Here is a 57671-nt window from a genome sequence, read left to right on the forward strand (position 1 = left end):
GCTGGGAGAAGCGCACGCCTTGCAGTTCTATCGGGCCTGCAAGCATGCCGCGGAGAAAATCGCCGATATCGCGGAGAGGCTGCCCCGAGACGTCGGGTTCAAACGGCGCAGCAGTCTCTATTATGCGTCCAATGAGGACGATGCGAACGCCCTTCGCGCGGAATACGAGATGCTGTCGCGGAGCGGCTTCGATTCCGATTGGTGGGACGAGGAACGAATCGCGGCGCATTTTCCGTTCCGCAAAGCAGCGGCGATCGTCACTCGCGGCGACGCCGAGGTCAATCCTTACCTCTTCGTGCACGCGCTGGCCGAAGAAGCGGTCAAACAAGGCTTACGGCCGTACGAGCGTACGAAAATGCTCGATGTTCGGCCGGCGGAGCGCGGATATGTCGTGCGGACCGGCAACGGCTCGATCGAAGCGGAGCATGTCGTGTACGCGGTCGGATACGCACCGGAAACGGCCGGAGGACGCTGGATGAAAGCTCGGCTCAAACGCTCTTACGCGATCGTGACGAGCCCTCTTCCGTCACTGGCCGAATGGCATGAACGGATGTTGATCTGGGAGACGGCCCGGCCTTATTTGTATGCCAGAACGACGGGGGACAACCGGATCGTTATCGGAGGATTGGACGAAAACGTTCGCCAGCCCCTGCTCTCGGAGCATGAGCTGCGCGCGCACTCGATGCGATTGCTGTCCGAGCTTCGCCGGTTATTCCCCGGATATTCTCCGGACATTCGCTGGGAGTGGAACGCGACGTTCGGGGAATCGGCGGACGGACTGCCCTGGCTCGGCGAAGATCCCGAACGCCCCGGTCAGCATTATTGCCTGGGATACGGAGGGAACGGAACGATCTACAGCTGCATGGGAGCGGAAATCATACGCGACCGTATTCTCGGCTTGCCGAACCCGATCGGGCGTATCGTCCGTCCGGATCGCGCCGTCGCCTCCTCCGTATAGCCCGATCTTCTCGCAAAGCAGCCCCTTGGCGCTCCGCGTATCGCGGTAAATCGCCAAGGGGCTGCCAGGCCAGGCCGTCTATGTCTGTTCTCTGACTCCGTCAGTCCGGCGTTGTCGCGCCCGCCTGATTGAGGATGCGCCGCGCTCCGATCTCTCGGGAGCCGTCGACGACGAGCAAGTATCCGCCGCTGTCGATCGCTTCCGCGCATGATCCGCAATAACGCTCCGGAATTCCGATCGCGGCCAGCACGTCCTCGGTGCCGTCGTTGCCGCCGACGTCGCTCGCCGCTACCACGACTCCGGGCGCCGCGTTTCCTACCGTCAAGTTGCCCGCGGGATAGGCGGATAGCGGAGCGACGCCCGCCACCCACTCTTCGTCGTAATCGCGGCGCCGGGTCGCCTGGATTTCGTACAGTTCCTCCAGGTTCACGTCGGGACTGGACGCAAGGAGCGGAGCGTTCTCCCGGTTGCCGACGACGACGCGAACGTCCGCCGACTCGGCTCCGGCCTCCCGAAGCATCCGAATCCCTTCCAGCACCCGATCCTCCTGCCCGAATATTCCTACGTTAACCGTCATAAGTATCCCTCCGTTCAAGTCGGATTTTGACTTCATCATTGGTATACCCTGAGCGGCGCGCTTTGAACCGGCGAACGGCTCACAGTTGCTTGCGGTAGATCCGGTGCGTATCGTTCCACGTCTCGTAACGTTCCGCCATCGGCGTAAACGCGAGCGACTCCTTGCCCCCCAGCACGAGAAATCCTCCGGGGGCCAAGCTCTCGTAAAACAATCCATGCACCTGATTCGTCAGCTGCGGATTGAAGTAAATCATGACGTTGCGGCAGAAGACGACATGAAACTCGTTAAAGGAGCTGTCCGTCACCAGATTGTGGCGGGCGAACACAATTTTCTCCCGTAGAAAAGGCTTGAGCATTACGATGCCGTGATTGGAGGCGTAATAAGCGGAAAAATCCCGCTTCCCTCCGGCCGCTTGGTAATTTCTCGTATACTGCTTCATCCGGTCGATCGGAATCATGCCGTCCCGAGCTCTCTGCAAGGCGTCCTCATTAATGTCCGTCGCGTAGATTCGCGTCTTGTCGAGCAGCCCTTCCTCGTGCAGCAAGACGGCCAATGAGTATACTTCTTCTCCGGTCGAGCAGCCCGCGTGCCAGATACGCACGAACGGAAGCCGCCGCAGCACCGGGGCGACGTCTCTGCGAAAGGCCAGAAACATCTCCGGATCCCGGAACAGCTCCGTCACGGGAATGACAAGATCGCTCAGCAGCCGACGAAAGGCGTCCGGGTCACGCAGGACGCTGCCAAGCAGCGAGGAGATGTCGGGCAGCCCTTCCAGCTTGAGCCGATGCCGGATGCGACGGTAGATGGACGGATGCGCATAATTGCGAAAATCGTAGCCGTACCTCTGATAGATGCCTTCCAGCAGCAGGGCGGTCTCTATTCTCTCCAGCTCGTCGTCCTGGCCGTTCCTGGCGCTTCGATTGTCCCGGTCGTTCCGGTTATCCCGTTCCGTCATCGGTGCAGCCACACTCTCATCAAGGATAGCAGCTGGTCCGTGTTCACCGGCTTCGTAATGTAGTCGGACGCTCCCGCTTCGATGCATTTGTTGCGGTCGTCCTTCATCGCCTTGGCCGTGAGCGCGATGACGGGCAGATTGCTCCACTCGGGATTTTGCCGAATGCGCCTCATCGTCTCGTACCCGTCCATCTCGGGCATCATAATGTCCGTAAGCACCAGGTCGATGCCGGACTCCGTCTCCAGCTTGCCCAGCGCTTCGATTCCGTTCTCCGCGGTCAGCACCTTCATGCCGCGATGCTCCAGCACGCCGGACAGGGCGAACACGTTGCGCACGTCGTCGTCGACCAGCAAAATCGTCTTGCCCTCGAACGCGTCCTCGCCCCGGTTCAGCTTGCCGAGCAGCTTGCGCTTGTCCTCCGGCAGATCGGTTTCGACCCGATGCAGGAACAGCGCCGTCTCCTCCAGCAAACGCTCCGGAGATCTGACGTTCTTCAGCACGATCGAATCGGCGAAATATCTCATTTTCCTCAGTGTCCGTTCATCGTCTTCGCTGTCCGAATGCACGATCACCGGGATTTTCAGCAGCTCGGCGGATTGCTGCATCTTCCTCAGCAGCTCGGCGCCCGTCTCGTCCGGAAGACCGGAATCCATCACGATGCAATCAAACGTCTCCTCCTGCAGCCGCTCCCAAGCGTCATCCGCATCGCCTACGGCGGTGACGGCAACGTCGTCGTGAACGATGAGCTCGGTCAGGCTCCGTCGCGTCTCCTCGTCCCGCTCGATCAGCAGCAGGCGCTTGGGCATCCGGTCGAGCACCTCGCGGATGCTCACGAACACTTTCTCCAGCTGCTCCCTCGTAGCGGGCTTCCGGAGATGATCGATCGCGCCCATGCGCAATCCGTGCGTGGACTGCTCGGTCACGGAGATGACGTGCACCGGAATGTGGCGCGTCGCTGGATCGTTCTTCAGCGCGCTCAGGACGGACCAGCCGTCCGTCACCGGAAGCTGGATGTCGAGCAGAATCGCGTCGGGCTTGATCGCCTTCGCCGCTTCCAGCCCTTCGTCCCCCTGCAGCTCGACGATCGCCTTGAAGCCGCGCGAGCGAGCCATCTCAAGCAGCACCTTGGCGAAGTTGACGTCATCCTCGACGATGAGCAGCACTTTGTCTTCCGGCTCCAGGGAGGCCCGGTCGTCCTCGGGCCTGCCCGCCGGTTCGGGGCCGTCCGGCTGCTCCGCCGCGACGGCCGTTAATTCGGCCGCGGCGTCAGCCGGATGCGAAGCGGCGTATTCTTCGCCGCCGTTCGCCGATTGGGCCGCGCCCGTCGGACCCGAATAGGTTTCGGGAACGACGAGCGTGAACGAGCTGCCCTTGCCGGGTTCGCTCTCCAGATGAATCCAGCCTCCGAGCAGATAGGCGAGCTCCCGGCTGATCGTCAAACCCAATCCCGTGCCTCCGTATTTGCGGCTCGTCGTCCCGTCCGCTTGGCGGAACGCCTCGAAGATCAGCTCGCTCTTGTCCTCCGCTATTCCGATGCCCGTGTCCGCTACCGACAGCGCAACGTATGCCGCCCCCTCGTCCAGTCTGGACGGGTCCAGTTCGCGCGGATAAGGCCTGCGCAGCGTCAGCGACACCGATCCCGCTTCCGTGAATTTGATCGCATTGGACAGCAGGTTGCGCATGATCTGCTTCAGCCTGTAGCCGTCCGTCCGGATCGACTCCGGAACGTCGCCCTCGCGGGCAAAGCCGAACGACAGCCGCTTGGCGTCGGCGAGCGGCCGGTGCTGGTGCTCCAAGAACGCCCACAGATCGTCCAGAACCATCCACTCCGGCTGGACCTCCATCTTGCCCGCGTCCATTTTCGACAAGTCCAAAATCTCGTCGATCATCTTCAGCAGGTCGGTGCCCGACAGATGAATCGTCTTCATGTACTCCTGCTGCTTCTCCGTCAAGTTGCCTTCCCGGTTTTCCGTCAGGAACTCCGACAGAATGAGCAGGCTGTTCAGCGGAGTTCTCAGCTCGTGCGACATGTTCGCCAGAAACTCCGACCTGTATTTGGTCGTCAGCGCGAGCTGCAGAGCTTGGCGTTCCAGCTCGGCGTTCGCCTGCGCGATCTGCTTGTTCTGCAGCTCCATGCGCTCTACATGCTGCTCCAGCGCAACCGTCTTGAGCGTCAGCTCCCGGTTCGCGTGCTCCAGCTCTTCCTGCTGCTGCTGCAGCCGCTGCTCCGATTTCTTCAAGTCGCTCTGGCGCTTCTCCAGCTTGTCGTTCGTCTCCCGCAATTCCTCCTGCTGGCATACCAGTTCCTCGGATTGAACCTGCAGCTCTTCGGTCATCGCCTGGGATTCCCTCAGCAGTTCCTCCACGCGGCGACGGGAACGGATATTGTTCAGAATCGTGCCCAGCTTCTCGCACAGCGCTTCCAGAAGCTCGCGGCTCTCGGGAGTGAAGGACGTGAAGGATGCCAGCTCGACGACTCCGATGACCGCATCGTCGTACACGACGGGATGCACGATCAGGCTTCCGGGCTCGATCTCTCCGAGCCCGGAACCGATCTTGAAATAACCGCTCGGCACCTGCTCGACAGCGATCGGCCTGGCGTCCCGGAAACATTGCCCGGCCAGCCCTTCTCCGGAACGTATCGCCTTCGGAACGGCGGCGCCTTCCCCTCCGTCCCCCGTCGCCGTCGCGTAAGTTCCGGCCAGCTCCAGACGCGAGTCGTCCGAGGAAGACTCGGACAAGTAGATCAAGCCGTGGGAGGCGCCGAGCACGGGAGCGAATTCGGCGACGAAGGACTGGGCGACGCTCTTCGCATCGGAGCCTTCCTGCAGCAGCTCCGTCACTCGGGCCAGCTGGGCGTTGATTCTGGCCTGCCTCTTCTGAACTTCCGCCAACCGGGCCTCGCGGTCGTTCTTCTCCTGCAAATCCAAGGCGATTCGCTTGAACAGAAATGCCAGCTCGCCCAGCTCGTCCTTGCTCTGGACTTCGATGCGGGCGAAGCTGCGCAACCGCCCTCTGGAGAACCGATCCGCCATTCGTCCGAGCAGGTTCAGTCCCCGGTTAATGCTCGGAAACACCCACATTACGATTGCCAGCCCCAGCAGCAGGCCGATCGCCGTCAACGCGGCCACCATCCGTACCGACCAATCGTACGTCGTCTTGGAATCCGCCATCTCCTCCCGCAAGGAAATTTCCTGAACGGACACGAGCTCGTCCATCAGATCGATGACGTCGCGCTGTTCGCCGCGCAGCTTGTCGGCATACAGCAGCTTCGCTTCTTCGATCTTGCCCTCGTTGACATAGGCGATAAACTGCCTGACCGTAACCCCGTACCGTTCGGTTAGCTCCTCGATCTTGCCCATCAAGTCGAGTTCTCCCGCTCCGAGCTGCATATTTTCCAGGATACGGTATTGCCACTCGGCGTCCCCGAGCCTTCTCGCGATGTCCGCCACCCCTTGGGACGGGTCCTGATCGCCGATCATCATATCGTTCATAATGCGGCCGGAGGCGTTCACTTCCCCGCGCACTGCCAGCGCGATTTTGACTTTCTCGAAACGATTGTCGTAAAAAAGCTCCAGCGAGCGGTTCATCTGGGTAAGCTGCGAATAGCCGAATAGGGTGATTCCGGCAAACAACAGCAGCAGCAGCGCGTAGCCGATGCCCAACTTCGTTTTGATTTTCATGTATGGACTCTCCTCGGACTCAGTTCAATCTTGACCAGGCAGCGATCGTCGGACCTCTCGTCCAGCGAATCCCGCCGAACGAGCCGCTCAAGCTCCGCCTCGCCTTCGAAGCGGCGCAGGAAAGCGGCCAGTTGTCCGAGCCGGTCCTCGTCCTCGCCTTCGAAAGAACCGAGGATGCCGTCCGTGAACAAATACAAGGCGTCTCCGGGTGACAGCGCCAGCGTTCTGGGCGTCAGATCCAGCTTATCGAACATGCCCAGCGGAGGACAGCTGACGGGAAGCTTGTCCGGATGCCCGCCTCCGGAACGATACACGAACCCGGGCGGATGCCCCGCGTTGATGTAATTCAGCTTGCCGACTTCCAGATCGATCGTCGCATAGATGCCCGTGCAATAATAATGGACGAGTTCGTTCTCCCACTGCAGACCCATCAGCCGCCGGTTAAGCTCCTTGAATACGCGTTCCGGCGACCATAACGTCCTCATCGACTCCTTCAAAATCGAGGCGATGAACATGCTGACCAGCGAAGAGGAAATCCCGTGGCCCATCGCGTCGATGACCGCGACGCCCCAGCGGCTGTCGTCGATCCGATGCCAGGCGTACAGATCCCCGGCAAGCTCCTCGGACGCCTGGTAATAAGCCCGGATGCGGATACGGGAATCTTCGACCTCGTCCGGCAGCACCGACTCCTGCACTTGGCGGGCGAGCTGCAGCTCCTGGCGAAGCCGGGAATCGCGCTCCTTATGCCAGTCCAGCTCCCGCTTCAGCTTCAGCGCCGAGCGAATTCTGGCGAACAGCTCGATCTTATTGATCGGCTTCGTAACGAAATCGCTCGCTCCGGCGTCGAGCGCCTCCGCCAGCTTCACGGAGTCGCCGACCGCCGTCACCATGATAACTGGGATGTCCTTATACCGGGCATCTGCCTGCAAGCGGCGGCAAGCCTCGATCCCGTCCATCTCCGGCATCATCAGATCGAGCAGAATCAGGTCGACTTGCGGCATTCCCGGCAAGCTTCCGTCCTCTTCTCCCGCAAGCAAGCGGAACATCTCCGCCGCCGAGTAGGCGGTGCGAAGCCGCTTGTACCCTTCCCGTCTGAGCATTTCCTCGATGACGAGCACGTTCATGGCATTGTCGTCTACGATTAACACGGTCATTTTCCCCGTCATCTTCTCCGCTCCTTGGTAACCCATTCGATTTGGAACCTTCCCCAAACAACAAACGCGAATAAGGAATGAGCGGCGGAATTCCGCCCTCATTCCTTATTCCCGCTTGCTCCCGGGTTATTGGCGAGCCATTACCAGCACCTTGCCTTTATCCAATTCGGATTCGTACATGCTCGCTTCGAACGAGTTGAATCCCATCGATTCGATCTTGCTGCGAAGGGCATCGCCGCATCCGTGACGATGCAGATCGTTCACCACTTCGAACGCTTCCAGCCCGTTGTTTACAAGTTTAGCATAGGCTTTCATTTTGCTCTCCTCCTTTTTTCTGTCACCGTGGTCTACTCTTGATTAAACCTCTGCCTATCTATTGAAACAAACCGTTTGTTAACGATTGTCAGTTGCGGAGTGCCGGAAGCGCGGCCGAATTCGGCCCGCGGGGGCCACGGAGGAGAGCGCCGGCCCTCCGTTCATCAGAGCCCCTCCTTCGCTTGCGAATAAGGCCTCTTGACGCCGAACTCCTTGTCCTTCCTTAGACGGGTGACGATTCGGGAGCCGATGGCCGCCCATCGCAGCCAATTCGGAACCGGCCCCGCTTCAGCTTCGGACGCCGCGGCTTGTTTGCGGACGGCGTTCGACAGGCTACGAGTCGCCTCGCGAGCCGTCCCGGTCAACTCGCCCAGCATCGCCCCGACGTCCTGGACCGCGCGGAAGAGAGGATCGGTCGAACGCAGCTTGAGCTTAACGTCCGAAGCCACGTCGTTCACGCTGACCGCCAGCCTGCTCACCTCATCATGCAGCTCTTCCACCGTTTCCTTCACTTCCTTAAAAGCCGACCGGGCGGTAATGAGAGATTCCCGCGCCGTTCTGAGCAGCGAGATCAGAAAGCCGCACAAAACGATGAACGCCAGCGCCGCCAGCGCCGCGCTCCACGCCAAGATATCGTTGTTGTCCATATCCGATTCCTCCTTCATCTGCAGCAGGTGCTACCGTTCGTTAACCCGCTCGGCGGCTATCCGAAACAACAAGCCCCGGATTCATCTCCGTCCCGGCGGGGTAACCAAGCATTAACGCCAAGCGCGGAGCGGCGTCTCCAGTAAGCTGCAACCGCGCGAATAAAGGAGGAATTCCCTATGCTGTATTGGACTTTCGTTTTCTTGATGGTCGCGATCGTGGCCGCCGTTTTCGGTTTCGGAGGAATCGTCAGCGCGGCGGCGGGAATCGCCAAAATCCTGTTTTTTATTTTCCTGATCCTGTTCATCGTCTCCCTGTTCACCGGCCGGCGCGGGAGAATCTAGACGCATCCGGCGCCGCCTCGGTCGGACAAGCAATCTGGATAATAGTTGCAGGAAGTGCCTTTTTCAGGTAAAGTAGGCTGTAGCACTAGGTCAACTCCCTTCATTCCATCCGTCCGGCCGACGGGGCGAATCATTCTTTCTAATGCGGCAACTTTACTTTCTCTAATCACGATAATCGTCTTTCCAACGGATATAGACGCCTCCCTGCGCTTGATGCGAATCGGGGGCGTCTTTCTATTTTCTCAGGGAGGTGATTAAGGACGCGGCGATTGCGTTAATAGGTTGACAGTTGACCCTGCGGGGGGAACTCATCAATTCAACGGAGGTTGATCCTATCATGAAAGCTTTACTTCTCGCCGGAGGTTTGGGAACCCGACTTCGCCCCTTGACGGAACATCTTCCGAAGCCTATGGCACTTGTCGGAAACCGGCCATGGCTCGAGCATCTTCTCCTGCACTACAAAGAGCAGGGCGTAAATGAATTCGTAATCGCCGTTAAGCATTACCGGGAGCTCATCGAGAGGGATTTGGGAGACGGCTCCAAATACGGTGTCCGCATCGATTATTCGGTGGAAAAAGAGCTGTTGGGAACGGCCGGCGCGATTAAAAACGCGGAGCGTCTGCTGAGCGACCGTTTTGTCGTCGTTAACGCGGACATTATTCATCAGGTCAATCTGACGGCGGCTTTACGGTACCATGAGGAGCACGGAGGAGCGGTTACGATCTGTCTGACCGAGGTGGAGGATCCTTCCCACTACGGCGTCGTCGAACAGACGGACGGCGGGCGAATCGTCCGGTTTATCGAAAAACCGAAAAAAGAAGAAGCACCGTCAAATCGGATTAATGCCGGCATATACATTATGGAGCGGAGAGCGCTCGACTTCGTGCCCGCGGGCAAAGTCGTATCGATAGAGAAAGAAACGTTCCCCCTGTTGATCGACAACGGCAGCGGGGTATACGGCCATCCCATCGGAGGGTACTGGATGGACATGGGTACCAAGGAGCGTTATCGCCAGCTCCATTGGGACCTGCTCGACCGCCGCTTCCCGCTGCGCATCGACGGCAAAGAAATGGAGGATAAGAGCATCTGGCTCGGAGACAATGTCCGCGTCGGCCAAGGCGTCCTGTTCATCCCTCCCGTCATGATCGGGGACGACGTCACGATCGGCGACCGGGCGATTATCGGGCCATACGCGGTCGTAGGCAAGGGAAGCCGTATCGGCAAGCAAGTCCGGCTGGCCAATTCCATCCTGTGGGATCGCTGCAAAATCCGCGCCGGCGCCCAGCTCAACGAATGCATTTTCGGGACGGCCATGCAGGCCGGTCCGCACATTTTGCACGAAGCGGTATGCAATCGCAATTTGGAGGTGCAACGCCGATGAACCCACGTCCGCCCCAGATCGCCTACGTCAGTACTTATGTTCCCAAAAAATGCGGCCTGGCCACCTACACCCACCATCTGAGAGAAGCCATTTTCCATGCCAAAGGCTCCCGTTCCCCGGACCCTGTCCTTACGATGTGCAATCCGGACGAACAGGACGATTACCGCGAAACGTGGATGCTTCCGATCATCAAACAGGAGGTCGACGATTACCGCAGAGCCGCGGAGTTGATCAATCAAAGCTCCGTGGACATCGTCTCTTTGCAGCACGAGTTCGGCATTTTCGGAGGGGAGGCCGGCTCCCATCTGCTGGAGTTTCTTCGCCGGCTGAAGAAGCCCGTCGTCACGACTTTCCATACCGTATTCGAGCAGCCCGTCGAGCCTTATGCCCCCGTGCAGCGGGAGATCGCCCGCTGGAGCGATCACCTGCTCGTCATGAACCGCAAAGGACTCGGCTATCTGCAAGACAACTTCGGCATTCCTCTCGACAAAATGACGTTCATCCCGCACGGAACCCCGGTTCCGAACAATGCCGACCGCGCGAAGGTGCGCAGAGAAGCCGGCTGGGACAATCGCAAGGTGCTGTTTACGTTCGGTCTGCTCGGCCGCGGCAAAGGCATCGAATTGATTCTCCGCTCCATGGCGACGGCCGTGCAGGCCGTTCCCGAGCTGCTCTACGTAATCGCCGGGCAGACGCATCCGGAGGTGCGTAAACACGAGGGAGAGACTTACCGCGAAGAGCTGAAGACGCTGATCCGGCATCTGGGATTGGAGCATCACGTTCAATGGATCGACCGCTACTTGCCGGAAGACGAACTCGTGTCGCTGATCTCCGCTTGCGATCTGTACGTCACGCCCTACCCCGGCATGAGCCAGATTACGAGCGGCACGCTCGCTTACGCGGCCGGGCTGGGCCGGCCGATCCTGTCGACGCCTTACGTCTACGCCCGCGATCTGGTGCAGGGCCGGGAGGAGATGCTGCTTCCTTTCGGGGACGCGGACGCTTGGAGCGCCAAGCTGATCGAAGTGTTTACTTATCCGGGCATGCTGGCGAACTGGGAGCGCCAGATCTCGGAAATCGGGCGAAGCATGCATTGGCCGCACGTGGGAGCGCAGCATTTGCGGCTATTCCAGCGCATCATGACGGAGCAGAGGGACAAAATCGCCGATGTCGTCTAGTTCGACGAGCCAAAGGGCGTTCGCGTTCCGCCAGGCGCCGCTTCCTTCCTTCGCCCACCTGCGCCGCCTGACGGACGACACCGGACTGCTCGAACACGCCCTGGGCCGCGTTCCCCGGAGGCGGGAAGGCTACACGACCGACGACAACGCGAGAGCGCTGTGGACGGCGACGGAATGGCTGTCGTTCGGGGAAAAGACGATCGGGGAGGAAAATGCGCGGGAATTGGAACGGCTGGCCGACGTCTATTTGGCGTTCATGCTGTGGGCGCAGGAAGACAACGGCTGGTTCCTGAACAACTTCGCCTATGACCGGACGCTGGAGCCGGAGGAAACTTCCCACGATTGCCAGGGGCGCTCGATCTGGGCTTGCGCCGACGCCTGGATCCGGCTGTCCGGTCCCCGCCGGGAGACGGCCCGGACGATCTTCGAGCGTACGCTGCCCACGTTCGGCGGGATCGTCTCCCTGCGCGGGCAGGCGTTCGCGATGGCGTCGTGCGCCCATGTGCTCCAGGCGTCGCAGGAAGGCGCGATCGACCTGCCGCTCGACGTCAAGAGCGAGCTCCAGCACCATCTGACGCGGCTGGAGGCGGTGCTGTGCCGGGCGTACCGCGACTTCTCCGTCGCCTCCTGGCGCTGGTTCGAGCCGGCGATGACCTACAGCAACGGCGTGCTGCCGTGGGCGATGCTTCGCACGTACCGGTTCACGCGGCGGCCGGAGACGTACCGGGTCGGCACGGAAAGCCTCCTGTTTCTCGTCGAGGCGATGACCGCCGAGGAAGGCTGGCTGCGGCCGATCGGCAACGAGGGCTGGTGCACCAACGATTCGGACGCGGTCAGCCGCTGGGACCAGCAGCCGCTCGAGATGTTCAAGCTGGCGCTGGCGCTGCGAGAAGCAACGGTGGCCGATCGGCTGGCCGAGCATGAGAACAGTCGGCTCGTCGGCAGCGCGCGCGGCCACGGAGCCGGCGATTCGCCGGCGGACCGCGGCGGGATCCGGCCCGCGGCGCTGGGCCGTTCCGCGCTGGAGGGGGGCTTCGCTCTCGGAGGTCGACAACGCTGCAGCTACGCCGCGCTGCGCGACCTGTGCCGGGACTGGTTCTACGGCGCCAACGACCTGCGCGTTCCCGTCGCCGATCCCGAGGACGGAAGCTGCTGCGACGGCCTCACCCCGTACGGCCCGAACATCAATTGCGGCGCAGAAGCCGCTCTGTCGTATTTGATGACGGAGGCTCTCTGCCTCCGGAAGTAAAAAAACAAGCATCGCGATTCGCCGTTGCCGGCGGGTTGCGATGCTTGTTTTTAGTCTGCGATTGTCTAGTTGACGGACGGCAGTTCGCCAAGTTCTCTCGAAGCAACCTCTTTCGTCGCGGTCTCCTCCGAGCGCCAATATGCGGCCCTTCGAGCAATAGTGCGGCTCCTTCGAGCAATGTCCTCCGCTTGGGCGCCATTGGGGAGTCGTTACTCGATTTTTTCGAACATTGCCCTTCGATTAGGCGCCGTTCGGGAGTCGTTACTCGATTTTTTCGAACATTGCCCTCCGTTTGGGCTCCATTCGGGAGTCGTTACTCGATTTCTTCGAACATTGCCCTTCGATTGGGCGCGATTGGGGAGACGTTACTCGATTTCTTCGAACATTGCCCTTCGATTGGGCGCGATTGGGGAGACGTTACTCGATTTCTTCGAGCAACTGGCATCTGCAACAAATCCTCAAAGGACCTCTGTTCATCTCCGTAAATGGGGCATCAGCAGTTTTTTGCGGGAGGCTTACCGCTGCGCACGGCGAAGCCTGTCCAGCGCTTCCCGGAAATCGTCCGGAAGCGGCGCGGTCACGCTCGCCTTATCCCCCGTCCACGGGTGATGCCAGATGAGCCGCTCGCCGTGCAGCGCCTGCCGGGAGATAACCGTCCGCTTGCCGCCATACAGTCCATCTCCGGCCAGCGGATGGTTGATCGACGACAGGTGGACGCGAATCTGATGCGTGCGCCCCGTCTCCAGATGCAGGCGCACGAGCGTATGATCCGCGAATCGCTCGACGACCTCGTAGTGGGTCACCGCCGGATCGCCCGTCTCGCTGACGCGGCGGCGCGTGGAGTGGTGGCGGTCCTGGCCGATCGGCTTGTCGATCTTGCCTTTGTTCCCTTCCACGCCGCCTTCGGCTAACGCCACGTAGACGCGCCCGATCGTTTTCTCGCGCATTCCTTTATCGTACTGATACTGGGCGAACTCGTTTTTGGCGTACAGCACCGGCCCCGTCGTATCCTTGTCGATGCGGTGCACGTGGCGCACGCGCAAATCCTGCCCCGTCATCTCGTAATACGCGGCGACCGCATGGGCAAGCGTCTTGCGCTGTCCCTTCTCGCTCGGATGCACCTCAATGCCCGCCGGCTTGTTGACGACAAGCGTAAACTCGTCCTCGTACAAGATGTTGAGCTCCATCCAATCCGACGGATAATCCCGCTGCTCCCGCGGAAACAGATGCAGCCGCAGGTTCGTTCCCTGCAGCAGACAGCCCCGGTTCTGCATCAACTTGGAGAGCAGTTTGGGCGGCAGCGGCAAATGCTTCGCGACGACCGCGAGCGGCGCGCCCGCCAAAGCGTCCGGCAGCCGAATGTCCATCCACTCGCCTTTGATACGTCCCATACCGAGCAAAGCCTGCTTCTGCCCGCCGCCCCGCACGGCGGCTCCCGGTGCGGCGGCCGCTCCCGTGCGCCTTGCGCCGGAATTGCGCTCGGCCGGACGCACCGCCCGGTCGCCGACTCCGCTGCCCACCGCCGTCTCCGTCCTCAGGCTGCGGCCGGGCCTGTCTCGCCCCTGGGTTACTGCCTTCGACTCACGCTCATCCCGCCCAGAGCTTGCACCTTTGGCCGCGCGCTCCCCGCGTCCTTGGCCTGCGCCCCGCGTTGCTGGCTCACCGCGTCCGTAGCTCCCGCGTTCCCCTCTGCGTCCTTCACTATCCGCTCGCTTAGGCATTCCACCGCCTCGGTCTCCACCGTCCGTCCGCTTAAGCGTTCCTCCGCCGCTTCGGCCGACCGTCCCCGCTCGCGTCGCCCCGCCGCCCCGTCCGGCTCCCGAAGCTCCGCGCTCCCGCCGTCCGTGCCTGTCCTGGCCGCCGGCCGGCTTCTGCCCGCCGCGCGTCCGATTTCTTCCCGCTCCGCTCATCCTGTCTTTCCTCCGATTTCTCATGCGCGCCCGCTAAGCGTTGCCGGGCTTTGCCGACCAATATACGGGAACGGCCGGGCAATGTCAACCTGCCGTCTACGAATCAATCTTCATCATCATCTCTTCCAGCAGCCGGATTCTCGCCAGCGAAGCCCGAAGCAGCCCGATTCCGATCTCCGGGTACAGTCGGACGAGCCGCGTCACGTCCTCACGCTGGAGCGCCAGCACGCGAACGTCGCCGAAAAACGCCTGCCCCGTTACCGACGAAGGCGACTCGTCAAGAGCCGAAGTCGCGCCGCACACCTCTCCGGCCCCGAGCACGCCGAGCGTGCCTTCCCAGCCTGCGGCGGATACGCTCGTCAGCTCGACGTTGCCCTCGATGACGACGTACATCGCCGGGTTCTTTTCTCCCCTGTGCAGCAAGTAACTGCCGTCCGCGAACGTCATCTCCGTCGCCGCGCCCGCGATCAGGCCCAGTTCCTCCAGCGACAGGTCGGCGAAGAACGGCACCTTCTTCAGGAATACGACCTTGTTTAATCTGCCAAGCGCGCCCTGCTCTTCCTTCATCGCCATTCCTTCCTCCCCTCGCCGCCATTCTCCGGCCATCTCCCGCCACCAGTCGTCGGACGACTCCGCCGACAGCTCGACCGCCGCAGCTGCCGCTTCCGCGGTCAAACTGGCCGAACGTTCCGCGTCCGTCTGCCAGCTCGCCGCCAGTCTCTGCGACAATTTGCGCACGCCGCCGATTCCTTCGGCTAGCACCTCCAGGCCTCCGCTGCGAATCTCCTCATCCTCGTCCGCCAAAGCCTTCTTCACGGCGGCGACGACCTGCTCATCCGTTAGCCGCTCCAGAATCGCCCATACGCCTTCGTGAATCGTCCGCTCCAAATCTCGCTGCCTGAGCGCAGCCAGCTCCGCCAAATCCGCTCGGCCCAGCACGGTATATGCCTCGGACAACAGCGCCGACTGCGCATGGTCCGCCAGCTTGTCCGCACCCTGCTCGGCCAGCCAGCCCCTGACCTCCTCGTCCGGCAGCAGCTTCGCCAGCGCCGTGGCGCAGGCGCTCCAGCTTTTCGGCGCGGCGTCCGGCAGCGCCCCCTTCAATATCTCGACAACCCCGTCGCCCATCTCGATCAGCGCCTGCACCGTAACCCGGTGCAGCTCCTGATCCGCCGCCGGCAGCTTCGCCAGCAAGCCGGGAACGACCTCCGTCCGTTTCAGCGCGCCGAGACAGGCGGTCACCGCCGCCCTGACCGCGGGATGCGAATCCTCCAGCAGCTCCTTCACCTCGAGCGCGAAGCGGTCCAGACGCAGCTCGGCCACGACCCGGCAGACGTGGATCGAAGACTCTCCGCCTTCCTTCAGGATCCGCTCGATCACCTCGTAACAGGCTTCGTAGCTTTGCGCGCTCTCTAGCAAGTACATCGCCTTGACCGCTTCGGCCACGACCATCGGCGACCGGTCGAGCAGCTTCATCCGCAGGAAGAAAAATGCCTGAGAAGGCATATGCTTCATCAGCGCCAGCTTGCGCACGACTTCCAGACGGACGTCCGGCTCCGGGTCCTCCAGCAGCGAAGCAACCTTGGCCATCTCTTCCAAGCCCGCACCGGACAGGTCGAGCGCCTTCAACGCGGCGATTTTCACCCGCGGGCTCTCGTCGTCGATCCGGGCGAGAATTTCCGGCATGTACCGGGAATCCTTGCTCCGTCCGAGCAGGTTCAGCGCGACCTCTCTCGCTTCTTCGCCGCCGTTCCCGAGCATCGCCAGCACGGCGCCCATCGTGCGCGAGTTGCGGAAAAACTCCTTGTAGCTCTCCGCCAGCTCCTTGTCCTCCGAGAAGCTCGCCGTCTGCAAGCTGCGGACCAGTTCTTTCATATAGAGCTGTCGAACGACCCAGGCCAGGACGAACATCGCTCCGGCCCCGGCCAAGCCGAGCGCCGCCAGCTCCGCGAATCCCCAACCGAAGCCCGTATGCAGAAACTGCAGCCCCGCTCCGAGCAAAATGCCCGCGAACGTAGCGACGCCCTGCGCCACGTAGCGAAAGCCGTCCCGCTGCTGAAGCGGCAGCATTTTATAGAACAGTTGATAGGAAGGCTCGGCCGAATAATAGATCAGCAAATACGTCAGCATGTAGCCTCCGGACACCGCGAGCATCGCCGCGGGAGAGCCGATCAGACTCCAGGCGGCTGCGAACGCCAGCACGTAGACGGCCGAAATGCCCGCCAGCATGCCGCTCGCTCCGAGCCACGCCATCAACCGTCCCGACACGAGCTGCAGCAGAAACGCCAGCGCGAACAGCACCGTCGTGACGACGCCGAACATTTTGCCGAAGTCGGCCTCGTTCGGATAGGCGGCGTGAGCCGTATTCAGAAACACGAACTCCATCAGAAAATACAGCGCCGGCATAATCGTCATCATGCCGAGAACGCCGAGCAGAAACGGAGACTTCAACGTTCGCTTGAAGTAGTCCATCGACGACAGCGTCATCTGCTGGCTGTCAAGACCTCCCGCCGATCGGAGCGCCAGCGGCACGAGATAATCCGCGATCGCTTTGCGATAGTTGTACAGAGCGGCCAGCAGGAATAGCGGCCCCAGCACGTAGACGATGTCCGGACCGAGCAGCGGGCTCGCCACCTGCGTGATCACCCCGGCGACGACGCCGCCCAGCGTGGCCGCCGCCACGAAGAACGGCATCAGCCGCTTCGCCTGCTGGGTCGGACATAGATCAACGGCAAGACTCCACAGCAGGATCGTCTGCTGCCGGACGACGAAGTTGGACGTCAGAAACAGAAACGGGTAGTAAAACCGGAAATCGATGCCGGCCGCTCTCAGTCCCAGCAGCACGATCGCGTTAAACGCCACGATGCCGATCATCAGCGAGAACATCGTCCGCATCAATCCCGGCTTCGTCATTCTGCCGGCAAGCCATGTCATGAACCACGCTTCGAGCGGCAGAACGACCGCCTCTGCGACATAGATATAAGGAAGATAGACGCTGCCGAAGCGTTGGTTGAACAGCGTCATGAAGCCGTTGTAGTTCAGCATCTCGGCAATGCCGCACAGCAGGAAGACCGGCACCATCAGCGCGAGCTTGTGCCGGTCCTCCGTCATAATCCCCAATCGGCGAATCCATTGTTGTGCAATCATCCGATACTCAACTCTCTTATGTAATCCGAAGCCAGTAGATAAGCCGGTCTTCCCCGTCGAAGTAGTAGTCCGGACACTGGCCGATCAACGTAAACCCGTTCCTCTCGAACAGTCTGCGAATCGTCTTGTACTCCGGAAGGCTGCATGTATAGGTCATCAAATAACGGGCCGACGCCCGGCGCAAATATTCGAGCATTCGCTCCAGCAGCGCTCCCGCGATTCCCCATCCGCGGTATTCGCGGTGCACGACGACGTAATCCCAGCTGTAGCCGCCCGTCTTCTGATCGTTTTCGGCCGCGCAGCTGACGCCGATAATTTCGCCCCGTTCGTTAGTCGCGTACCAGACGACGGCCTGTCCGGCAAGCGCCCGGTAAGGCAAAGTTTTGAGCTGCTCCTCCTCGCCGGGCGTGTATCTCGTATCGTCGAACGAAAACTCGGAGAAAAAGAACTCCACGATGCTTCGGGCCCGCGCCGCCGAATCCAGCAGATGTATTTCGTATGTCCGGGTAATCATCCCCGCCGCCCCCTCTCCGCGCTAGACCGCCAGCGTTCCGTTCCAGCCGGAAGAAGTGCCCTTCTGGAAGTACTCGTCGCAGAGATAGAAATACAGCTTGGCCGCCTTGTCCATTCGGTTCTGCTTGATGACCTCGACGAACGTCTCACGGGCATCGTAGAATCGGCCTTCCTGGCACAGCATGAGCCCGCGCTCAAACAGCGCCTTCGTACGTTCCTTCGCCAATCTGACCGGCTCCGAATCTCCCTCGAACACGTCGATCAACTCGATCGCCTGGTCCTGCCCTTCAGGTGTAATGCGCCCAAGCGAGCGATGGCGGAACCGCTCCGGCTCGCGCAGCTGCTCGAACAAATCCCGGGTCACGAGCACGGAAGCGCCCAGTTCCTCGGACATTTTCTCCAGCGTGGCGGTCAAATGCACGTCGTCCGAGATGACGTTGCCTTCCCAGCGTCTCTCTTCGCCGATAATGCCCATCATGAGCGGCCCGCGATGAATCGCGATGCCGATGTCGATCGGCGCGTAGCCGGATTGGCGCCTGCTGGCGTTGTAATCGTCCAGCTCCTGGCGAATCGCGATCGCCGCTCTGAGCGACTCCTCCGCGTAGCCCGGGAACAGCGCCATGAAGCCCGCTCCGAGATATTTGCTGACCAGCCCGTCCTCCCGCCGCACGAGCGGCCCGAAGCGGCGCAGGAACGCGTTCATGAAGTTGAAGTTTTCCTTCGGCGTCAGCGTCTGCGACAGCTTGCGGAAGTCGCGAAGGTTGGCGACCATCACCGACATTTCCTGCTGCACCTGATCGCCCAGGCGAATATCGAGAATGCCTTTCTTGCCGAGCGATTTGAAAATCTGCTGCGGAACGAACCGGTAGGACACTTCGGAGAAGCTCGTAATGTCCGAAATATACTGCCGAATGTATCTGGCCATACGGTTGAACTGCTCGCCGAGATCGCCGACCTCGTCGCGGCTCTTGACGTTCACTTCAACGTCCCAGTTGCCGTCGGCCATCGCCATGACGCTTTTGCGCAGCTTGCGCACCGTCGACAGCATGAAGAACGTTCCCGCCAAAATGACGACCAGCAGCACGCCGGTAATCATCGCGATATTTTGCAAAATGTTTTGATAGATTTTCCGATTGGCTTGATAGAGAACGCTCAGATCGCGACCGGTCTCGTAGATGCCGACGACCTCTTGCTTGCTGTTGTACACGGGACCGATCGCGTACAGCCACTTGCCGTTGGCGTCTTCCCACTGTCCGGTGCGGATGATGCCTTCGCGACGCACGGCTTCGTTATCTTCGTTCATCTCGAACGGCTTGAACATGTTCACGCCGTCGTCGTCGTCCATGATGATGTACAACTGGCCCTCGTCGTACTTGTACAGCGTGCTGTACAGCCCTTGGCGCTCGATGTCCTGCTCGCCGGCGAAGAGGAAGTTCATTTTCTCCCGGATGAATTCGTATTCGCCGTTGCGATAATCCGCCGGGGAGCGCAGCTTCTCCAGACGGTCGCCGTCGATCAGCTGCTGCCCGTTGCGGGCGAGTAGCGACAGCTCGCGCTGCATCTCCTCTTCCATTCGGGAAGAGAAGCCGTTATAGATGGAATTCGACAGCAGTACCATGCCGACGACGATAATCGGAACGATAACGACCCCTTGCTTGAGAAAAAGGGATACCCGACGATTCATCAGATGGACGTAGACGAGCCGCAGCGAGAGAATCAGCAGCGCGATGCCGGCCGCTGCCGCTCCCCACCGCAGCCAGCCCGAAGCGAGCACCCCGCCGGAGTAGCCGGCTTTCGTCAACACTTCCGCCAGCCGATTCTGCTTGTCGTACAGCAAAATGCGATCGTTGAGCACGACGGCGTACCCCCCGTCGGTCTTCGGAACGACATCCATGATCTCGTGGCTTTCCGCGTCCGGAACCGACTGCACGATCGACGGTCCGTCGAGCAGCACCTTCAAATCGGCTCCGCCTGAAGGCATGACCGTCACGGCGTTCAGCAGGCGGTCGACGAACATCAGACTGCCGTCCGGCGCGATCGACAGCCTTTCGGGGAAGTTTTTGCGGGTGCGATCCATGCTCGCGAGCGGATACAGAATGTGGCTCGTCCCGTCCTCCGCGACGCGATAGATGCTGCCGCGCTTCGTCGTATAGTAAATTCGGCCTGGTTCCGTTCCTTCGATCTCGGACAAGAACCGGTCTTTGGGCAGAGTAAACGAAAACCGTTCCTGAGGCTGTCCTCCCCCTAGCGGGAGCTGCATCAGAGACACCTTCTCCGATGCGGACAGGAAGAAGTAGAGGCTGTCTCCCTTTACCTGCAAGCCTTGAATCTGGCCTATGCGCTTGCTCGTGCCGTTGCCCATCCATTCATAGAGCGTTTCCGGAGAGTTGCCCTTCGCGTCGTAGCGGACGATCCGCTCGCTCTGAACGATGAGCCCATAGGAGTCCAGCACCGTATCGAGCACGATCGGCCGGCCTTCCCCGTCGACCGCCGCCTCCGTAAAGTCCTGACGGGAATCTCTGCCGATGCCCTCGTGCTTCGCGGACGCCTCCAGCTTGCCTTCCGGGGACAAACGCACGATCTCCTGCTTCGACTGTCCGATGACGACGAGGGAATCCCCGGTCGCCTCCGCGGCCCTCGATAGATTTTCCAACGGATATTGCCGCGACCAAGGTCCCTTCTGCAGTCCGCCTTCCTGCTGAATCCGATAGACGGACAGTCCTGTCAACGTCAATGCGACGACAAGCGACAATAACGCAAGTTTTCTCATATCGTTATACCGTCTCTTTCCTTGGTTGGCATGCGCTCGATGCCTTGTCCCGTCACCTAGCCTATTATTTCCATCGTACTATAAACAACGACAATTTACATCCTTTTTCCTATATAAAATGACAATTTTCAAGTAATATTGTAGTATGGAAATGGATAGAAATGATTGGCGTTAACCGCCAATGGAGGATGGTTCAATGGGTCAGCTCGTATGCGGAGGGGCCGCTCTGCAATGTTCGTTCGGCCTGGCGCCGGGCATGCTGAACGTGCTTCCGGTCAACCGAACGACGACGGCAACGCCGATCGCCAACATTATGGACAATAAGCCTTTCGTCAACATAGCGCCTTTTGGAATGTGCAACTCGATGGCCAATCCCGCCGTCGCGTCCGCAACGGCCGCAGCTCTAGGTGTTCTGACCCCCATGCCGTGCACGCCCGCCGTCGCCGCTCCCTGGGCTCCCGGCTCCCCTACGGTGCTCGTCGCCAACATGCCCGCCTTGAACAATTCCTCCAAATGCATGTGCAACTTCGGCGGAGTCATTCAGATCGTCAATCCCGGACAAGTAACGATACAGGTGCCTTAATATGATAGAGATGATATTAAAGCCGTTCATCCAGCCGATCAAACGCAAGATCATCATGCCGCTCAAGCGCGCCGGCAAGCTTCCCAAGCTGATCGTCCGCTGGCTCGTCAAGTGGATGCGGAGCATTATGGGCGGCAAGCTTCGCTCGCTGGAGAACTATTGGAAAGTCGGAACGTTCTACATAGCCAAGAAGCTGTTCGTCATTATCGTCCTGCTCTCTTTGGTCATCGTCTACTTCGGCTTCATCAAACCGCCGAAGTTCGTGGACAAGTGGTTCGCCAGAACGCCGAAAATCGAAGCGTCGTCCGCAATGGCTCAAGGGTTCACCGGACTTGCCAAAATCGTCGACGAGAACGGCAATCTTGTATACCAGGGCCCTCTCGACAACGGCCAGTTCTCGGGCGCGGGCAAGCTGTTCGCCCCGGACGGAACGCTGCTCTACATCGGGGACTTCAGCCAAGGGCTGAAGTCGGGCAAGGGCGAGCTGTACGACGCAAGCGGCACTCTTCTCTACCGCGGCCAATTCGCGGCCGATCTGTACGAGGGCAAGGGAACGCTCTTCAAGACGGACGGATCGGTGCTCTACGACGGCAGCTTCGCGGCGGGCAAATACGAAGGCAAAGGAACGCTGTACTCCGCGCCGGACCAGCCGCTGTATGCGGGCGCGTTCGCGGGCGGCGAGTATCAGGGCGCGGGCAAGCTTTACGACGAGAGCGGCAAGCTCGTCTACGAAGGCGCGTTTAACGCCGGCAAGTACGAGGGCGCGGGCAAGCTGTATCGCCCCGACGGCTCCTTGCACTACGAGGGACAATTCCTCGCGGGCGTCCTGTCCGGCGCCGGCAAGGAGTATTATCCTTCCGGCGTCGCCAAGTACGAGGGCGCGTTCCTGCTCGGCAAGTACCACGGCGCAGGCAAGCTGATGAACGACCAAGGCATCGTCCTGTACGAAGGCGGTTTCGTCGGCGGCCTGCGCGACGGGGACGGCAAAGCGTTCGGACCGGACGGTATCGCGCAGTACGCCGGCAAGTTCAAGGGCGACAAGTACGAGGGCGTCGGCACGCTGCTCGACCCGGACGGCGCGGCCGTCTATACCGGCTATTTCAAAAACGGGGAAATCCACGTCCAAGGCTTCCTCGGCCTCTCGCTGCCGAAGCTTCAGGAGCTATTGGGTGCGCCCGACGCACCTCCGGCCGGCGAGATTGTGCCCGAGGAGCTCGAGCCGATCGGCGAAGAGGAGCCTCCCGTCGACGTCCCCGCGGAGGGGAGCGGCAGCACCGGCGATAACGGCGGCGGTGCTGGCTCCGGCGAAGCGGCAGCAGATGGCTCGGATGCGGGCAACGCTGGCTCTGGGGGCGCTGGAGAAGCGCCTGCCGCTAGCGGCGGAGCAGGTTCGGAGGCTTCGGGCGGTTCGACGACGGGCTCGGATGGCTCGAACTCCGCGGGCGGGGCGACGTTGGACTCTGATGGCTCAAGCTCCGCTGGCGGGGCGACGACCGGCTCGGATGGCGCAACCCCCTCAGAAGCGGGCAGCACCGGCAATAGCGGTGGCGATACGGGCAGCGGCGACGGCGCGGGTTCGAATGCCAGCGGCAGTGGAGACGCGAACGGTGTAAGCTCTGTAACCAAAGTCTCTTCGAATGCGGGCAGCGTAAACGGAAATAACGTGAATGCCTCCCGCTTGATCGCCGGCGGAACAAGCAAACGTTCGTCGTCCAGTATCGCTCTGGCAGCGGCAAAGACGAGAATCGTTGATGTACTGCCCCTGTCCCCGGCTGCGTCAAATGCGGAGGTTCTGCCGGTTCTTCCTCCGGAGCCGCTCGATTTCAGTTACGCCGCCCACCAGTTCTCGTTTAAGCTGAAGGCGGACGAAGACAATCCGGAAGCCTACGCCGTCACCGAAATCAACTCCTGGAACAAGACGGTGCTGGAGCGGCTCGCCAAAGCGATCCAGGATGAGAAGGTTAAAGGCATCAAGCAGTCGCTCGGCGGCAACAAGTTCGAAATGACCTACCTCTGGAACGACGCTCTCTACGTTTTCACATACAACAAAGACGTTCCGGTTCGGCTCAGCGTGCATCAGTTGCAGCAGTGATCCTAGACAATTTGCCTAAGTTAAGAAGGAGCAGCCCGATTAGGGACTGCTCCTTTCATTTAACGGTCCACTAGACCACTAATCCCCCACCATCTGCCTCCTCCAAACTTTTAACGATCCAGCAGACCGCTAACCACACGCCTACCGCCCCACACAAACCCTTAACGGTCCATCAGATCGCTAATTCCCCGCCATCCACCCGAACCAAACTATTAACGGTCTGATAGATGTAGGTCTCTTGATTTATATCGTTTTGATTTCTTCCATCGGCATACGAGGGTTAGCGTCGTTATTTTGCGAAGCCGGAGAAATTCGTCATGAAAGGCGCGATTTTAAACGCACCTATCCGCCACGTTTCCCATTCGACTTCCATAGGAACCTCTGACGTTATTCGGCGGATCGGCTCGACTGCTCCCGCTTTCGAGGAATCCGGTCATTAACCAACAAAATAACACCGTTGCCACTTTTTTACTTTCGATATAACTTGGATTGTAGGGGATTGTCCCCCACATTACGGAGTCCGGGAGGTAGTATCGATGGATGCAGAAGAAGTAGTAGCGGTAGAAGGATTGGAAGCGGAAGTTGAAGCGGTTGCAGAGGAAGTCGCCGAAGAGGCGGTTGCCGAAGAAGCCGTAGCCGAGGCGGTCGAGGAAGCGGAAGCAAGCGCCGAGCAGGAAGAAGCGGTTGCCGAAGCGTCTGAGGAAGCGGCCGAAGAAGCATCCGAGGAAGTTTCCGCGGAGGCGGAGGAAGAAGCGGTAGTCGCCGAAGCGGAGGAAGCGGTCGCGGAGGAAGCTTCCGATGACCAAGCCGTTGCGGAAGCCGAAGCGGACGAGCCCGCGCTGGCCCAAGTCGCCGCGCACGAGAGCGAAGCTTCCGATTCGGAAGCGGAAGCCGAGTAATCATCCATTCTTGATCGGACAACGATCTAAGGGGCTTATCTGCGCGGGAGTCGAACCGCTTGCGCCGGCAAGCCCCTTGTCATGTGCCTTGAGTCACGAACGGTTGCGCAACGAGGCGCGAAGAGCCCACTTGCGCTCGTGCCGCTTCATATACTTGGGCAGGGTGCGGTACAGTTGGCGGCACTCCTTGAACGCTTCGGCGGCTTCAGCCGACTTGCCCAGACCGTCGTAAATCGTTCCCAGCCGGTAATAAGCCTCGCACGAAGAAGCATTGACGTCCTTGAATTGCTGCAAATAAGCAATCGCCCTGTCCGGCTCCGTCTTGGCCAGCGCCTCAGCCAGCCTCAGATACGGCTGTCCGTACTTGACCTTCGGACTGATGGCCAGCGCCCGCTTCATCGCCTGCTCGCCTTCCTCCACTCGCCCCAGCGCAAGCTCGCAAGTTCCGAGATCGCTCCAATACTCGGCCGAATGCTCCATCTGTTCCCCGATGCCCTGCAAAATGTCCCTGGCCTGCGCGTGTTTCCCGCTCTCGATCAGCAATCTGGCCAACTCGGATTTGGCCGACACGTCGTGCGGACTCATCTCCAGCTGCCTTCTCCATTTGGAGATCGAGCCGCGCCTGCGCAGCGGCTTGACCAGGCTGGGAGACAAGCCTATAAACCGCCTCTCCAACACGTAGATGACGATCAACAGCACGATAATCGCAACGAACGGATTGCCGAACAGCCAGGTCAAACCCAAGAACAGCAAAATTTTGCTCACAATCAAGCCTCCTATCCCTCTCGCCCTTACGGCCTAATCGCGATGGCGGTAACTTGATGCGAATTCTTTAGACGTTGTCGATTCCCGCAGCCGCTTCGTCGACCGCCTTGCGCAGATCGGCCGCCGGATACCCCGAGCCTTCCGGCAGCTTCTTGAACGCCCACCAACGGATACGCAGCGATGTGCCCGTGGCGGCGCCGGCCAGCTTCATCCCGATACGGAAGCTGCCTTTGTCCGGGTAAATCAGCGTGCCGAAGCTGATGTTCGGAAGCTCCGCTTCGTACTCCGTATCTTTAAATACGTCCGTCGCGCCGAAATAGACCTTCGAACCTCCCGATCCGACCGGAGCCTGAGAATCCGGAATTTCCTCAAGCCCGACGACGACCGTCACTTGGCCTTCTCCCAGACCGTGCACGATTTCGTCGGTCACGAAATTCCGCTTGCCGCGCGAGAAAAATCTCGGTCCCTGCTTGGCTTGCGAATCGAGAGGCACCTCCACGAGCCCGGTAGCCATTTCGTCCTGGATCGTCTGAGGCTGAGGGATGCCCAGCTTGAAGTCGAACGCGTTCCGCTCGGGATGGTACACGACGTCCAGCTCCGGCTTGCTGCCGTATTCCAGATCATACGCGCGCGCCTCCGCGTAGAAGCGGTGCAGAGTCGAAGCTCTTCCGCTGCGGGAAAGCCGATTGGCAAGAGATGCGTTAGGAATATATTCGCCGAAGGGTACCCGTTCCACCTGCTCGATCATATAAGTCGGCCCAAGCTGCAGCAGTCCGATCTTGGCCAAGCAGACGTCTTGGTCGGCGTAGCCCTCCACCGCTTGATCCAGGGAACGTTCGTACCATACTTTCAAAATGCGCTCTTCGACGGGTTGGTCGATGATGTCGACCGAATGGCGGACGGTATGATCGATGGGAACGCGATTGTCTCCGAGCAGCAGCTCGACGGAACCCGCGTTCAGCTTCAGGCTGCCGGTCGTTCCCGCGCGATCCTGGACCTTCACGCTGTAGTTAAGACGATATTCCGTATCCTGCTTGTCGCCCGGCTCGAGAAACTTGACGATGTTGCCGTCTTTGCCGAGAGCGACGAAGCCGTCCGCTTCGTAGGCCAAGGAGAGAGAGACGCGCGGGGCTTGCAGCGTTTTTTCCACGACGAGGGTAACGTCGACGACTTCGCCCGGATTGGCGAATTTCGGCATTCTCTGGGTTACGCGGACGTCCTTGTCCTGATAGATCGTCACGATGTCTTCCAACAGGCCGTCATGCTCGAAAGAATGAGGCGACGGCGCTTCTTCCTTCACGTACAGGCGATAGCTTTCCAGGAATCGGTTGTACTCGCTCATCTCCTCTCCGCGAACCGAGGAGTTGCCGACCGAGTGGACGGGCTCCCGGCCTTTTTCGTCGTAAGCGACGTAGAGATAGACGTTCTTCTTGTACTCGTTGTTGGAGAAGCCCTCGATCATCGACAGTTTCAGAGTCACGGGGGCGGATACGACGATCTCGCGGCCGAGGTAGTCGAGCGCGACGCCCATCTCCACGGTAATCGTCTTGTCGTCCACCGGGACGACTTGCATGCCGGCCACGACGCCGCTGCCGAAGAGAAGCCGGTTAAGCAATCTCCTCTTGTCGTTGAAGTATTTCTGCTCCGATTCGAAATCCCGCACGGTCAGCAGCTTTCCGTAAAAATACCGGTTCCTCTCAAATGGAAACATCCTCGCCTTTTTCACCGGAACTCCCCCTTAAAATGAGTCGTCATTCCAACTCCGAATCCATTCCCAGTCTCGTGTGCGCGTCCATCCTGCCGTCCATATGCTGATCTACGATAAGCGTATCGTTCGGCATGCTTCTGTCCGGTCCGAGCGTGAACAGCGAAGGCTCGGCCAATACCGTATTCACGCCGAGATACGTATGCAAGTCGAGATACATCCAGGGCTCCAGCCAGACCATTCGCACTTCCGTGTAAGCCGGCTTATGCTCCTCGATGAGACCGCGGAGCAGCACGCGCTCCTTCTCCGACGGGGCTTGCGCCTGATCCAGCAGCACCGTGAACGTGTACGGATTGTCCCCGTAAAGCCCGTCCAGCAGCCGCCTCAGATCGGCGTTATCCCTCATCGCCTTGTACTGGAACGGCTCGACGATGACAGGCGGACGGCCGGTAAACGTCTCGACTAGCTTCGCGATGCCCCGCCTCGTCCCTCTGTAGCGATACAGCTCCGGCGCGGCGCGAATGAGCGCGCGCACTTTGTCGTCGCGCCAATGCTCGTCGCTGTCCAGCCCGAGCCAGGATGCGAGCCAGCGAAGCTGGCCTCCCTGCGCCCGTTCGCTGTCGAAGTAGGCGGCCATGCCGTCGATCTTCTCCTCCACGCTGTCGTACAGCGTGCCAAGCAGCGACAGGTACCGCTCCAGGAAGTCCCGGCTGCTCTCCTCTTCCTGATACACCGCAGGCAAGTAGGACAGCAGCGTCTCCCGAGGGAAATAAACGCGAAGGCGGCGCAGCAGCGGCGTCTGCCGGTCGCTCCCGATCCACTCGATCTTCAGCCACAGATATCTGCCCTGGGCGCCGAAGAACAGAGCGTCCGACGGGTTGACGATCGGAGCGGACCAGTGGGGCGCCATTCCCGCAAGCTTGTCGCGGAACGAATGCTCCTCGTCGGCTATCCAATCGTCCACCTTCCAGACGGTCCCCTGAATCGGCAGAAACTCCGAATCCGAGCTGTAGTACGATACCCGGATTTGCGTGCCGTCCGGAATGTCCGCGTCGATCGCGAACTTGTGCCACACCGTCTCCGCTTCGGCGCTGTCGAACGCCTTGGACAGCCACACCGCTTCCGGAATCGAACTTCCTTCCCAGCCCATCGTCTGCGGCTGCAGCTCAAGCACCGTTACCGTGCTCTCTTCCCCGTTCCAGACGTACATCCGGTCGCGGCCGTCGATGACGATGGCTCCGGCTTTGCCCCGGAATCCGGAGATCCGGTCCTGCTCCCCGTTGCCGCTGAAGCGCACGATAAAACGGTCGTCCTCCCCGTCTTCCCCGATCTCCCGCAAATCCCCGATATAGATCATGTTGCGGGAATCGACGCTCAGTCCGGCAAAATATTGCGGAGGCATCAGGAAGCGCTCCAGCCTGCGTTCTCCCCCCGAGCTAGAGAGAATATACAGAGCGCAGGTCAGCGTCTCCAGAACGAAGGCGTCCCCTTGCGACGTCACGGAAATAAACTGCGTTCCGCGCCAGCGATCCGTCTCCGCCGGGAGCCTCGCCGTAAACTTCTCGTTCGCGTAGACGTCCGTCACGACGCCCGACATCGTCATCCTGATCAGCGCGAGCTGCCTGAACCCGAGCGCGTCGCTCGCGTTCGGATCGCCGACGGGCAGACGCGTCGTCAGGACGTACAGACCATGCTCGTCCGAGGCCAGCGCCAGCGGATGGAACGGAATGCCGTCCAACTCGTGCCCGGACCTGCGGAAGCGAAGCTGCCCGTTGGCCATATCGAACGCCGAGATCGACGGCTCGCCGGCCGCATCTGCGACGAACAGCGTGTCTCCCGTAATCGCCAAATTGGCCGATGCCGTAAACAGATGATGCCCGGGCACGAACAGGCGCTCATGATGCCGACTGCCCCTGTCGTACGTCCATAAGTCTCCCTCGGCGTTCAGGAACACCAATCGGCCCTGAGAGTGAACGGCGAAGGCGGTCACGTCGCCGACGCCTTCAAGCTGAGACAGATGCACCGTCTCGAGAACCCCGTATTTCTCCCCTCGCCTGATAGCGACCTCTTCGTCCAGCTCCAGATTGCGTCCGACTCCGCGGCGGGCCCAATGCTCCGGCCGATTCAGCGAGAAGTACGTCGTCCCGCCCTTCATGTCCGTCCCTCCTTCGTCTTCCCGATTGTCATAGCTGCGAGCTGCTGATCAGTTCGATGCGGTGCTCTCCCGAGTACGCGATCGCGGTTTCCGGCAGCTCCAGATCTCCGCCCGCGCTTTTCCGAACGGCTTTCCCTTCCGCGTCCAGCCACAGGTCTTGCACGTACGCGACGCCCTTGACCCGGCTGATCGCGCCGTAGATGTCGCCCTTGTGAACCGTCCTGCCGAACGGCCAGCCCTGAACGCCGCCCGGTTTGTCGTGAGGCGCCAGCAACCGGTTGAGGGCGGCGACGATCCGGTGCCCCTCTTCCATAAAATGAGGCTCCACGACGACGACCGCATGCACCGTCACCTTCACGTAATCCGGAGCCACGACGTGGACTTCCGTCGTGATCAGCCTTCTGTCGTCCAGATGCTTCGCCACCGTCGCCAGAAAACCCGCGCTCGGCATCGGAGTATCGCCGATCCCCTGAGGCACGACGACTACGGTGACCGCTCCGTCGGCCGGTTGGCCCTTTCCGGGCGCGTAGTTCGGGATGACGTGCACCCTCGACAGCTTCAGTCCCGGCGTGCTCATCGCGATCCTCGTGTAATCTTCGCTCGTTACGGCGCAATATGGAACTTGCCATTGCGCCCTGGCCCGCTCCACGCACTCCTCCAGCGTCTCGGCCTCCGCTCCGCCGAAGCCGTAGCCGAGATTGTCCGCCGTCAGCAGCAGCTCGTCCTGCTCTTCCAGCAGCCAGCGGTTCAACAGCCCCGGCTTGATGTTGCCGCGCTCTCCGCCGCCGAATTCGCATACCGTAACGCACAGGCTCGGATCGGCTGCGCAGGCCGGAATCGCTCCGTGCTCGTCGTTGCCGAACGCCAGCTCTCCCGTGGACGGATCGAACGTATAGTGCCTGTCGAGCGGACCCGAGCGATCGAAGCTGTCCACCGGCTCCCAATCTTCCCAGACGAGCCGTCCGTCCTTGCCCTCCGGCACGCCGACCTGGATGCGAAGACCGTCCCGGCGCTTCACGGGCAAGTCGTACAGCCGCAGCTTCTGATGCGGCAGGCCGTTGCTCCGCCCGATCCAACGCAGCTCGGCGAAATCTTCCGAGCAATGAATGCGACGGATGTTGCCGACGCCCTGGTCCGGAATCGCTCCGCGCTCCCCGTCTCCGAACCGGACGATCGAACTTCCTCCGGCCGTTCGCTCGACGACATATACTTCGCTCTCCGCGCCGGCCTCTTCGAAGTCCGGCACCTCCCGCCATTCCTTCCAGCGGCCGTCGGTCTGCCGCACCTGCACTCTCAGCTTGCCGCAACGCGCGAGCAGACTGTCCGCTTCGATCAACTGATTCGGGAGCCCTCTGCCGTCGAACGCCATCTGCTCGCTCTTCGTATCCCGCTGTCGCAGCCGGGCCGTATTCAGCAGCACTTGGTCAATTCGCGGCGGCAGCTCGTAACCGTCCTGCTCCAGTAGGCAGCAAATCCAGTAACGAGGACGGTCCGCTGCCGGGTGAACGATGACAGGCCGCATCGGCGTGGCGACGCGGAAGGTAATCCGCCCGCTGCTCGTCAGATGAAGCGTGCCGTCCTCCACCAGTTCCAGCGGCAGCCAGGAATTGCCGTGCTCCTCGCTCCAGCCGTACGACTTCCAGGCGACGCGAGCGGACGGGACGATTCCGTCCGCCTTCGTCTCCTCGCCGTCTGCCAGCTTGACGTATAGCGAAAGCGACTCTCCCGCTTCAAGCTCGCGGTCGAAAGCGATGTACAGCCGGCTCCCCGCTTCGGCTTCGCGGCCGAACGCGTAGAAGGCGACGTTGCCTCTCTCGTTGGAGGCGGATCTGTCGCTCGCTTCCTTCTCCGTGCGGGTGACGATGCGCTCGATGGATAGAGGCAGCAGCTTGACGGGTTCCACCGTCTCGAAAACCTGATCCTCGGCCTGCAGCTTCGTGCCGACGGGAAGCACGACCGGCTCGCGCACGTTGCCGAACGTAACGTCCGCTTCCGCTTGCTCGGCCTCCCTCGGAGCGACGCCGAGCAAGTCCAGAAACTTGCGGACGTTGCGCTCCGGCACGCGGCTCAAGTAGTACTGCTGCATTTCGCTGAGCCATGCGAACAGCTCCAGGAACGTGATGCCGGGATCGTGCGCGTTCTCGTCCGTCCACTCCGGCAGCCGCCGCGGAATGCTGCGGCGGGCCTCCTGCAAGATGTTCTCGAACGCGCGGTCGTCGAGCGGGATTCTTGGAAGCATCGGCTTCCCTCCTTTCGGCATTTTAGAGGTCGTTCAAAAAGTCCGGTTTTGATCACGAAGCATTTCAGGAAGCCTATTCGACGTCGAATCTTGAACTCAGCCGGTTCTTCCGGTGCTCACGTAGCTTCCACTACGCTTTACGACCGTTCCTCATCACTGGTCTTCGTCCAACCTTCCAGGATGCATGGGCGAGCAGTTCGCCGTCAGGCGAACGACCAGCCTCGGTGCTGAAACCCGAACTTTTTGAACCTTCATTTGAACGGTCGTTCAAAAAGTCCGGTTTTTGAACCTTCCTTTGACTTTATTTCACAGTCATAATAAGCCGGTGGCCGCCGCCGCAGGAGATCATGCCATGCGGTACGCGGCGGATGTCGTCCGGCAGCATTTCCGTCGATTTGCCGTTCTCCGTGCGCACGACGCCGAGGTAGAGCTGCTCCACCCTCTGCACGCCTTTGACCGATTGCAGCAAACCGTAGAAAGCGGAGGCGTGGATCGGCTCGCCGATGTCCCAGCCCTTCCCGTCCGACTGTCCGGTCAACGGATCGAGGAACCGGTTCAGCGCCTCCAGGCAGGCCGTCTCGACCGGAACGAGAATGTCCGGCGCGTCGGCGACGATCGTCGCGAACACCGAAATCTCAATGAAAGCCGGAGCGATAACGGTTAGCTTGCCGGCTTCCCCGACCAGATTCGCGGTTCTCCGGCGCAGCTCCGTCTCCAGCTTGCGCTTCGTCTCGGCAAAATTCTCCCTGCCGACCGCTCCCCCGGAAGGAAGAGCGACGACGACGAACGAACCCGGACTATTCTCCAGTCTCGCATTGCGGTTCGGCAAGCACTTCACCTTCGTGATGCCGGGCTCGATCTCTCTGACGAGCCATTCCGCATCGGAAGGGGAGATTGCCCGCCCGCGATGCTTGAGCTGCTGCGGTCCTCTGCGCAGCGCGCCCTCGAGCGGCTCCGCGTCTCCTCCGCCGGTTGCGGGCTGAGGATTGGACACGCCTTGCACGAAAGCGATCGACTGCATCAGCCCGGTCACTTGCGCCGGCCCGACATTGCCGCGCGCCCCGCTCGTTACCCGATACGTAACGCGAATCTTGTCCCCGCCTCTCAGCGGAGGCTCCATGCCGCGCGTTCCGTCGCCGAAGCGAAGCACGCCGGTCGCAGGCTGAATCGTATAATGCCGATCGTCCGGAGCGGAGCCGTTAAGCGAGCGCACCTCGTCCCAGCGCACCCACAGCCTCTGCACGCTGCCTTCGCTGTCGCGAAACACCTCGTACTTGTCCGGATCGGCTTCGCTCAACCGCGCCAGCTCGTGCTCGCCGATCGTGCCCGTCTCGTCGACCCATACTTCCTGGCCGACGACCGGAGTCTGCGACAGCACGAAGCCTCCCTTGCCGGGCTCGGGAAATTCTCCGGCGATCGTGCGCAGCTGCACCGCTTTCACGGAGTTGCGGTGGATCGCTTTGACGCTCGGCAGATCGGCCTCATCCTCGCCGTATTTGCCGTCGCGGTTCACCGCCCTCAGCCAAGCCCTCGCCTTGCCGAACATCGAAGCCGGAGCAAGCGACGCCGGCCCGACGAACTGCAGCAAGCCCGATTGCGTGAAGCTCTGCGTATCGTCCACCGTTTTCAGCGCTTCCCAGCCCCATTCTCCGCCTTTGCGAACGTAAGCTTCCCATTCGATCCAAGGAAGCCGCTCGTCCGCCTCGGGCTTGCTGCCCAGCGCGAATTGCATGCGGATCGGCCCCCGCACGGGGGGAACGTCAAAGCCGAAATAGACGGCAGGCGCCGGGCACGGAATCGGCAGGAACGCCTTGAAGACGTCGCCTCCCTGTCTCGTCGTGGCCGTAATGTCCGTCAGCACGGCGTTGTTCAGCGTGTAAGCCCAATCCGGGCTTAGCTCGGCAGTGGAAGGATAGGCGTAGGAGAAAGCCAACGCCTCCAGACGAGGGCTCATATACTCGACGATCGGAGCGGTCGGCGTATCGGTCGCCGCCACCCTCGCGCGAATCCAGAGATCCTCCCGCCCGTTGACGAGCGTCTCGGCCATATCCTCCGGACATGGGAACTCGAGCGTGAAATCCTTCTGCTCTTCCTCCGGCAGACTGGCGAACATCTCCTCGAACGGACCGCTTTCCGGCAGCCTCATCCAGTTGTCGCCGTTCCAGTACTCCCACAGCACTTTGCGAATATAGAGACGCGGAGGAGGCTTCGTCTCGAAATCCGCCGTTCTCATCACCATCTTCCAGCGAATTTCCGGGTCCGGACCGACGCGAAGCTCGTTCGGGACGTTGCGCGCCCGGAACGTCATCCGCAGCTTGCTGCCCCTTTTGCTGAACGCCTCTCCGCAGGAGGCATAAAACACCGAATACGGAATCGAATGCTCCCCGAACGGATAGAATCCCGCTTTGTCCAATTCCACGTCGTTAAAATACAGCTCCCCGGCCGGAATCGCCTCGGGGTCTTCCGTCAGATCGTGCGACGCCCTCAGCGTCAGCCTGTCCATCTCCGGCAGAACGCGCAATATCGGCGGCCCGTCGGAACCGTCCGCAAGCGGTTTGACGCGGCAGCGAATCCAGCGTCCCGTCACTCCGCCGATTTCCGCTTCGATCACGGGACCTCTCGTTTTTTTCCTCAGCGTCACTTCTCTGCCTTCCGCCGACGCCTCCTCGAACGGGATCCATTCATCGCCGCTCGAATAGCTCCATTCCAGCCAATCCGTCCTGGCGAACAGGGACGCCAGCTCCTCCTCGACATATCTGCGCTCGGCGTTGTGCCACTTGAGCGTGAGCCTCGCGGGATGATCGAGCCGCAGCAGCTCGTCGTGCCGAACGTAGAAGACGTGATCCTGAAGATTGTCTCCCGAGGTCGAAAACAGAGAAAATTCCGGGGCCGTCCCCGCTTCCGTCCGGTCGCTGTAATCGTCCCCGGCCAGCACGATGCGATCCCGCCCCGGGTGAACGTTGTACAGTTCCATCAGCTTGGCCGGGCTGACCAGCAGCGCGCCCTCGGTCTCGAACGGAAGCTCTTCCCCTTCGTCTTCCGCTGCCGCCGTCAGCAGCGTTCCGCCCGGAACGTAAACCGACTCCCTGACTCCCTCGTTCAGCGAAAATACGACGTTCGCGCGCGAGGGCCGAGCCGGCTGGAGCTGCACCTGCAGCAAGTCCAGAAAAGCGATGAAGTTGTTCAGCGGAACGCGATTCAGCCGTTTGATATTCTCTCCCAGCATCTCCGCGGCCAGATAGAACAGCGCCGTGCCCGCGTCGGGATCTTCCGGCGAGAAGCGCCATTCCGGCGTATAATGGGGAACCATCGCCTTCATTCGCTCGACGAGAGCGTTCAAATCCCTTCCGTCGATCGCAGGGGCGCGGGCTTGCCCGTTTTGCCACAGCTCTGATTTCATCCGATTCGTCGCTCCCGTTTATTTCGTGCCTTCTTCGAGATAGAAGGGATATACCTGGTTAAAAAGATTGTTCGTGGATCGAACGACGTACGAGATGCCGATCGACAGCTTGCCGGGATGGGACGGATCGAGCTTGGCCGTCACTTCCACGTCCGTCACCCGCGGCTCCCATACCGTAATCGCCTGCGTAATGTCGGTCTCCAGCAGCCGCAGCGTCGTCTCGTCGGTCGTGCCGAACGCGAAGTCGCGAAGCCCGCAGCCGAAGTCGGGACGCATGACGCGCTCTCCCCTGGAGGTCATCAGGATGATGCGGATCGCCTCCGCGATATCGTCCTCCCCTTCCGCCAGCAGAAACCGTCCCGTCGTGGCGTCCACCTCGATCGGGAACTTCCAGCCTCTCCCGAGAAAAGATGCGCTCATCGCTTGTCCCCCTTCGCATTCGTCCGAATCAGTTGATTTTCACCATCGCGCCTTTGATCGTAACGATCCCGTCGGACATCAGGTCGAGCTTGCCTCCCGCCTTTACCGTCATCGCGGCGGTCGCCTGCAGGTTGATCTGCGTGCTCTTGACCGTGATCTCCTTGGTCGACTCGATCTTGATGTCTCCCTTGTTGTCGATGGTGATCTTGTTCGTGCCGTTTTTCACCGTTATCGTACCGGCGGAGCTGCCTTCGAGGATGACGGTCTGGGCGGCGTTCTTCGTCGCGAGCGTCACCTTGTCGGCGCCTTCGTCGATCTCGAGCTTCAGCCCCTGCTTCGTCTTGAGCGTAATCTTCCCCTTCGACTCCGTATCGTCGAAAATGAGCTCGTGACCGTCTCTCGAATGGATTTTGCGCAGATTGTTTTTCTCGTCCTTGGCCGGCGGCTTATTCGACGTATTCCACAGCGATCCGATGACGAACGGCTGGTTCAGATTGCCGAGATGGAAGGCGACGAGCACCTCATCCCCGACCTCGGGGACGAACAGCGTTCCTTTGCCGCTCCCCGACATCAGCGAGGCGAGAGGTGCCCAATCGGTCTCGTGGGAATTTTCCCGCAGCGGGAACTTCAGCTTGACGCGGTTGAGGCCGTCCGGGTCTTGGTTGTTCGTCACGGTAGCGACCATGACTCCGTGAACGAAGTTGGCGCTTCCGCCTCCGTCTGCATCGGACCGGCCAGGGAAAAAATCGTCCATGGGAGTCATCAAAATGCATTCCCTTCCGTTCTGAATTGGGTCATGTAGCCTCGGTTGCTGATAACGTGGGTGACGGACGTGAGCAGCAGCGTCTGGTTGAATTTGGGGCCTAGCCCTTCCAGCTTGATGTTGCGGCCCGCGCGCATTTCCGGAAGGCCGACGCACTCTCCTTCGCCGTTCACGAGATGCATCGCCCTTTCGTTCAGCAGCGCGTTGGCCAGCGTCTGCGCCTCCGCCTGGGCGGTCGCGTCGCTGTAGACGATTTCCACGGACTGGCTCGACAGAGCGGACATGATGTCCTTGCCCGTTCTTCCGTTCGTGCCGTATTTGTTCACCGATTGGGACGTCGCCTGGAAAGGCTCGCGCGTCTTCGGATCGGAACCTCGCACGATGAACTGGCCGACCTGATCGGAGATGTCCACGTTGGCGGAATAGCTTCTCAGGTTTTTGCCGTACATCAGCGTAACGACGGGGCTCGCGGAGGGCGAAGGCTTCTTGAAGTAAAGCTTCTGTTCGATAACGAAGAAGATGTAGTTGATCTCGGAGGCCAACTTTTTCAGAAAATGAAAATCGCTCGTCTTGAACTGCTCGATCGTCGGCTTCGGAGTCATCGTATCGTCCACTTGAAGCTGGAAGCTGTATTTTCCGCCGATCTCCTTGACGACGTCGCTGATTTTTTTGTTCAGCCACAGATTGGACTTGGCGCTGCGCATCATGAAGAAGGAACGGTCCATGCCCTGAACGACGATGGAGGGCTGTCCCTCCGAGGGGTAATCTACCGATATCCCCGTAATGATGCCGTCGAACACCGTCTCCAGCTTGTCGGTGTAGCCCATCTCGATCGTAATCGTCTTGCCCACGTCGATGAGCGAACCGATCCACTTGAACTGGCGTGCCACGGCATCATAGGCGTTCTCGATGCGGAACTGGAAGCTGTCCGACTTGGCGGCGATCGACGTCTCCACCTTCAGCATGGATACGGCGATCTGCTTCAGCGTGAAGCTCTGCCCGTCCACCTGAATATCGAACGCGGGAGCGAAAAAATTGCGATATTTTCGTTCCAGATCGGCCAACTCGTAGGTCGTGCTGTCGAATTTGATTTTCGCCACGGCGCTTTCACTCCAGCCTAGGTATAATCAGCTTCCGTCCGTACGGCAGCCTGCGCGGATTGTCGATGCCGTTCGCCTCCGCGATCGCCCGCCAATGGCTCGGGTCCTCGTACTCTTCGGCCGCCAGCATCCAGAGCTGCTCGTCCTGCTTCAGCATTTTCTGCTTCGTGCGGTCTGCGCTCTGCCGGGGAACGTTCTGGTACTGCTCGGTCATCGACTGCACGGCGCGGAACGTCACGTTCAGCGTCGCCCGCACCGGAACGCCCGAGTCGAGAAACATCGTAAAGCGCTGCTGCACCTTCTCCGCCACGCCCTTGAAATCGAGCGAGCCCCAGACGAACCGGCAATGCGGCGGCGCGTGCAAGTCGCGGTCGACGTTCAGGAGGCCGGATATTTTGGCCGTGTGCGTGCGGACGTCGACACCCTTCTCGTACGTATCGAAGAACAGATCCATCGTCAACGTCGTCGCTTCCCCGCTGACGAACTGGGCAATCGGGGACTGCAGCCCCGGAATCGTCTGCCACGCGAACTGGTTGCCCGACTGCAGCACATACTCGTTCGGATTAAACAACACGTCCACCGACTCTTGGCCGTTGCTCTTGATGATAATGATCTTCGCCTTGCTGAGCGCCATCTTGTGATCGGCTCCCCTCTCTGTCTTCGTCTCTCGCGTGGCGTTAGGCCGCCAGGCGCGCCTACTCGCAGGGCTGCGGCTTCGGCCGGGCCGTTAAGCTCGCGGGGCGCGCTTATTCGCAGTGCCTGGGCTTTGAGCCACGCCCCCCAATGTTGTCAGGTTTAGCGTACTATGCGCGGCCCCGGCCGCTAAACGTTGTGAGGCACATTTTGGTCTTAACTACCCAGCTTGGGTAGCGCCGAGGCACTTTTTTGGCCTTGGCCACGTCGCTCAGGAGCCGCGGAGGCACTTTTTTGGCCTTGGCCACGTCGCTCAGGAGCCGCGGAGGCACTTTTTTGGCCTCTACTCTCCTGTCCCGCCACCGTCAAGGCACTTTTTTGGCCTTGGCCACGTCGCTCAGGAGCCGTGGAGGCACTTTTTTGGCCTCTACTCTCCCGTCCCGCCACCGTCAAGGCACTTTTTTGGCCTCGGCCACGTCGCTCCGGAGCAGCGGAGGCACTTTTTTGGCCTCCACTCTCCCGTCCCGCCACCGTCAAGGCACTTTTTTGGCCTTGGCCACGTCGCTCCGGAGCAGCGGAGGCACTTTTTTGGCCTCTACTCTCCCGTCCCGCCACCATCAAGGCACTTTTTTGGCCTTGGCCACGTCGCTCCGGAGCAGCGGAGGCACTTTTTTGGCCTCGGCCCCGCAGTTTCAGTCCCGTCAAAGCTCAACCTATTCGCCAAGGACCGGGGGACGACATATTTTAACCTTAATCTGACAGCATTGGCCACGCTCCCATCGCTCGCGCCAGCTCCGTTAAAATCCGTGAAGACGCTGCTCCATTTTCATCCGCTTCATCAGCGATTTGTACACCTGATCCGCAAGCTGATCCGGATGAAGCTGCGGCAATGCGCTGATCGCCTTCTGCAGCGCTTCCTCGCTAATCTCCGCGGCCGGTACGGGCGCGGCATTCCGAGCCTGGTTCGACGCCGCGGTTACCGTCGCATTGCGGCGAAACTCCAAAGGTGTGTCCGGTTCGTGCGTATGGACGGAGGGATCTGCAGCGTTGCCCGGGACAGCCGCATCGCGTCTTTCCCCGGCCCTCGGCAGCGCGGCGTGCGCTAACGACAGGCGAGGAGCGTCGCTCCGATCGAGCTGCGCGGACGAATCCTGTTGGATCGGCAATAACGGTTCTCGAAGCGATTGTCGAATCGGATGCGTCGACGGCGCATTCGGCAACGTCGCCCGGGCCATCCTGCCGGTCGACATCACGGTACTGAGCGGGACCCGCCTTCCTCTCTGGACCAACGGCGAGCGGTCTCGCTGCCATCCGGCAGAAACCTCTCCGTTAGCGCCTCGCGACAGAATATTGTCCGAAACGGGACGCATAACGTCTGCCCCGGTCTCTCCCCTCCGAACCGCCGGCAATCCCGGATTCGCAAATTCGGTTCGCGCTGCCGGAGACAACGGCCTGCCGGACTGCCGATGCACGGCGAGTCTGTCGGGACCGTCTGTCGGAATCAGGAGGTTGCGCTGTCCCAGTAAAACGAGTTTTCCCTGGTCGATCCTGCCTCGCGCTCCCGACAGTCCCGCATTAACGAGGCCTGGATTTCTCAAGCCGGCTTTATCGCTTATACGGCTCGATACTCTCGTTCCTCGGATGTTCGCATGAACCGGAGTCGCTCGAATGCCAGCTTGGTACCCGCCCTCGTTAGATCGGACTCCATCCTCGGAACTTTGTCCGCCCTCGTTAGATCGGACTCCATTCTCGGAACTTCGTCCGCCCTCGCCCGCTCGATCAGACGCCCCGGAAACCCGAGCTTTCGCGTGAATCGTAGGCGTTCGGGCTCCATCGCCGGCGCCTTGTCCCCTGTCGTCCGCTCGATCAGCAGTTCCCGAAACCCGAGCATTCGCGTGGATCGTCGGAGCTTGAAAGCTGCCTGCGGAATCGCGCCCCGGTTCTCCTGTAAGGCGACCCAGACCTTGTACTCCGCGATCCGTACCGAGGCTCTCCCCCGTTGTACCGGAGCCGTTCGCTCTGGCCAAGCCCCGTTGCCCCGTCTCGCCCGAAGCGGATAAAGCGTTCCGTCCGGCTGCACCGCCGCCGGTCGAACTCCGGGTTAATCGATGCGACAGCTTCAGAGAACCTGTCGCCAGTCCCAGCTTGGTCTCCGCCTGCGGCAGCCGGCGACTTTCTCGAACCGGTTCGCTTGCCGCTGAACCTGCACTTGCCGCTTGAGTTGCTGCGGTTTTCATGCCCAAGCCGATCGTTCTCTTCGCCGCAATCGGCCGTTCCCGCTCCGTCATACTCCGATAAACGAGAGGCAGCGAAGAATCGGCCCCCGGCCTGCGCAGCGACCACGGTCGCACGCCAAGCGCGGCTTTTGGCTGAGCCGATCTCTCTCCCAGTTCAACCTGCAAACCGTCCGTTCGCCCGCCCGAGCTTGCCTCCTCCTTCGCAACACCCGACGATGAAGATTCCTCGAAGCGAGTTGTGCCCGGCCTCAGCGCATGAGAGAGCCGTAACGCATGACGGCTCCAAGATCTCGCATGCTCTTGCGCCTCTTCGGAGACAATGCCGCCGTCAGCGCTGGTCGAACTCCCTTCAATCAATAGGCCGGAAGGAGTATCGTCGACATGCGAAGTCTGCTCCTGCCGAGCTTGCCGCCGAGCAGCTTTATCTGACCGTCGATTCCCAGCGTCACGAGAAGCGTCAACCGCATCCTCGCCTACTCGCTCGCCGCTCTCCAACCGCCCCCCGGCATCCCGGGTTTCGGTCAGGCTCTGCACGTCCGCCAACAACTCCCGACGAGAAGACGCCGAGTGGCCGGACCGGTCGTTCTCCCGCTGCGCTTCGGTCTGACGCGCCGAACTCGACTCCGCATTCCCGTGCGCCGCCGTACTGCCGCTTGAACGTTCCGTCTGCGGCTCCGCTTCTCCCGGCGACGGCGTCTCCACCCGATTCGCGCGAACGACCGCTCCGGAAGGATTCACGCCTCCATCGACAGAACGCTTCCCGCCGTCGACACGCAGCTTGGGATTCAAGAACAGAAGCTGCGCATATACCGCTTGAGGCTTCTTGCCTTGCGAACTCCCGGACGACTCCTTCGCCTTCCCAAGATCGGCAGCTTTCTTCCGTTTGCCCGAGGCGCTGGAAGCTTTCGCCCGAAGCGGAATTTTAGCCGCCGAAGCCTGGTCGCGTTCCCTTCGAAAGGCCGCGTTCGCCTTCGCGCTCATAGGCCACGACGTGCGCTGCGCCAGCGTCTCGGCCAAGGAAGTTCTCGCTGCGGGGGACGCCTCGCGCCGGGGAGCTTCGGACAGCTCATTCCCGAAGCTATCTCCGTCTTCAACGTCGGTCCCGCGAGTACGAGCTTCTTCCTCGACAGAAGCAGTCCGCTCGTTCTCGGGCATACGCTTGTTAATCTTGCGATTCTTATTCGCTCCCCTGACCGAAGCGCTCGACTCCCGCACAGCCTTGGCCGCCTCGTCCGAACGTCCGTTCAAGTCCGTCGAAAGGGCCGTTTCCCTGATCCGCCGCTGCTCCACGACGATGCGCACCGCCTCCCGAACGACGACCGTGCTGCGCTCCACGATTTTCTCGCGTTCCACCACTTTTTCGCGCTCGACCAGCTTCTGCCGCTCGACCACCTTTTCCCGCTCGATAACGCGATCTTTCCCTGCCGGGTCGGGCCGGTCCCGAACGATGTCGCGATACCGGATCTCCGGCTTTTCCTTTGCGGGAGTCACCGGTCCGGCAACGCTGGACCGCTCGGGGGGGCGGAACGGCGTCCGCTCCCGGCCTTTGCCTGCAGATTTGCCCTTCTCCTGCGAAGAGACCCGAAAAACGAGAGGTTGTCCGCTTCGGACGCCGGGGCGAATCGGACCGTATTTGCCTGCGATCTCGCCGGCGAACCGTGCGTGCGCGGGCCCCGCTCCTGCCAGTGCTGCCTTTGCATGCACCGTTCCCGCATTTCGCCGAATTGCGCCGATCCTCATTCTGCCCCCTCCTCTCTACGCGTCTCCCGCAGCCTCTATGCTCTGAATATCGCTTTTACTCCGTTATGTACCAGTTCGATCGTCTCGATCGCCACCTCGCTGGAGGAGGCGATCAGACCGGGACCGCTCCATTTGACCGGATACGCGTCGAAAAAATTCCACCGGCAAAGCTCGGCCCCGTCCTGCTTGTATAAAATGATAGAGCCGCTTTTGCGGGTTACCGTCCCTTGCGACGCCTGCGCGTACCAATTCCACAGCTCCTGCGAGGAAGACAATCCCCGCTTGAGCATAATCGTCGAATTCCGCACGCCCTTGGGCAGCCGGTGAACGTACCCGTTAACGCCGCCCTCCCGGATTTCCTCATATTCAATTTGCGATTCCAAGCCGTGCGCTTCGGAAAAACCGGCGACGAGCATACCGTCCAACTCGACGGCGAAGCGAAACGCCCCGTTCACCTTATGATGCATTGCAGCCGCGGACACGTTCCGTCGTCACCTCTTTCCGAATACGTCGAACACGTTTTGCTTATCGGTCTCGTCGTTGAGCTTGCGGTTGATTTTCGAGATTTCGTCGCACCATCTGCGCCGTTCCCGATGCTCCATGTTCATGATCTCATCGTGGGGCCAGTGAAAATAATAGGCGATGAAGCCGACTTCCTCGTAGATTCTTTCAGGAGAATAAGCTACGAGAGGCCCTCCGTTACGGATAAAAAATCGACTTCCACCTCGTACTCGTGATCGCATTTCGGACATGCGGTATGCAGCTTCGGCGATTCCAAATCGTTGATCTGCCTGTACAGGTTTTGCAGGTAGGCCAGATCCGCGGTAAACAGCTTCTCTATCGTTTTCGTATCGACGTGCTTCACGTCCCCGAGCCGGGTAATGACGCGAGCCAGCAAAATAATCGTCAGGTAGCTCTGGTTCTGCTGCACGCGAGGATCTCTCATCGGCAAAATTTCGTCCGCCGCGGTCGCAAGCCGCATGACTCCCCGCTTGTGCAAGGTGCCGCTGTCGTCCACATAGCCGCGCGGGAGCTCGAACTCGTATTCCGTCTGAAACGCCATCGTCTCTTTCACTCCTTGCTTCGTCTATCGGTCCGTTAAAAAAGCAAAACAAGAGAGAGGGCCTCCCTTGTCGGTAAACGCTATTCCGTTCGTTATTGCCGCAACGGGGTTCCCGACCGGACTGCCCGTCCGCGCGGCGGCCCGATCCGGGACCGCCTCGCGCCGCGGGACTCTCATTTTACGAAACGTTCCGCTCCCGGCTCTCGTCCCATGCGAAGGAAAGCCGCCTCTCTCGCCTTATTTCTAAACTATTAAGCGGTACGAGTCATACCCTCGTGAGCAAGCTCGAGCAGCTCGATCGCCACTTCCGCGCCCGATCCGTTAAAGGATGGAGCCGTGTAGCGAACCGGCCAAGCCTCGATGACTTGCCACGTCGCGACGTCGCCGCCTTCTTCGTCGATGGCGATAATCGTCACCGTCTTGCGCTCCACCGTGCCGTTGATGCACTCTTGAATCCATTCGTAGAGTTCCATCGACTCGGTAGCGCCCCATCTCAGCGAAATGTTGCCGTAGCGGGCAAGGCCCGGCAGCTTGCGGGGCGTAATGACCTCGTTCCCCTCGCGGTATTGCACGACGTCGAAAGAAGCGTCGAACCCGGCGACTTCGCTGAAGCCGGCTTGCTCCAAACCTTCGATCTCCACACGGAATCTAAAATTGCGGTACGGATCATTGCGTTCTCCTGGCATGGATATCCTCTATCCCCTTCCGTTCATATTGGGTGGTTCCTCAATTTATCGTTCATTCCGGACTAGGCCGGCGGCTTACTCGGAGCCGGTTTTCTGGGTGATGCGGAAGACGACGAACTCGGCAGGCTTCACCGGAGCGACGCCGATCACGCAGATCAGCCGTCCGTTGTCGATATCGTCCTGCGTCATCGTGCTGCGGCCGATATCGATGTAGAACGCTTCGGAAGCGCTGCTGCCCATCAATGCGCCGTCGCGCCAGATCCGCGTCAGGAACGCGTCGATCGTCCGCTGGACGCGTGCCCACAGCTGTTCGTTGTTCGGTTCGAACACGACCCAGTTGGTGCCGCCCTTGATCGATTCCTCGAGGAAAATGAACAGACGACGAACGTTGACGTATTTCCACAGCGTATTGGAGGATGCCGTGCGGGCGCCCCATACGCGGATGCCTTGGCCCGTGAAGGAACGGATCAGGTTTACGCCGGCAGGGTTGAGGATATCCTGCTCGCCTTTGTTGTATTGCACGTCCAGGCCGACTACGCCGCGCAGCACTTCGTTCGCCGGAGCCTTCTGAACGCCGCGCGTCGTGTCGGAACGGGAGTAGATGCCCGCGATCGTGCCGGACGGAGGAACGAAGATGTTCCGTTTGTCGAGCGGATCGAATACCGACAGCCACGGATTGTAGAGCGCGCAGTAGCTGGAGTCGAACAGGTTGCGGTGCGTCATGACGTCCGCTACCTTCGTTTTCTCGCGCGGAATGTCGAGAATCGCGAAGCGGCTGCCCAGGTTTTCGCAATGTGCGACGAGGGACAGCTGCACGTTGGCGTCGGTCACGCCCGGAATCGCCATGATGCTGACGACGTCGTTGTCGATGAACGCCTGGATGCCCGTGCGGCGTCCAGGACCGCGGTCTTCTCCGATGAAATCGGCGGCGGAGATGCCGTCGACCGAGCCGTCGCTTCCGCCGGCCAGCACGAATTCGACCTTGCCCGTCGCGCCCGCGCCGGATACCGTCTCGAACGGAGGCGTCGCGTCGGTCGACAGAGCCAATGCCCGTACGTTTACGAGATTCGAACGTCCGGCAACCTTCTCGACGAACGTCGGAGCTTCCGGATTGAGGCTGACTTTCTCGAAGCTTTCCACTTCGTCGTTATAGATGACGTGCAGCGAAAACTCGCAAGTCGATAAAATTTTCGCAGGCAGCAAAGCGTCGTCCACGACGTCGCCGGACAGCTCGTCGGCCAATTCGATCACGTTGCCTTGCACGCTTACGACGCGGTTGTACTGCGTCTCGCCGCCTGCATTGTAGGCGACGACGTCGCCTGCGTAAAATCCGCCGGCGTTCTTGACGCGGTAGCGCCGATCCGTCACTTCGTAGATTTGCGTCTTCGCTTTGCTGGCGTCCGTAATGACGACTTTCACCAGGTTGCCCCAGGCTCCCGGGTTTTTCGTCGTGATGCTCAGCTTCTCCGAGACGGAGCCGGTGTTCGTCGCAACCTGAGCGTCAGAAGGCGCTACGCGCATAACGTAACAACGGGAACCTCCGTTGGTGAAAAACTGATCTACCGCATAAGCCAAATAGCGATAGCTTCCGAATGCGCTTTCGGACAAGTAAGAACCGAAATTGCGCTGAAAATCGGCCGGACTCGTAATGAGCAGCGGCAATCCTTCGACCGCTCCCCGCTGCGCGAGGCCAATGAAACCGGCGGTGCTCGTGCTTACGCCGTCGAGCGGCTTGGAGCCGCTCTCGAATTCCTCCACGTATACCCCAGGCGATAAATACTCAGCCATGATCCCCGGTTTCTCCCCGTCACGTATGTTATGTAAGTTTGAAATCTAGCTGCTCGTAAGGGGAAAACCAGTTCCTCCTCTCTCAAAATGGGTTTATCTTATCGTCAACCGGAAACGTCTTGCCTGGCGGCACTTCGTCCAATCAACGCCACGCCCTTCATCCAGCGTCGACGGTAAACGCGGGCAGCCGCGATACTTTGCCGCCTTCCGCTTGCCATACCGTCTGCCATCTCTTGCCGTCCGCCGCGATCTCGGCATGAATCCGGCACGCCGCCGGGAGCAGTCCCCGAAACGGGAGAATCGCCGTGCCGGCCTCGTCGCTCGTCGCGCGGACGGCCGGCAACAGACGGGTTCCCCGATTCCACGCGCCCTTTATAGGCCGGTCCACCATAATGACGGCGGGGTGGTCCGTCCAATCGACCATCCGGTTCCATTCCAGCTCCGAACCGTCCCTGTCCCTGAGCACGAAGGCGTCCCCGGGCGCCAACCGCCCGTGTCCGGGAGCGATTTTCAACCGCTGCCCGTCGCCTCCGCTCCGTTCTTCCGCCAAGCGGCCGCGAACGGCCGTTTCGTCGTCTATGTAAGCCATGATCTCCGCGCCCGCAAGCGGCAGGCCGTTCGCGTCGCGAAGCTCCACGATCGCTCCGGTGCCGGCGGCGGGAGGCACATATGCTCTCCCGGGATGAAGACTCACCGTTACGATCGGAGGGGTTCCTCCGTTCGCCGGCAAGACGACCTCTTCCCGCACTTCCCGGTAAGCGGCCGACGCGATTCGCAACATGCAGCGCTCGCCCGGCACGTCCAGAAATACGTAACTTCCGTCCGAACTCCGAATCGGTTTGCCGTCGATCCCTTCCAGCGATACGATCAGCGAGGAAGGAGACGGCGTCGTGCCGGTCCAAATATCGAACGGCTTCACCGCCAGCGAACAGCGGGTAACGAATGTTCTCTCGGCTCTGTCCACCTGCATCAGCCTCCCTTGTCGCGCAGCGTGATGCGGCGCTCCAGAACGCGGGAGCCCGGCTTGACGCGGTTCGATTCGAGCAGCACGGGTCCGACGCGGTACGCGAGAGACAGCTTGTACGGATTGTCCCCGAACTGCCAGAGCTGCGTCAGTTGATCCGTGCTCAGGTTTTCGGGCGTGATCCGCAGCTCTTCCCCGTTCTCCAGCAGCGTCCCTTCCAGGTACGGGCTGCGCAGCACGGAATTGTCGTACAGCGCCTGCATCGCTTTGCCCAGTATTCGGTGCTCGTCCAAAATCCGCGTATGCAGATCGGCGGCGGAATGGGCTGTCAGCATGTAGTGCAAGTCGACCGCGAGCGGGGGATAACGAAGCACGCCTCCTTGCGGCAGCATCTCGTTGCGCCTGGCTTCTCCGTTCTCCCTGATGCTGCACAGGTAGAGCGTCAACGCCAGGTCTCCCTTATCGACGGGGGAAGCCATTCCGATCAGGTCGGGCCGAGGGACAGGGTCCGGAGACAATTGTTCGCGCAGCAGCTTGAGCAAGCTTAAGCCGACGTCGGCGACAACAGTATAACCTCCGATACAGGCTCCTCCTTCCCCGCACAAAATCTGAAAAATTTCTAAAAAATTCTACATTTCGACTTTATTATAGCGGTAAAACAACAGGGTGACTATCCAAATGTTACGTTTTCTTCGTCTAAATACGGGGAGAAACTTTCTTTCACGAGAATTTTCCCCATTTTCTGCAGTTCCTGCCTCGCCGCGCGGATGAAATGCTCCATTCCGATCGGCTTCCCGGAGCCCGCCGCAAGGAATGCGGCAGCCAGCGCGATGTTCTTGATATAGCCCCCGGACACCTCCAGCCGCGCGGCCAGAAACGCCAGATCGACATCGGGAGACACCGGAGCCTCCGGCGGAAGATGAACCCGGAAAATGCGCTCCCGCTCGGCTGCGTCGGGAAAAGGAAACTTCACGACGAAGCTCATCCTCCGGATCAGCGCCTCGTCCATGTTCTGAAGCAGGTTGGTCGCCAGAATCGACACTCCGTCGTACGCCTCGATCCGCTGCAGCAAATAGGCCGCTTCCAGGTTGGCGTATTTGTCGTGCGCGTCCTTGACCTCCGTCCGTTTGCCGAACAAGGCGTCTCCCTCGTCGAAGAACAAAATCGCCCCGCTGTTCTCCGCCTCCGCGAACAGCTCGCTGAGCCGCTGCTCCGTCTCGCCGATGTACTTACTCACGATTCTCGACAGGTCGATCCGGTACAGCTCCAGGCCCAGCTCTCCGGCGATGATTTCGGCGGCCATCGTCTTTCCGGTGCCGGGCGGTCCGGCGAACAGCAGGCTAAGCCCTTTGCCGTACGGCAGCTTGCGCCCGAATCCCCACCGCTCGTACACGGTCTCGCGATGCAGGAAGCGGTCGCAGGCTTCGCGGATGAGCGAGTACGGCTCGTCTGCGAGCACGAGGTCTTCCCACGATCTCGCCGGCGCGATCCGGTCGGCGAGCTGCGCCAGCCGATGCCGGAACTGCCCGCGGCAAGCCGCCTCGATCTCGTCCCGTTCCGGCAGCCCGGCTCCCCGGCTCGCGGCGAGCGCCAACGCCTGCCGCCAAGCGCTGCCGATCTGGCCGGGAGTGAAACGGTACTTGTCCGCCAGCTCCCGCCACGTCGAAGGGACGTAGCCGCCGGCGACGTCCATCGCCTCCGCCTGCCAGAACGCCTCCCGGACGGAAGCGGGCGGAATGCCGGCTTCTCCGTAAATCCAGCCCGCCTCCTCCGGAACCGGCAGCTCCGAAGGCTGGCGACGAATATGCGACGTCCAGCCGATCAGAGGCATCGCCGCATAGCGAACATAGCGGTTCAAAGCCGCTGCCAGCGCTTCGCGATACGCAACCGCCGTTCCGGCGATCGCGTGCTCCTCCCGGAAGACGATGCCCGCTCCGGTCAGCACCGCTTCGCGGACGATTCTCGCCAGGGCCGCTTCCGCCCGGTCGGCCTCCTCCGGCAAGCTGCGAAGACGTACGACGAGCAGTCGCTGCCCTCGTGCCGCAGCCAGATGAACGAAGCGCAGACGCTTGCCTCCGCCGGACGGACCGGACAGATGCACGAACGGCGCCCGGCCCCTCGCCGACGCGCCTCCGTCCGCCAGACCTTGCAGCGAACGCATGACCGGATCGTCCGGAAGCAGCGCGGGGAGCTCTTCGAGCGCCCGCGGCTCGTACGCTTCGACGATGCCTCTCAGGCGGCCGTCGAGCGTCTCCGAGCGCAGCAAATAGCTGATCGTCCGCTCGTCCAGGCGCAGCGCCGTCTTCAGCTTCGGCCGAACCTGTCCTCCCCCGCCTCCGTACGGCTCTTCCGGTTCGAGCAGCAGGTCCCGCACCCTTCCGGCGCCTCTTAGCAGCGCCCTGGCCTCGGAAACCTCATCTTCCGAATCGCAAAGAAACCGATACGCGAAATCCGGCGTCGGCGCCTTGCACGTAATATCGTCGTTGAAATACGCATACCATTTCTCGTATTTCCGGCTCGTTTCCGCGGCAAGGCAGAGCACGACGAGGCGTCGCTCCCACACGGTAAGGCGAAGCCTGGCGCAAAGCAGCGACAGCGGCAGCTCCACGCCGGCACGTATGGAAGCCTCGGCGGCAAGCGCGATCTCCCTCTCGTGCGCCCGGCGATCGCGAACGTAACGCAGCCACGCTTCCGGCGGCGCTTCCGTTTCGCCCGGCTCCGGCTCCATCAGCTCCTGCGCGGTGACGACGAGCCCCCTCGGGCCGATCAGCGGCTGCGCGAACGGATTGCCCCCGCCCAGCTCCAGCAGCATCAGCAGCCCCGCGTCCAGCCATGCCAGCTCGGCGGCCAGATGATCTTGCGCATTCAGAAACGGTTCAACTTGTGCCACTTCCACCTAGTTCCTCCCTCACCGACACCTAACGCCGCATCAAAGTCAGCACCGCAATGTCGTCCGACTGCGGCGCCCCGTCCGCGAACATGAACACATGCATAAGCAGCGCGTCGATCGTCTCGGCGCTGGACATGCCCGGCGTCATCTCGAGAAACTCCCGCAGCCGCTCGGACGAATACTGCTCCTGCGCCGCGTTCTCCGCTTCCGTAATGCCGTCGGTGTACAGCAGCAAGCGGTCCCCCGGCTCCAGCGACAGGCGCCCGTCGTGGTAGACGGCGTCCTCCATCGCGGCGAGCGGCAGACTTTTTCTCAGCTTCACCGGCTCGATCGCGCCGCTGGCGCGCACGACGTACGGCGTGCAGTGGCCGCCCTCGCTCATGACCAGCTCGCCCGTGGAGCACGTATACACGCCGCAGACGATCGTCGCGAATACGAGCGGATTGTCGCGCGCCAGCTCGTCGTTGACCATCGTCAGCAGCTCGCCGGGCGACAGGCCCGGGCCCATTTTCCCCTTCAGCAGCGTCAACGTGACCGCCATGAACAGCGCGGCCGGAATGCCCTTGTCCGAAACGTCGCCAAGCGCGAAGAACAGATGGTCGTCATCGATTTTGAAGAAATTGTAGAAGTCTCCCCCGACTTCCTTGGCCGACTTGAGCAGCGCGCAGACGTCGTAAGGCTCGTACGCCGAAGGCATCGTCCGGGGCAGGAAGCTCATCTGGATCGTGCCCGCCACCTGCAGCTCGCTCTCCAGCCGCTCCTTGATCGCCGTCGTCGATTGCAGCTCCGCGAGCGACTCCTCGACTTTGGCGTACAGCCTCGCGTTCTCCAGGGAGACCGCCATCGGACGAGCTACCTGTTCGAGCAGCAGCCGGTCGCGGGTCGTGAACTTGCCGCCCTTCTTATTGATGACCTGCAGCACGCCCTCGACCTTGTCGCGGTTGACGATCGGCACCGTCAGCAGATTGCGGGTTTCGAACCCGGTTCGCTCCGCAACCCGGTTGGACCAGCGCGGATCGTTCTTCGTGTCGTTGACGATCAGGCTCTGCCCGCTTTTCGCCACGCGCCCGGCAATGCCTTCGCCCGGCTTCAGCCGGATCTCGCGAACCTCCGCCCCCTTCTCTCCCTGGGCGAGCTCGAAAAACAGCTCGTCCGTCTCGGGATCGACTAGCAGCACCGAAGCCGCTTCCACCGGAAGCACCCGCTTGGCCGTATTCATAATGAGTTCCATCTGTTCCCTGCGCTTCAGCGTCGAATTGAGCTGCATGCTGATCTCCAGCAGCGCTTTCATTCGACGAAAACGCATCCGCAGCACCGCATACAGCGCTCCCGCTCCGGCCGCCGCCCCGACAAGCGCGCCGGCGCCCGCGGCCACCCATTGTCCATCCATGCGTTCCCCTACTTTCGCCGGTTCGCGGCAAGCGCGCGGCTTAAGCTTTTAATCGTTCAAGCGCCTCTTCCGTCGAATCCGCCGTTTCCAGAATGCTCAGGAAGCCCGACATCTCGAACACGTCGCGCACTTGTTCGTTCATGCTGGCGCAGATAAGCTTTCCTTGCAGGCTTCTGACCTTTTTCGCCGCCACCAGCACGACGCGCAGCCCCGCGCTGCTTATGTATGGCATCGCCGAGAAATCGAATACGAAACGGGTGTTGCCTTCCGCGGTCAAAGCGAGGAAAGAAGCTTCCGCCGTCTGCGCGTGCTGGCCGTCCAACCGTCCCTCTATGCTCATAATGGCCGCGCCTTCGCGCTGCGTCGTTACGATAATCATGGATAATCTCCTCCCGAATGCGTTGAACCGAACCGGTCTCCCTAAGGCGAAAGCCGGCCCGCGATGTCAGATCGTTTTACGAAGAATGACTAGATTGCCTGTATCCGTGCGCTCGTAGATGAACTCGTTCATCAGCCTTTTCGCGAAGAAAATGCCCAGTCCCCCGACCGTCCGCTCTTCCAGGTCCAGCGACAGGTCCGGTTCCTCGAACTCCAGCGGGTTAAAAGGCACTCCCTCGTCCTCCAGCCTGATCTCGACGACGGCCGGAAGCGATTGCACGGACAGCGTAATGACATGCCGCCCGCCTTGCGGGAATCCGTAGTTGATCGTGTTCGTCAGCAGCTCCTCGCAGCTGAGCGTCATGTCGAATTTCAAGCGGTCAGGCCAATTCGAGCGCACGCCAATCTCCTCGAAAAACGCATGCAAACGCTCCAGCTCGTCCAACCGGTTGTCCAGCCGAATGACCGCCTCTTCCGTGCGGTCTTCTTCCTTGCCCGTCATTACGCCACCCCCGCTCCCGTTCGCCGGCGTTCGAGTTTTTTCCGCTTTATCCATCATATCATATCGACATGGCATTTTAATGCAGTTTTTGACGAAACCGAGCCGAGACGGAAGAAAAACTGACGCGGAGAAAAAGAGAGAGCAGCGATCGGCACGGGGCCTTCGCTGCTCTCTTCGCGTTGAACACGGAGGTGAGTTGGACGAAAAACGGAAACGTTCGAGGGAGCCCCATTCGCTACTGCCGGGGACGGACGCGCCGGGTCGCTTCCGCTTCGAGCGGGTTGTCCGGCCAGTAATGCTTCGGGTAGCGCCCTTTCAAATCTTTGCGCACCTCGAAATAAGCGTTGCTCCAGAAGCTCGCCAAATCCCGCGTCACCTGGACGGGCCGCTGCGCCGGCGACAGCAGATGAAGCGTCAGCGGCACGCGCCCGCCCGCGATGCGCGGCGTCTCCGGCAAGCCGAACAGCTCCTGCAGCCGCACCGCCGCGAACGGCGCGTCGGGATCTCCGTAGTCGATCGGGATGCGCGAGCCGCTGGGCACCGTCCAATGCGTCGGCGCTTCCTCGTCCAGGCGGCGCCGCCGCTCCCACGGCAGCATCGCCTCCAGCAGCTCCTTCACGTTCAGCCGCTGCAGATCGCTCCGGCTTTTCATCCCTTCGGCATAGCCCGCCAGCCATTCCTCCAGCGTCGCCAGCAGCGCCTCGTCGGACAGATCCGGCCATGAATCGTCGTGACGGCGCGCGAACGACGCCCGCTCCTGGAACTGGCGAGCCGCCTTCGTCCACGGCAGCATCTCCAGCCCTTCGGAGCGTATCCCCTCCAGCAGCGCTTGCAGTCGCTTCTCCTCCGGCAGCTTGCCGATCGGCTTCTCTTCCAGCACGATCGCGCCCAGCTTCCGGCGTTCCCGCCCGCGAACCGCCTTGGCCTCGGCGTCCCAGAAGACGTCCGATTCGACGGCGAACGCCTCCGGCGCGTTCGCGGCGAGGCGATCCGCCGACACCGGAGCGGCAAGCCTGATCCGACTGTCCGCCCCCGCGTCGTCGACGTCGGCGACGACGATCCACGGCTCCAGCGCCAGCGCCTGCCCCGGAGCGAACTCCGCGCCGCGTCCGCCGCTGAGCAGGTACTTGCCGCTGTCCCTCCGGCGGCCGATGCGGTCGGGGTACGCAAAGGCGAGCAGCAGGCCGCAATCGTCCGCCCGCTCTGCGCCTTCATCGGACGCCCCCGCTCCCAGCTCCCGCCGCAATCTCCGAGCTTCCTCCGCCAGCCGTCTCCGCGCTCCCTCGTCCGCGGCGTACGCGCCGTAGCCGCGCAGCGCCTCAATTCTGGCCCGCAAATCCGCCGTCGGCGCTTGTCCGCCGGAATACCGAAGCAGATCCCGCTCTCCGAGCACGACGGCCATTTCGCACGCCAGCCCGCCCAGTCCGAGCGGCTGCGCGCGAAGCAGCATGTGGGCGATTCGGGGATGCTTGCCCAGCTCGCTCATTTTGCGGCCGTGCACCGTAACCTTCCCGCCGTCCGCCTCCAGCGCCCCTAATTGGACCAGCAGCTCGCGGGCTTGCTGTACGGCCGGGGAGGGAGGCGCGTCCAGCCATGCCAGCTCCCCCGGGTCGCCGACTCCCCATACGGCCAGTTCGAGCAGCAGCGGCGCCAGATCCGCCTCCGCAATTTCAGGCAAGCTGCGAGGCGGCAAGGCCGACTGCTGCTCGACACTCCACAACCGGTAGCACGTCCCCGGGCGAAGTCTCCCCGCGCGCCCCCTGCGCTGGTCCGCGGATGCCGCGGACACCGTAACGGTGTCCAGCCTCGACATGCCCGTGCGCGGCGAAAATCGGGACACGCGCATCAGCCCGCTGTCGATAACGACCGTTACGCCCTCCACCGTCAAGCTCGTCTCGGCTACGGAAGTCGCCAGCACGATTTTTCGCTCCCCCTCGGGAAGCGGAGTCAGCGCCCTGTCCTGCTCCTCCGGCGACAGGCTTCCGTGCAGAGGCAGCACGCGAGCGCCCAGCGCCGAGCCGCGCAGCCTCTCCCTCAGCAGCGCTTCCGCCGTCCGGATTTCCCCGACGCCCGGCAGAAACGCCAGCACGTCCCCTTCGTGCGCGCGCAGCGCGTCGAGCGCCGCCCGGGCCACCGCCTCTTCCGCTTTCTCTCCCGCCGGCCTCGGCCTGTACACGGTGTCCACCGGGAAGCTCCGTCCGGCGCTGCGCACGACCGAAGCTCCTCCGAGCAGCTCGGATACCGGCTCCGCTTCGAGCGTCGCGCTCATAACGAGCAGCTTCAAATCTTCCCGCAGCAGCGCCTGCGATTGCAGGCACAGAGCCAGGCCCAAGTCCGCCTGCAGGCTCCTCTCGTGATACTCGTCGAAAATAACGAGCCCTACGCCTTCCAGCGCGGGGTCCGACTGAAGCATCCGGGTCAGCACACCCTCCGTCACAACTTCGATCCGCGTACCTTCGCCGACCTTCGTGTCCATTTTCACCCGGTAGCCGACCGTCCCGCCGACTTGCTCCCCCAGCGCCCGCGCCATATAGGCGGCCGAGCTTCTGGCCGCGAGCCTGCGAGGCTCCAGCATGACGATTTTGCGGCCTTGCAGCCAGCTCTCCCCGAGCAGGGCAAGCGGCACCCTCGTCGTCTTCCCCGCTCCCGGCTCGGCGATCAGTACGGCGTTGCTTCGCTCGGCCAGCGCCCGCTTTAACTCCGGCAGCGCTTCATCTATAGGTAAAGGCGAATAAAACCTCACGCCCGATTGCTCCTTCCGCTCCATGGCAAGCTTGAATGTTTCATCGTTGACAGCTTACCATTTTCGGAAGCGATGCGAAACGGGGACGATCCGCATCCGCTCGCTTGCCATTTTCCTTATCGCGCCATGTCGTTCTCGCATAGAAGAAGTTCATACAGTTCGGACAGCACGTCTACCGTCACCGTCGGGACGACGGGGCGATGGTCCCCGTCCCGCATCGGCTGGAAGGCGTGGCGCACCCATACCGTCTTCATTCCGGCCCGATCCGCGCCCGCGATGTCGGTGGCCAGATTGTCCCCGATCATGACGCACTCGGCAGGAGCGACGCCGTACTTGCTCATCGCCAGCTCGTACAGCCAAGCATTCGGCTTGCCGACACTCAAAGCCGGGCGGCCCGTGATCGACTCGACCGAAGCGAGCAGCGAGCCCGTCTCGGGAATGAGACGCCCGTCCTCGCCCGGGTGCGAGTAGTCCGGATTGGTGCTGATGATGCGCGCGCCCAGGGCGAACTCATGGACGATCCGCTCCAGCCTTCGGTAATCGAACTCCGTGTCTCGGCCGACGACGACAAAGTCGGCGGGATCGGGCGCCGTCCATTCCAATACGCGATGGCCCGCGTTCGCCAGCGCCGCGGTCAGGCTCGCGCTTCCCGACGCCTTCACCGCCACTGGACCGAACGCGTCCTTCAAATAAGCGGCAACCGCTTCCGTAGCGCTGACGATCAGTTCGTCTTCAAGACGAAGCCCCATGCTCGTCAGCTTACCGCGGATTTCCGCGGCGCTTTCCCGCGAATTATTCGTAATAAAACCGATCCGATAGCCCCTGCCGCGAAGCAGGTCCAGCAAGTCGTTGGCCCGTTCGGCCAGCCTGCGTCCGAAATAGATGCAGCCGTCGAGGTCGAAAAACAACGCGCGAATTCCGTTCATCCATCGATTCATCCTATAACTCCGATCTATCAGGTCTCGATTTGCCGCAGTCTGAAGCGCGTTAAGCGGTCTGCTTGGTATCCGCCGCCCTTTTCGTATAAGCGTCCAGCGTGTCCGTACCACCCTCGCCCTCCAGCAGGATGACCTCGAACCGCGGCGCTCCTCCGCGCATCTTGACGGACAGGATGTGGTGGATGTCGCCCTGTCCTTCGAAGCAATGCAGCCCGCCCGTTTTGCCCATCTGAATATATTGACGTCCGCGCTTCTCGGTGACTTCCAAATAATGCACGTGACCGGACACAACGGTGTAAGGGCGGTCCTCCAGCAGCCGCTCCAGCCGTTCGAAGATCGGGTCCGGCTTCTTCCAGGCGGGCTGATGCAGGCAGACGAACGTCCAGTCGACATCGGCGTTATCCGCGAGCACCCGTTCGAAAAAGTCGATCTGTTCGTCGCTCAGATGCGGGTGAATGAGCGTATCCTCGTTCATTGTCCAGGCCTCCGCCGGAACGCCGTCGCCGGCCAAATCCCCAATCAGGTCGACGAACAGCGCCTGCGGATTGCGGATCAACTCCCGGTTAGCCCGCTGAATGAGCTCCAGCATCGCCTCGGGCAGCGGCAGCGGAGCCGTCTCCGTGTTCGCGATCAGAAACAGCGTCCGGTCATAGCGGAACGCATAATAGTCGATCCCTTTGCGTTCGCGCCACACTCGGATCATCGCTTCCGTCCCGTAATCGTGGTTGCCGACCGTTTGGAATACCGGGACGCCGAGTCCGGCGAGCAGCGGATCGATGCGATCCCATTCCTCATGCGCTTCCGCCTCGTCCGTCCAGTACCCTTCCACCAGATCGCCGATCGAGACGATAAAATCGGGATTCAGCTTCTTCGCGGCTTCCAGTCCTTTCTCGAACATTCCGTGCACGGCGCCGCCGGTCCGGTCGCTGATGAAGGCGAAGTCGTAATCGCCGCCCCGTGGGACCGGCAGCTCGCCGAACCACGGCCCTTTTTTCGTACTGAATTTCGTATCGTCGATAATAAGATCTCGTTTATTCGTCATATCCGATACCTCCCGCAATGGATGATTAAGGTTGAATCAGCGCGTTTGCCTGTTTGGCCGCTTCCTTCATGGCGTCCTCGGGCGTCTTCTGGCCCTGCAGCGCGGCCTGGATCTGATCCGATATGATCTTCTGGACGCGGGTGCCGCCCGTGCCGGGGAAGTTGAACCAAGGCACCATCTCGTCGATCTGTCCGTACGTCGCCTTGTAAACCGGATTCTCCTCCAAAAACTTCTGCATCTCGGGCTCGTCCAACGCCGATTGGCGCGATACCATGTAGCCGGTGGATTTCGAAATTTGAACGGACCGCTTCGGATCGATCAGGAATTTGAGGAATTCCCATGCCGCCTCCTGCTTAACCGGGTCCTGAGCGAAGATCATCAGGTTCGCACCGCCTGCCGGCACGACGCGTTCGCCGCCGTAGGTCGGGAAAGGCGCCGTCCGCAAGTCGAATTGCGCCGTCGGCAAGATCGTGCCGAGACCGGCCGTCGTATTGGCCAGCATGGAGACATCGCCCTTCGCCATCGATTCGAATGTCTGCATCAGCTGCAGCAGCGGCATCGATTGGTCGGTTTTGACCATATCGACCACCGCCTGGACGGCGTTCACGCTTGCTTCGGAATCAAGGCCGACCGTCTTCCCGTCAGCGGACATCATGCTGCCGCCGTACGTCTCCATAAGCGCCTGGTACAGCCAGCCGAAATCGATCGGCACGCTCGCTCCGTAATGACCGTCGCGGGTCAACTGCTTGGCGACTTCCGGGAACTCCTCCCACGTCTGCGGCGGGTTGTCCGGATCCAGCCCGGCCGCTTGGAAATGATCGGCGTTATAATACAGAATCGGCGTGCTGATGCCATACGGCAGTCCGATCAACTGCCCCTGCTCGTTCTTGCCCAAATTCAACATGGTGGGGAAAAAGTCCGACATGTCGTACCCGTCCCGCTCGATGAACGGCTCGAGCGGCGACGCATGCATCACGTCATTGGCAAACCGGGTGTAGAGCAGGCCATTCGATACGATATCCGGCAGCTTCTTGGCCGCCGCCTGCACCTGCAGCTTCTCCACGATCCCCTCGTAGCCGTTCTGAACGAACACCGATTTGACCTTCACCTTGCTCTGCGAGCTGTTGTACTCGTTGACGAGGGAGTCGATCAGCTCGCCGCCCCATATGTTCCAAAATTCGATTTCCACCGGTTCGGAGGGTTGCAGCGACGCCGCGCCCCCCGACCCGGAAGGCGATGCCGGTGGCGACGCCCCGTTCGAACCGGATCCGCAAGCCGACGCCGCAACGGATAGCGAGAGCAACAGCAGTCCCATCATTGTTTTTTTCATGTCGATTTCTCTCCTCTTTTATGTCTTTATGTGAACCAGAGCGGGTTCCGGCTAACCTTTCAGGCCGCTCTGGGCGAAACCGTCGACGATATGGCGCTGGGCGATCAGATACAGTGCCAGCACCGGAACCATAGACAACGCCGCGATCGCCATCGTAGCCCCCCAGTCCATCTGCGTCTCGGTGCGGAAATATTGAAAGGCCAGCGGCAGCGGCATTTGATCCGGATCGGTCAGCACGAGAAGCGGCCAGTTGAACTCGTTAAAATTCGCCAGAAACGCGATGACGCCCAGCGTCCAGAGCATCGTGCCGGACATGCGGACGTACACCGTCCACAGCACCCGGAAGGCGCCGGCTCCATCCATTGCGGCCGCCTCCGCCAGTTCCTTGGGAATCCCCAGGAACGATTGGCGCAGCAGGAATATCGCGAATCCGCTCGCCAGATGCGG

The 57671-nt window shown here is 61.1% G+C and carries 44 protein-coding genes (1 of these 44 running past the window's edge); 8 read left to right on the plus strand and 36 right to left on the minus strand.

Translation table 11 applies throughout. The features are described 5' to 3' along the window. Positions 1-958: NAD(P)/FAD-dependent oxidoreductase (locus ACESLM_RS11030; RefSeq protein WP_372631637.1), on the plus strand; the 958-nt coding region annotated here is incomplete at its 5' end. 100 nt (positions 959-1058) lie between these two features. Here ACESLM_RS11030 and ACESLM_RS11035 read toward each other — a convergent pair. The 6 genes from ACESLM_RS11035 to ACESLM_RS11060 form a co-directional block, all read right to left on the minus strand. Next, entirely contained in the window at positions 1059-1535 is a 477-nt protein-coding gene (locus tag ACESLM_RS11035; protein WP_372631638.1) for a hypothetical protein, read from the minus strand. A gap of 79 nt (positions 1536-1614) precedes the next feature. Further along, positions 1615-2490 (minus strand): CheR family methyltransferase, encoded by an 876-nt coding sequence (locus ACESLM_RS11040; protein WP_372631639.1) that lies wholly within the window; start codon positions 2488-2490, stop codon positions 1615-1617. Next, complete coding sequence (locus tag ACESLM_RS11045) at positions 2487-6173, minus strand: response regulator (protein ID WP_372631640.1); 3687 nt, start codon at positions 6171-6173, stop codon at positions 2487-2489. Before ACESLM_RS11045 ends, ACESLM_RS11040 begins: the two co-directional genes overlap by 4 nt. After that, on the minus strand, positions 6170-7339 hold the full coding sequence (locus tag ACESLM_RS11050) for a PP2C family protein-serine/threonine phosphatase (RefSeq protein ID WP_372631641.1): 1170 nt from the start codon (positions 7337-7339) through the stop codon (positions 6170-6172). The genes ACESLM_RS11045 and ACESLM_RS11050 overlap by 4 nt, the downstream gene beginning before the upstream one ends. Positions 7340-7453: 114 nt before the next feature. Then, complete coding sequence (locus ACESLM_RS11055; RefSeq protein ID WP_372631642.1) at positions 7454-7642, minus strand: hypothetical protein; 189 nt, start codon at positions 7640-7642, stop codon at positions 7454-7456. Positions 7643-7806: 164 nt separating this feature from the next. Continuing rightward, positions 7807-8289 (minus strand): DUF948 domain-containing protein, encoded by a 483-nt coding sequence (locus ACESLM_RS11060; RefSeq protein WP_372631644.1) that lies wholly within the window; start codon positions 8287-8289, stop codon positions 7807-7809. A 177-nt stretch (positions 8290-8466) separates the two neighbouring features. On the opposite strand from ACESLM_RS11060, the gene ACESLM_RS11065 reads away from it, so the two are divergent. The 4 genes from ACESLM_RS11065 (at position 8467) to ACESLM_RS11080 (ending at position 12439) form a co-directional block, all read left to right on the plus strand. Further along, a complete protein-coding gene (locus tag ACESLM_RS11065; RefSeq protein WP_094047281.1) occupies positions 8467-8631 on the plus strand; it encodes a DUF1328 domain-containing protein in 165 nt (54 codons plus the stop codon). Positions 8632-8968: 337 nt separating this feature from the next. Next, positions 8969-10012, plus strand: a complete 1044-nt coding sequence (locus tag ACESLM_RS11070; RefSeq protein ID WP_372631645.1) for a sugar phosphate nucleotidyltransferase — start codon at positions 8969-8971, stop codon at positions 10010-10012. Beyond that, positions 10009-11190 (plus strand): glycosyltransferase family 4 protein, encoded by a 1182-nt coding sequence (locus tag ACESLM_RS11075; protein WP_372631646.1) that lies wholly within the window; start codon positions 10009-10011, stop codon positions 11188-11190. Before ACESLM_RS11070 ends, ACESLM_RS11075 begins: the two co-directional genes overlap by 4 nt. After that, positions 11180-12439, plus strand: a complete 1260-nt coding sequence (locus ACESLM_RS11080) for a hypothetical protein (RefSeq protein WP_372631647.1) — start codon at positions 11180-11182, stop codon at positions 12437-12439. Before ACESLM_RS11075 ends, ACESLM_RS11080 begins: the two co-directional genes overlap by 11 nt. A 515-nt stretch (positions 12440-12954) precedes the next feature. Here ACESLM_RS11080 and ACESLM_RS11085 read toward each other — a convergent pair. The 4 genes from ACESLM_RS11085 to ACESLM_RS11100 all read right to left on the minus strand — a co-directional run bounded on the left by ACESLM_RS11085 (position 12955) and on the right by ACESLM_RS11100 (position 20779). Further along, positions 12955-14349 carry an RluA family pseudouridine synthase gene (locus ACESLM_RS11085; protein WP_372631649.1) on the minus strand — a complete coding sequence of 465 codons (1395 nt, stop codon included), beginning with the start codon at positions 14347-14349 and terminating at the stop codon, positions 12955-12957. 96 nt (positions 14350-14445) lie between these two features. Next, on the minus strand, positions 14446-17496 hold the full coding sequence (locus ACESLM_RS11090) for a cyclic nucleotide-binding domain-containing protein (RefSeq protein WP_372631650.1): 3051 nt from the start codon (positions 17494-17496) through the stop codon (positions 14446-14448). A 16-nt stretch (positions 17497-17512) separates the two neighbouring features. Then, positions 17513-18010 (minus strand): GNAT family N-acetyltransferase, encoded by a 498-nt coding sequence (locus ACESLM_RS11095; RefSeq protein ID WP_372631651.1) that lies wholly within the window; start codon positions 18008-18010, stop codon positions 17513-17515. Positions 18011-18031: 21 nt separating this feature from the next. After that, positions 18032-20779, minus strand: coding sequence for a HAMP domain-containing protein (locus tag ACESLM_RS11100; protein ID WP_372631652.1), 2748 nt, complete (start codon positions 20777-20779; stop codon positions 18032-18034). Between the two features lie 196 nt (positions 20780-20975). On the opposite strand from ACESLM_RS11100, the gene ACESLM_RS11105 reads away from it, so the two are divergent. The 3 genes from ACESLM_RS11105 (at position 20976) to ACESLM_RS11115 (ending at position 24353) form a co-directional block, all read left to right on the plus strand. After that, positions 20976-21362 carry a DUF4280 domain-containing protein gene (locus ACESLM_RS11105; protein ID WP_372631653.1) on the plus strand — a complete coding sequence of 129 codons (387 nt, stop codon included), beginning with the start codon at positions 20976-20978 and terminating at the stop codon, positions 21360-21362. 1 nt (position 21363) lies between these two features. Then, positions 21364-23454 (plus strand): MORN repeat-containing protein, encoded by a 2091-nt coding sequence (locus ACESLM_RS11110; RefSeq protein ID WP_372631654.1) that lies wholly within the window; start codon positions 21364-21366, stop codon positions 23452-23454. Positions 23455-23990: 536 nt separating this feature from the next. After that, the gene (locus ACESLM_RS11115) at positions 23991-24353 is read left to right on the plus strand and encodes a hypothetical protein (protein WP_372631655.1); all 363 of its coding nucleotides are present in this window, start codon (positions 23991-23993) and stop codon (positions 24351-24353) included. A 93-nt stretch (positions 24354-24446) separates the two neighbouring features. Here ACESLM_RS11115 and ACESLM_RS11120 read toward each other — a convergent pair whose 3' ends face one another. The 26 genes from ACESLM_RS11120 to ACESLM_RS11245 all read right to left on the minus strand — a co-directional run. Then, positions 24447-25118 (minus strand): tetratricopeptide repeat protein, encoded by a 672-nt coding sequence (locus ACESLM_RS11120; protein WP_372631656.1) that lies wholly within the window; start codon positions 25116-25118, stop codon positions 24447-24449. 67 nt (positions 25119-25185) lie between these two features. Beyond that, positions 25186-26844 (minus strand): hypothetical protein, encoded by a 1659-nt coding sequence (locus tag ACESLM_RS11125; protein WP_372631657.1) that lies wholly within the window; start codon positions 26842-26844, stop codon positions 25186-25188. Between the two features lie 25 nt (positions 26845-26869). After that, on the minus strand, positions 26870-28978 hold the full coding sequence (locus tag ACESLM_RS11130) for a phage tail protein (protein ID WP_372631658.1): 2109 nt from the start codon (positions 28976-28978) through the stop codon (positions 26870-26872). Positions 28979-29006: 28 nt separating this feature from the next. Further along, on the minus strand, positions 29007-31217 hold the full coding sequence (locus ACESLM_RS11135) for a putative baseplate assembly protein (RefSeq protein WP_372631659.1): 2211 nt from the start codon (positions 31215-31217) through the stop codon (positions 29007-29009). Positions 31218-31518: 301 nt separating this feature from the next. Continuing rightward, the gene (locus ACESLM_RS11140; RefSeq protein ID WP_372631660.1) at positions 31519-34617 is read right to left on the minus strand and encodes a putative baseplate assembly protein; all 3099 of its coding nucleotides are present in this window, start codon (positions 34615-34617) and stop codon (positions 31519-31521) included. A gap of 18 nt (positions 34618-34635) precedes the next feature. After that, entirely contained in the window at positions 34636-35037 is a 402-nt protein-coding gene (locus ACESLM_RS11145; RefSeq protein WP_094047298.1) for a GPW/gp25 family protein, read from the minus strand. 28 nt (positions 35038-35065) lie between these two features. Further along, a complete protein-coding gene (locus tag ACESLM_RS11150; protein ID WP_372631687.1) occupies positions 35066-35800 on the minus strand; it encodes a phage baseplate assembly protein V in 735 nt (244 codons plus the stop codon). Then, positions 35800-36900 (minus strand): phage late control D family protein, encoded by a 1101-nt coding sequence (locus tag ACESLM_RS11155; protein ID WP_372631661.1) that lies wholly within the window; start codon positions 36898-36900, stop codon positions 35800-35802. The genes ACESLM_RS11150 and ACESLM_RS11155 overlap by 1 nt, the downstream gene beginning before the upstream one ends. Before the next feature lie 7 nt (positions 36901-36907). Then, positions 36908-37534 carry a CIS tube protein gene (locus ACESLM_RS11160; RefSeq protein ID WP_094047300.1) on the minus strand — a complete coding sequence of 209 codons (627 nt, stop codon included), beginning with the start codon at positions 37532-37534 and terminating at the stop codon, positions 36908-36910. Positions 37535-38330: 796 nt separating this feature from the next. Further along, complete coding sequence (locus tag ACESLM_RS11165; protein ID WP_372631662.1) at positions 38331-41510, minus strand: hypothetical protein; 3180 nt, start codon at positions 41508-41510, stop codon at positions 38331-38333. Between the two features lie 35 nt (positions 41511-41545). Continuing rightward, the gene (locus ACESLM_RS11170; protein ID WP_233162884.1) at positions 41546-41992 is read right to left on the minus strand and encodes a phage tail protein; all 447 of its coding nucleotides are present in this window, start codon (positions 41990-41992) and stop codon (positions 41546-41548) included. Between the two features lie 9 nt (positions 41993-42001). Continuing rightward, positions 42002-42262, minus strand: a complete 261-nt coding sequence (locus tag ACESLM_RS11175; RefSeq protein WP_372631663.1) for a DUF6760 family protein — start codon at positions 42260-42262, stop codon at positions 42002-42004. Further along, positions 42193-42573, minus strand: coding sequence for a hypothetical protein (locus tag ACESLM_RS11180; protein WP_094047305.1), 381 nt, complete (start codon positions 42571-42573; stop codon positions 42193-42195). The genes ACESLM_RS11175 and ACESLM_RS11180 overlap by 70 nt, the downstream gene beginning before the upstream one ends. Before the next feature lie 251 nt (positions 42574-42824). Continuing rightward, complete coding sequence (locus ACESLM_RS11185; protein WP_094047306.1) at positions 42825-43259, minus strand: phage tail protein; 435 nt, start codon at positions 43257-43259, stop codon at positions 42825-42827. A 75-nt stretch (positions 43260-43334) separates the two neighbouring features. After that, positions 43335-45047, minus strand: a complete 1713-nt coding sequence (locus ACESLM_RS11190; protein ID WP_372631664.1) for a phage tail sheath family protein — start codon at positions 45045-45047, stop codon at positions 43335-43337. Between the two features lie 157 nt (positions 45048-45204). Beyond that, positions 45205-46011 carry a hypothetical protein gene (locus ACESLM_RS11195; protein WP_372631665.1) on the minus strand — a complete coding sequence of 269 codons (807 nt, stop codon included), beginning with the start codon at positions 46009-46011 and terminating at the stop codon, positions 45205-45207. 5 nt (positions 46012-46016) lie between these two features. Beyond that, the gene (locus ACESLM_RS11200; RefSeq protein ID WP_372631666.1) at positions 46017-46616 is read right to left on the minus strand and encodes a Pvc16 family protein; all 600 of its coding nucleotides are present in this window, start codon (positions 46614-46616) and stop codon (positions 46017-46019) included. A 65-nt stretch (positions 46617-46681) separates the two neighbouring features. Then, positions 46682-48907: an ATP-binding protein gene (locus tag ACESLM_RS11205; protein WP_372631667.1), complete on the minus strand. Its 2226-nt coding sequence runs from the start codon at positions 48905-48907 to the stop codon at positions 46682-46684. 22 nt (positions 48908-48929) lie between these two features. Next, positions 48930-50291 (minus strand): PP2C family protein-serine/threonine phosphatase, encoded by a 1362-nt coding sequence (locus tag ACESLM_RS11210; RefSeq protein ID WP_372631668.1) that lies wholly within the window; start codon positions 50289-50291, stop codon positions 48930-48932. Positions 50292-50331: 40 nt separating this feature from the next. Next, positions 50332-50670 (minus strand): STAS domain-containing protein, encoded by a 339-nt coding sequence (locus ACESLM_RS11215; protein ID WP_372631669.1) that lies wholly within the window; start codon positions 50668-50670, stop codon positions 50332-50334. Between the two features lie 66 nt (positions 50671-50736). Further along, on the minus strand, positions 50737-51171 hold the full coding sequence (locus ACESLM_RS11220) for an ATP-binding protein (protein ID WP_372631670.1): 435 nt from the start codon (positions 51169-51171) through the stop codon (positions 50737-50739). 235 nt (positions 51172-51406) lie between these two features. Continuing rightward, the gene (gene hrpB, locus ACESLM_RS11225) at positions 51407-53938 is read right to left on the minus strand and encodes an ATP-dependent helicase HrpB (RefSeq protein WP_372631671.1); all 2532 of its coding nucleotides are present in this window, start codon (positions 53936-53938) and stop codon (positions 51407-51409) included. 92 nt (positions 53939-54030) lie between these two features. After that, on the minus strand, positions 54031-54840 hold the full coding sequence (locus tag ACESLM_RS11230) for an HAD-IIA family hydrolase (protein WP_372631672.1): 810 nt from the start codon (positions 54838-54840) through the stop codon (positions 54031-54033). Positions 54841-54901: 61 nt separating this feature from the next. After that, positions 54902-55894, minus strand: coding sequence for a metallophosphoesterase family protein (locus tag ACESLM_RS11235; RefSeq protein WP_372631673.1), 993 nt, complete (start codon positions 55892-55894; stop codon positions 54902-54904). Between the two features lie 25 nt (positions 55895-55919). After that, positions 55920-57224: an ABC transporter substrate-binding protein gene (locus ACESLM_RS11240; protein ID WP_372631674.1), complete on the minus strand. Its 1305-nt coding sequence runs from the start codon at positions 57222-57224 to the stop codon at positions 55920-55922. A gap of 51 nt (positions 57225-57275) precedes the next feature. Beyond that, positions 57276-57671, minus strand: the final stretch of a protein-coding gene (locus ACESLM_RS11245; protein WP_372631675.1) for a carbohydrate ABC transporter permease. The gene runs 432 nt beyond the window's last position; only the last 396 of its 828 coding nucleotides appear in the window; its start codon lies off the right edge, out of view; it ends in the stop codon at positions 57276-57278.

The organism is Cohnella sp. (assembly GCF_041641335.1).
Taxonomy (GTDB): Bacteria; Bacillota; Bacilli; order Paenibacillales; family Paenibacillaceae; genus Cohnella.

Excerpts from the sequence above, each read along its gene's own strand:
- ACESLM_RS11035 (WP_372631638.1), bottom strand. The coding sequence starts at position 1,535 with ATGACGGTTAACGTAGGAATATTCGGGCAGGAGGATCGGGTGCTGGAA.
- ACESLM_RS11040 (WP_372631639.1), bottom strand. The coding sequence starts at position 2,490 with ATGACGGAACGGGATAACCGGAACGACCGGGACAATCGAAGCGCCAGG.
- ACESLM_RS11045 (WP_372631640.1), bottom strand. The coding sequence starts at position 6,173 with ATGAAAATCAAAACGAAGTTGGGCATCGGCTACGCGCTGCTGCTGCTG.
- ACESLM_RS11050 (WP_372631641.1), bottom strand. The coding sequence starts at position 7,339 with ATGACGGGGAAAATGACCGTGTTAATCGTAGACGACAATGCCATGAAC.
- ACESLM_RS11055 (WP_372631642.1), bottom strand. The coding sequence starts at position 7,642 with ATGAAAGCCTATGCTAAACTTGTAAACAACGGGCTGGAAGCGTTCGAA.
- ACESLM_RS11060 (WP_372631644.1), bottom strand. The coding sequence starts at position 8,289 with ATGGACAACAACGATATCTTGGCGTGGAGCGCGGCGCTGGCGGCGCTG.
- ACESLM_RS11065 (WP_094047281.1), top strand. The coding sequence starts at position 8,467 with ATGCTGTATTGGACTTTCGTTTTCTTGATGGTCGCGATCGTGGCCGCC.
- ACESLM_RS11070 (WP_372631645.1), top strand. The coding sequence starts at position 8,969 with ATGAAAGCTTTACTTCTCGCCGGAGGTTTGGGAACCCGACTTCGCCCC.
- ACESLM_RS11075 (WP_372631646.1), top strand. The coding sequence starts at position 10,009 with ATGAACCCACGTCCGCCCCAGATCGCCTACGTCAGTACTTATGTTCCC.
- ACESLM_RS11080 (WP_372631647.1), top strand. The coding sequence starts at position 11,180 with ATGTCGTCTAGTTCGACGAGCCAAAGGGCGTTCGCGTTCCGCCAGGCG.
- ACESLM_RS11085 (WP_372631649.1), bottom strand. The coding sequence starts at position 14,349 with ATGAGCGGAGCGGGAAGAAATCGGACGCGCGGCGGGCAGAAGCCGGCC.
- ACESLM_RS11090 (WP_372631650.1), bottom strand. The coding sequence starts at position 17,496 with ATGATTGCACAACAATGGATTCGCCGATTGGGGATTATGACGGAGGAC.
- ACESLM_RS11095 (WP_372631651.1), bottom strand. The coding sequence starts at position 18,010 with ATGATTACCCGGACATACGAAATACATCTGCTGGATTCGGCGGCGCGG.
- ACESLM_RS11100 (WP_372631652.1), bottom strand. The coding sequence starts at position 20,779 with ATGAGAAAACTTGCGTTATTGTCGCTTGTCGTCGCATTGACGTTGACA.
- ACESLM_RS11105 (WP_372631653.1), top strand. The coding sequence starts at position 20,976 with ATGGGTCAGCTCGTATGCGGAGGGGCCGCTCTGCAATGTTCGTTCGGC.
- ACESLM_RS11110 (WP_372631654.1), top strand. The coding sequence starts at position 21,364 with ATGATAGAGATGATATTAAAGCCGTTCATCCAGCCGATCAAACGCAAG.
- ACESLM_RS11115 (WP_372631655.1), top strand. The coding sequence starts at position 23,991 with ATGGATGCAGAAGAAGTAGTAGCGGTAGAAGGATTGGAAGCGGAAGTT.
- ACESLM_RS11130 (WP_372631658.1), bottom strand. The coding sequence starts at position 28,978 with ATGAAGGGCGGGACGACGTACTTCTCGCTGAATCGGCCGGAGCATTGG.
- ACESLM_RS11135 (WP_372631659.1), bottom strand. The coding sequence starts at position 31,217 with ATGCTTCCAAGAATCCCGCTCGACGACCGCGCGTTCGAGAACATCTTG.
- ACESLM_RS11140 (WP_372631660.1), bottom strand. The coding sequence starts at position 34,617 with ATGAAATCAGAGCTGTGGCAAAACGGGCAAGCCCGCGCCCCTGCGATC.
- ACESLM_RS11145 (WP_094047298.1), bottom strand. The coding sequence starts at position 35,037 with ATGAGCGCATCTTTTCTCGGGAGAGGCTGGAAGTTCCCGATCGAGGTG.
- ACESLM_RS11150 (WP_372631687.1), bottom strand. The coding sequence starts at position 35,800 with ATGACTCCCATGGACGATTTTTTCCCTGGCCGGTCCGATGCAGACGGA.
- ACESLM_RS11160 (WP_094047300.1), bottom strand. The coding sequence starts at position 37,534 with ATGGCGCTCAGCAAGGCGAAGATCATTATCATCAAGAGCAACGGCCAA.
- ACESLM_RS11165 (WP_372631662.1), bottom strand. The coding sequence starts at position 41,510 with ATGAGGATCGGCGCAATTCGGCGAAATGCGGGAACGGTGCATGCAAAG.
- ACESLM_RS11175 (WP_372631663.1), bottom strand. The coding sequence starts at position 42,262 with ATGTCCGAAATGCGATCACGAGTACGAGGTGGAAGTCGATTTTTTATC.
- ACESLM_RS11180 (WP_094047305.1), bottom strand. The coding sequence starts at position 42,573 with ATGGCGTTTCAGACGGAATACGAGTTCGAGCTCCCGCGCGGCTATGTG.
- ACESLM_RS11185 (WP_094047306.1), bottom strand. The coding sequence starts at position 43,259 with ATGCCAGGAGAACGCAATGATCCGTACCGCAATTTTAGATTCCGTGTG.
- ACESLM_RS11190 (WP_372631664.1), bottom strand. The coding sequence starts at position 45,047 with ATGGCTGAGTATTTATCGCCTGGGGTATACGTGGAGGAATTCGAGAGC.
- ACESLM_RS11210 (WP_372631668.1), bottom strand. The coding sequence starts at position 50,291 with ATGGATGGACAATGGGTGGCCGCGGGCGCCGGCGCGCTTGTCGGGGCG.
- ACESLM_RS11215 (WP_372631669.1), bottom strand. The coding sequence starts at position 50,670 with ATGATTATCGTAACGACGCAGCGCGAAGGCGCGGCCATTATGAGCATA.
- ACESLM_RS11220 (WP_372631670.1), bottom strand. The coding sequence starts at position 51,171 with ATGACGGGCAAGGAAGAAGACCGCACGGAAGAGGCGGTCATTCGGCTG.
- hrpB (WP_372631671.1), bottom strand. The coding sequence starts at position 53,938 with ATGGAGCGGAAGGAGCAATCGGGCGTGAGGTTTTATTCGCCTTTACCT.
- ACESLM_RS11230 (WP_372631672.1), bottom strand. The coding sequence starts at position 54,840 with ATGAACGGAATTCGCGCGTTGTTTTTCGACCTCGACGGCTGCATCTAT.
- ACESLM_RS11235 (WP_372631673.1), bottom strand. The coding sequence starts at position 55,894 with ATGACGAATAAACGAGATCTTATTATCGACGATACGAAATTCAGTACG.
- ACESLM_RS11240 (WP_372631674.1), bottom strand. The coding sequence starts at position 57,224 with ATGAAAAAAACAATGATGGGACTGCTGTTGCTCTCGCTATCCGTTGCG.